General features: G+C 69.6%; 56 protein-coding genes (2 of these 56 running past the window's edge). 16 read left to right on the top strand and 40 right to left on the bottom strand.

From position 1 onward, the window contains the following. Both ABIC70_RS13565 and ABIC70_RS13560 read left to right on the top strand, forming a co-directional pair. Positions 1–456: the 3' end of an acyltransferase family protein gene (locus ABIC70_RS13565; protein ID WP_354439912.1), read on the top strand. The gene continues 621 nt to the left of window position 1, outside the view; the window shows 456 of its 1,077 coding nt (coding positions 622–1,077); its start codon lies off the left edge, out of view; the stop codon is at positions 454–456. Next, the gene (locus ABIC70_RS13560) at positions 453–785 is read left to right on the top strand and encodes a type II toxin-antitoxin system HicA family toxin (protein WP_043755601.1); all 333 of its coding nucleotides are present in this window, start codon (positions 453–455) and stop codon (positions 783–785) included. Before ABIC70_RS13565 ends, ABIC70_RS13560 begins: the two co-directional genes overlap by 4 nt. Here the strand turns inward: ABIC70_RS13560 and ABIC70_RS13555 are convergent. Both ABIC70_RS13555 and ABIC70_RS13550 read right to left on the bottom strand, forming a co-directional pair. Further along, complete coding sequence (locus tag ABIC70_RS13555) at positions 755–1,006, bottom strand: DUF3297 family protein (protein WP_043353490.1); 252 nt, start codon at positions 1,004–1,006, stop codon at positions 755–757. The genes ABIC70_RS13560 and ABIC70_RS13555 overlap by 31 nt on opposite strands. Further along, positions 1,003–1,653, bottom strand: coding sequence for a CatB-related O-acetyltransferase (locus ABIC70_RS13550; protein WP_051044887.1), 651 nt, complete (start codon positions 1,651–1,653; stop codon positions 1,003–1,005). Before ABIC70_RS13550 ends, ABIC70_RS13555 begins: the two co-directional genes overlap by 4 nt. A 78-nt stretch (positions 1,654–1,731) precedes the next feature. Here ABIC70_RS13550 and ABIC70_RS13545 point away from each other — a divergent pair, with 78 nt between their 5' ends. Together ABIC70_RS13545 and ABIC70_RS13540 are read left to right on the top strand one after the other, a co-directional pair. Next, positions 1,732–4,062 carry an NADP-dependent malic enzyme gene (locus tag ABIC70_RS13545; RefSeq protein ID WP_043383701.1) on the top strand — a complete coding sequence of 777 codons (2,331 nt, stop codon included), beginning with the start codon at positions 1,732–1,734 and terminating at the stop codon, positions 4,060–4,062. An 82-nt stretch (positions 4,063–4,144) separates the two neighbouring features. Continuing rightward, positions 4,145–5,587 (top strand): acetamidase/formamidase family protein, encoded by a 1,443-nt coding sequence (locus ABIC70_RS13540; RefSeq protein WP_043350875.1) that lies wholly within the window; start codon positions 4,145–4,147, stop codon positions 5,585–5,587. A 110-nt stretch (positions 5,588–5,697) separates the two neighbouring features. Here ABIC70_RS13540 and ABIC70_RS13535 read toward each other — a convergent pair whose 3' ends face one another. The 5 genes from ABIC70_RS13535 to ABIC70_RS13515 form a co-directional block, all read right to left on the bottom strand. Beyond that, positions 5,698–8,157 carry a methyl-accepting chemotaxis protein gene (locus tag ABIC70_RS13535; protein ID WP_354439911.1) on the bottom strand — a complete coding sequence of 820 codons (2,460 nt, stop codon included), beginning with the start codon at positions 8,155–8,157 and terminating at the stop codon, positions 5,698–5,700. A 532-nt stretch (positions 8,158–8,689) separates the two neighbouring features. After that, positions 8,690–10,243 (bottom strand): exopolyphosphatase, encoded by a 1,554-nt coding sequence (gene ppx / locus ABIC70_RS13530; RefSeq protein WP_043383698.1) that lies wholly within the window; start codon positions 10,241–10,243, stop codon positions 8,690–8,692. Positions 10,244–10,325: 82 nt separating this feature from the next. Beyond that, positions 10,326–12,704 carry an RNA degradosome polyphosphate kinase gene (locus ABIC70_RS13525; protein ID WP_354439910.1) on the bottom strand — a complete coding sequence of 793 codons (2,379 nt, stop codon included), beginning with the start codon at positions 12,702–12,704 and terminating at the stop codon, positions 10,326–10,328. 105 nt (positions 12,705–12,809) lie between these two features. Beyond that, positions 12,810–13,520 (bottom strand): P-loop NTPase family protein, encoded by a 711-nt coding sequence (locus tag ABIC70_RS13520; protein ID WP_043350885.1) that lies wholly within the window; start codon positions 13,518–13,520, stop codon positions 12,810–12,812. Positions 13,521–13,533: 13 nt separating this feature from the next. Continuing rightward, a complete protein-coding gene (locus ABIC70_RS13515; protein ID WP_287089366.1) occupies positions 13,534–14,658 on the bottom strand; it encodes an AI-2E family transporter in 1,125 nt (374 codons plus the stop codon). A gap of 139 nt (positions 14,659–14,797) precedes the next feature. Between ABIC70_RS13515 and purM the strand changes: the two genes are divergently transcribed. Continuing rightward, positions 14,798–15,877 carry a phosphoribosylformylglycinamidine cyclo-ligase gene (gene purM / locus ABIC70_RS13510; protein ID WP_075381834.1) on the top strand — a complete coding sequence of 360 codons (1,080 nt, stop codon included), beginning with the start codon at positions 14,798–14,800 and terminating at the stop codon, positions 15,875–15,877. Further along, the gene (gene purN / locus ABIC70_RS13505; protein WP_354439909.1) at positions 15,877–16,527 is read left to right on the top strand and encodes a phosphoribosylglycinamide formyltransferase; all 651 of its coding nucleotides are present in this window, start codon (positions 15,877–15,879) and stop codon (positions 16,525–16,527) included. Before purM ends, purN begins: the two co-directional genes overlap by 1 nt. Positions 16,528–16,658: 131 nt before the next feature. Here purN and ABIC70_RS13500 read toward each other — a convergent pair whose 3' ends face one another. Both ABIC70_RS13500 and ndk read right to left on the bottom strand, forming a co-directional pair. Continuing rightward, on the bottom strand, positions 16,659–17,024 hold the full coding sequence (locus ABIC70_RS13500; protein ID WP_043383689.1) for a hypothetical protein: 366 nt from the start codon (positions 17,022–17,024) through the stop codon (positions 16,659–16,661). Positions 17,025–17,192: 168 nt separating this feature from the next. Next, positions 17,193–17,615 carry a nucleoside-diphosphate kinase gene (gene ndk / locus ABIC70_RS13495; protein ID WP_043073092.1) on the bottom strand — a complete coding sequence of 141 codons (423 nt, stop codon included), beginning with the start codon at positions 17,613–17,615 and terminating at the stop codon, positions 17,193–17,195. A gap of 268 nt (positions 17,616–17,883) precedes the next feature. Between ndk and ABIC70_RS13490 the strand changes: the two genes are divergently transcribed. Next, the gene (locus ABIC70_RS13490) at positions 17,884–18,348 is read left to right on the top strand and encodes a DUF2147 domain-containing protein (protein ID WP_043347075.1); all 465 of its coding nucleotides are present in this window, start codon (positions 17,884–17,886) and stop codon (positions 18,346–18,348) included. Between the two features lie 7 nt (positions 18,349–18,355). Here ABIC70_RS13490 and ABIC70_RS13485 read toward each other — a convergent pair whose 3' ends face one another. Beyond that, the gene (locus ABIC70_RS13485) at positions 18,356–18,991 is read right to left on the bottom strand and encodes a glutathione S-transferase N-terminal domain-containing protein (protein ID WP_043347074.1); all 636 of its coding nucleotides are present in this window, start codon (positions 18,989–18,991) and stop codon (positions 18,356–18,358) included. A 240-nt stretch (positions 18,992–19,231) separates the two neighbouring features. On the opposite strand from ABIC70_RS13485, the gene ABIC70_RS13480 reads away from it, so the two are divergent. The 5 genes from ABIC70_RS13480 (at position 19,232) to ABIC70_RS13460 (ending at position 23,543) form a co-directional block, all read left to right on the top strand. Further along, entirely contained in the window at positions 19,232–19,546 is a 315-nt protein-coding gene (locus ABIC70_RS13480; protein ID WP_053608680.1) for a hypothetical protein, read from the top strand. A gap of 128 nt (positions 19,547–19,674) precedes the next feature. Beyond that, positions 19,675–21,714: an FUSC family protein gene (locus ABIC70_RS13475; protein ID WP_354439908.1), complete on the top strand. Its 2,040-nt coding sequence runs from the start codon at positions 19,675–19,677 to the stop codon at positions 21,712–21,714. Between the two features lie 24 nt (positions 21,715–21,738). Next, positions 21,739–21,933 carry a DUF1656 domain-containing protein gene (locus ABIC70_RS13470; protein WP_043347071.1) on the top strand — a complete coding sequence of 65 codons (195 nt, stop codon included), beginning with the start codon at positions 21,739–21,741 and terminating at the stop codon, positions 21,931–21,933. Further along, positions 21,933–22,988 carry an efflux RND transporter periplasmic adaptor subunit gene (locus ABIC70_RS13465; protein WP_053608678.1) on the top strand — a complete coding sequence of 352 codons (1,056 nt, stop codon included), beginning with the start codon at positions 21,933–21,935 and terminating at the stop codon, positions 22,986–22,988. The genes ABIC70_RS13470 and ABIC70_RS13465 overlap by 1 nt, the downstream gene beginning before the upstream one ends. A 72-nt stretch (positions 22,989–23,060) precedes the next feature. Further along, positions 23,061–23,543, top strand: a complete 483-nt coding sequence (locus ABIC70_RS13460) for a DUF3280 domain-containing protein (protein ID WP_354439907.1) — start codon at positions 23,061–23,063, stop codon at positions 23,541–23,543. 756 nt (positions 23,544–24,299) lie between these two features. On the opposite strand, the gene gatB is transcribed toward ABIC70_RS13460, so the two are convergent. The 5 genes from gatB to ABIC70_RS13435 form a co-directional block, all read right to left on the bottom strand. Then, positions 24,300–25,772: an Asp-tRNA(Asn)/Glu-tRNA(Gln) amidotransferase subunit GatB gene (gene gatB, locus ABIC70_RS13455; protein ID WP_354439906.1), complete on the bottom strand. Its 1,473-nt coding sequence runs from the start codon at positions 25,770–25,772 to the stop codon at positions 24,300–24,302. Between the two features lie 211 nt (positions 25,773–25,983). Continuing rightward, positions 25,984–26,283 carry a hypothetical protein gene (locus ABIC70_RS13450; RefSeq protein ID WP_043354732.1) on the bottom strand — a complete coding sequence of 100 codons (300 nt, stop codon included), beginning with the start codon at positions 26,281–26,283 and terminating at the stop codon, positions 25,984–25,986. Beyond that, positions 26,280–27,758, bottom strand: coding sequence for an Asp-tRNA(Asn)/Glu-tRNA(Gln) amidotransferase subunit GatA (gatA, locus tag ABIC70_RS13445; protein ID WP_179698181.1), 1,479 nt, complete (start codon positions 27,756–27,758; stop codon positions 26,280–26,282). Before gatA ends, ABIC70_RS13450 begins: the two co-directional genes overlap by 4 nt. Positions 27,759–27,836: 78 nt before the next feature. After that, positions 27,837–28,124 carry an Asp-tRNA(Asn)/Glu-tRNA(Gln) amidotransferase subunit GatC gene (gene gatC / locus ABIC70_RS13440; protein ID WP_043355468.1) on the bottom strand — a complete coding sequence of 96 codons (288 nt, stop codon included), beginning with the start codon at positions 28,122–28,124 and terminating at the stop codon, positions 27,837–27,839. Positions 28,125–28,307: 183 nt separating this feature from the next. Then, entirely contained in the window at positions 28,308–28,448 is a 141-nt protein-coding gene (locus ABIC70_RS13435; RefSeq protein WP_164706408.1) for a hypothetical protein, read from the bottom strand. Between the two features lie 172 nt (positions 28,449–28,620). On the opposite strand from ABIC70_RS13435, the gene ABIC70_RS13430 reads away from it, so the two are divergent. Then, positions 28,621–29,190, top strand: a complete 570-nt coding sequence (locus tag ABIC70_RS13430) for an SMI1/KNR4 family protein (RefSeq protein WP_053608675.1) — start codon at positions 28,621–28,623, stop codon at positions 29,188–29,190. Then, complete coding sequence (gene ruvX, locus ABIC70_RS13425; protein ID WP_043355472.1) at positions 29,187–29,693, top strand: Holliday junction resolvase RuvX; 507 nt, start codon at positions 29,187–29,189, stop codon at positions 29,691–29,693. The genes ABIC70_RS13430 and ruvX overlap by 4 nt, the downstream gene beginning before the upstream one ends. Here the strand turns inward: ruvX and dprA are convergent. The 21 genes from dprA to ABIC70_RS13320 form a co-directional block, all read right to left on the bottom strand. Beyond that, entirely contained in the window at positions 29,683–30,894 is a 1,212-nt protein-coding gene (dprA, locus tag ABIC70_RS13420; RefSeq protein WP_179698179.1) for a DNA-processing protein DprA, read from the bottom strand. The genes ruvX and dprA overlap by 11 nt on opposite strands. A 36-nt stretch (positions 30,895–30,930) precedes the next feature. After that, complete coding sequence (gene plsY / locus ABIC70_RS13415) at positions 30,931–31,533, bottom strand: glycerol-3-phosphate 1-O-acyltransferase PlsY (RefSeq protein WP_053608701.1); 603 nt, start codon at positions 31,531–31,533, stop codon at positions 30,931–30,933. Continuing rightward, positions 31,533–32,837 (bottom strand): dihydroorotase, encoded by a 1,305-nt coding sequence (locus tag ABIC70_RS13410; protein WP_354439905.1) that lies wholly within the window; start codon positions 32,835–32,837, stop codon positions 31,533–31,535. Before ABIC70_RS13410 ends, plsY begins: the two co-directional genes overlap by 1 nt. Continuing rightward, positions 32,834–33,637, bottom strand: coding sequence for an imidazole glycerol phosphate synthase subunit HisF (gene hisF, locus ABIC70_RS13405; RefSeq protein ID WP_012317478.1), 804 nt, complete (start codon positions 33,635–33,637; stop codon positions 32,834–32,836). Before hisF ends, ABIC70_RS13410 begins: the two co-directional genes overlap by 4 nt. Positions 33,638–33,669: 32 nt before the next feature. After that, positions 33,670–34,413, bottom strand: coding sequence for a 1-(5-phosphoribosyl)-5-[(5-phosphoribosylamino)methylideneamino]imidazole-4-carboxamide isomerase (gene hisA, locus ABIC70_RS13400; protein WP_043351439.1), 744 nt, complete (start codon positions 34,411–34,413; stop codon positions 33,670–33,672). 37 nt (positions 34,414–34,450) lie between these two features. After that, positions 34,451–35,110, bottom strand: a complete 660-nt coding sequence (hisH, locus tag ABIC70_RS13395; RefSeq protein ID WP_043351441.1) for an imidazole glycerol phosphate synthase subunit HisH — start codon at positions 35,108–35,110, stop codon at positions 34,451–34,453. Positions 35,111–35,129: 19 nt separating this feature from the next. Beyond that, on the bottom strand, positions 35,130–35,609 hold the full coding sequence (locus tag ABIC70_RS13390) for a DUF2628 domain-containing protein (protein WP_455709730.1): 480 nt from the start codon (positions 35,607–35,609) through the stop codon (positions 35,130–35,132). A gap of 73 nt (positions 35,610–35,682) precedes the next feature. Further along, positions 35,683–36,270 carry an imidazoleglycerol-phosphate dehydratase HisB gene (gene hisB / locus ABIC70_RS13385; protein ID WP_043755573.1) on the bottom strand — a complete coding sequence of 196 codons (588 nt, stop codon included), beginning with the start codon at positions 36,268–36,270 and terminating at the stop codon, positions 35,683–35,685. Between the two features lie 84 nt (positions 36,271–36,354). Further along, positions 36,355–37,230, bottom strand: coding sequence for an S-methyl-5'-thioadenosine phosphorylase (locus ABIC70_RS13380; RefSeq protein ID WP_043760730.1), 876 nt, complete (start codon positions 37,228–37,230; stop codon positions 36,355–36,357). A 296-nt stretch (positions 37,231–37,526) separates the two neighbouring features. Then, complete coding sequence (locus tag ABIC70_RS13375; RefSeq protein WP_043383665.1) at positions 37,527–38,438, bottom strand: cytochrome c1; 912 nt, start codon at positions 38,436–38,438, stop codon at positions 37,527–37,529. An 18-nt stretch (positions 38,439–38,456) separates the two neighbouring features. Further along, the gene (locus ABIC70_RS13370) at positions 38,457–39,743 is read right to left on the bottom strand and encodes a cytochrome b (protein ID WP_354439904.1); all 1,287 of its coding nucleotides are present in this window, start codon (positions 39,741–39,743) and stop codon (positions 38,457–38,459) included. Positions 39,744–39,756: 13 nt separating this feature from the next. After that, entirely contained in the window at positions 39,757–40,341 is a 585-nt protein-coding gene (petA, locus tag ABIC70_RS13365) for a ubiquinol-cytochrome c reductase iron-sulfur subunit (protein WP_078946996.1), read from the bottom strand. A gap of 182 nt (positions 40,342–40,523) precedes the next feature. After that, the gene (locus ABIC70_RS13360) at positions 40,524–42,389 is read right to left on the bottom strand and encodes an ABC transporter ATP-binding protein (RefSeq protein WP_354439903.1); all 1,866 of its coding nucleotides are present in this window, start codon (positions 42,387–42,389) and stop codon (positions 40,524–40,526) included. 91 nt (positions 42,390–42,480) lie between these two features. Then, entirely contained in the window at positions 42,481–43,065 is a 585-nt protein-coding gene (locus ABIC70_RS13355; RefSeq protein ID WP_043352132.1) for a protease inhibitor Inh/omp19 family protein, read from the bottom strand. 170 nt (positions 43,066–43,235) lie between these two features. Beyond that, on the bottom strand, positions 43,236–44,060 hold the full coding sequence (locus tag ABIC70_RS13350) for a succinate dehydrogenase iron-sulfur subunit (protein WP_024831121.1): 825 nt from the start codon (positions 44,058–44,060) through the stop codon (positions 43,236–43,238). Positions 44,061–44,143: 83 nt separating this feature from the next. Further along, a complete protein-coding gene (sdhA, locus tag ABIC70_RS13345; RefSeq protein ID WP_043352130.1) occupies positions 44,144–45,961 on the bottom strand; it encodes a succinate dehydrogenase flavoprotein subunit in 1,818 nt (605 codons plus the stop codon). A gap of 32 nt (positions 45,962–45,993) precedes the next feature. Next, positions 45,994–46,413 carry a succinate dehydrogenase, hydrophobic membrane anchor protein gene (gene sdhD / locus ABIC70_RS13340; RefSeq protein ID WP_043383655.1) on the bottom strand — a complete coding sequence of 140 codons (420 nt, stop codon included), beginning with the start codon at positions 46,411–46,413 and terminating at the stop codon, positions 45,994–45,996. Between the two features lie 10 nt (positions 46,414–46,423). Next, on the bottom strand, positions 46,424–46,825 hold the full coding sequence (gene sdhC / locus ABIC70_RS13335; protein WP_043352126.1) for a succinate dehydrogenase, cytochrome b556 subunit: 402 nt from the start codon (positions 46,823–46,825) through the stop codon (positions 46,424–46,426). 129 nt (positions 46,826–46,954) lie between these two features. Further along, on the bottom strand, positions 46,955–48,256 hold the full coding sequence (locus tag ABIC70_RS13330) for an SLC13 family permease (RefSeq protein WP_354439902.1): 1,302 nt from the start codon (positions 48,254–48,256) through the stop codon (positions 46,955–46,957). 214 nt (positions 48,257–48,470) lie between these two features. Then, entirely contained in the window at positions 48,471–49,061 is a 591-nt protein-coding gene (locus tag ABIC70_RS13325) for a hypothetical protein (RefSeq protein ID WP_274925786.1), read from the bottom strand. A 149-nt stretch (positions 49,062–49,210) separates the two neighbouring features. Further along, positions 49,211–50,704, bottom strand: coding sequence for an AMP nucleosidase (locus ABIC70_RS13320; RefSeq protein WP_043383644.1), 1,494 nt, complete (start codon positions 50,702–50,704; stop codon positions 49,211–49,213). Between the two features lie 113 nt (positions 50,705–50,817). On the opposite strand from ABIC70_RS13320, the gene tsaA reads away from it, so the two are divergent. Together tsaA and ABIC70_RS13310 are read left to right on the top strand one after the other, a co-directional pair. After that, entirely contained in the window at positions 50,818–51,315 is a 498-nt protein-coding gene (tsaA, locus tag ABIC70_RS13315; protein ID WP_043352118.1) for a tRNA (N6-threonylcarbamoyladenosine(37)-N6)-methyltransferase TrmO, read from the top strand. After that, positions 51,312–52,004 carry an SGNH/GDSL hydrolase family protein gene (locus ABIC70_RS13310; RefSeq protein ID WP_274925787.1) on the top strand — a complete coding sequence of 231 codons (693 nt, stop codon included), beginning with the start codon at positions 51,312–51,314 and terminating at the stop codon, positions 52,002–52,004. The genes tsaA and ABIC70_RS13310 overlap by 4 nt, the downstream gene beginning before the upstream one ends. A 134-nt stretch (positions 52,005–52,138) precedes the next feature. Here ABIC70_RS13310 and guaA read toward each other — a convergent pair whose 3' ends face one another. The 4 genes from guaA to ABIC70_RS13290 form a co-directional block, all read right to left on the bottom strand. After that, positions 52,139–53,695: a glutamine-hydrolyzing GMP synthase gene (guaA, locus tag ABIC70_RS13305; RefSeq protein WP_354439901.1), complete on the bottom strand. Its 1,557-nt coding sequence runs from the start codon at positions 53,693–53,695 to the stop codon at positions 52,139–52,141. Between the two features lie 212 nt (positions 53,696–53,907). After that, on the bottom strand, positions 53,908–54,327 hold the full coding sequence (locus ABIC70_RS13300; RefSeq protein WP_043352116.1) for a hypothetical protein: 420 nt from the start codon (positions 54,325–54,327) through the stop codon (positions 53,908–53,910). Next, complete coding sequence (locus tag ABIC70_RS13295; RefSeq protein WP_043755553.1) at positions 54,324–54,722, bottom strand: hypothetical protein; 399 nt, start codon at positions 54,720–54,722, stop codon at positions 54,324–54,326. Before ABIC70_RS13295 ends, ABIC70_RS13300 begins: the two co-directional genes overlap by 4 nt. A 238-nt stretch (positions 54,723–54,960) precedes the next feature. Continuing rightward, on the bottom strand, positions 54,961–55,480 hold the 3' end of the coding sequence (locus tag ABIC70_RS13290; RefSeq protein WP_354439900.1) for an NTP/NDP exchange transporter. Its footprint extends 854 nt past the window's final position; only the last 520 of its 1,374 coding nucleotides appear in the window; its start codon lies beyond the right edge, outside the window; it ends in the stop codon at positions 54,961–54,963.

Genomic DNA, 55,480 nt, shown 5'->3' with positions numbered 1-55,480 from the left:
AAGGGCACCGAGACGGCACTGCGCCTGCCGATGATCTTCGCGGCCGGGGCCGGGCTCTATCTGTGGCGCGCCCGCCTGCGGGTCTCGGCCGCCGCCCTCGCCTGCCTGGCCTTCGGCGCGTTGGTCCTCGCGCGGACACCGGCCTATCCGGCCCTGCTGTTCCTGGCCGAGGCTTACGGCGTGGTCTGGCTCGCCCTCGGCCCGTTGGCGCGTGGACCGTTCGATCCGCCGGCCGACCTGTCCTACGGGATCTATCTCTACGGCTGGCCGATCCAGCAGAGCCTGCATGCCCTGTGGCCGGACGTCTCGGGAGCCGCATTGCTGGCCCCCGCCCTCGCCCTGACCGTACCGGTCGCCGCCGTGTCCTGGTACGGAATCGAGCGGCCGGCCCTGGCGCTCAAGGTGCGGGCGCTGGGTCGGCGTCGCCTCGGCACGATCGAGCCCGCCGGATCGTGAGCGCCGACGGGCCGCTCTCGCCGCTGAAGGCGCTGGCCCTCGCGGCGCGGATGCTGGAGGCCAACGGCTTCACGGTCGTCGCCCGGAACGAACGCGGCGACAGCCTGTATCTGAAGCGGCCCGATGGCCCGTGGCACCTGCGCGTGTCGAACCACCCGCGCACTGCCAAGCAACGGTCCCGCCGCACCGATATTCTCGCAAGCCTCATCATCGACGGACCGCGCTCCCCGGAGCGACTTCGGATTCTCGTCGCAGAGGCCGTGCGCAACTTCCAGGGCGCTCTTGCCAGGAAGGGCGATCAGGCCTCCGCGGACGGGTCCCGGAAATAAGGCTCCACCGTACCCTTCAGCTTCACGGTCATCGGGTTGCCGGCCCGGTCGAGGGTCTTGCCGGCCGAGAGCCGGACCCAGCCCTCACTCACGCAATATTCCTCGACGTTGGTCTTCTCGACCCCTTTGAATCGGACGCCGACTCCGCGCTCCAGCGCCTTCTCGTCGTAGAACGGGCTGTTGGGGTTGGCGGCGAGGCGGTCGGGAGGCGTGTCGGTCATCGTCCAGGTCTCGGGTCGTCGTCGATTTGGGCCCCGCCGGTACGGGAATCCGCGCTGACGCGCAACGCCGCGAGCAGATCCGCGATCCGGCCGCTCTGCAGCAGCGGCACCAGCCGGGTGACCGTGTCGTGCGGCCGATCCCACCACGCCGCCGCCACGAGCGCCGCCACCGTGGCCGCGTCGAACCGGTGCCGCACCACCCGCGCCGGGTTGCCCGCCACGATGGCGTAGGGCGGCACGTCGCGCGTCACGACGGCCCTTGCCGCCACCACGGCCCCGTGCCCGACCGTGACGCCGGACAGGATCATGCAGCCGGACCCGAGCCAGACATCGTGCCCGATCACCACGTCGCCCCGGGAGGCATGGTAATCCTCGGGCGCCCGGGCATCCGGGAACAGCCCGCGCATGGCCGCAAATGGATAGGTCGACGCCCAGTCGAGCCGATGGTCGCCCCCGAGAAGGATCTCGACCTTGTCGGCGATGGAACAATACCGGCCGATCGTCAGCCGCCGCCCGCTCTCCGGGAAGCGGACTTTTGGACGCCCATACGAATAGGCGCCTATGGAGAAGCCGTAGGTCCTCGCCAGTTTGGCGAGGTGGAGCCGCGTCTCGTTGTGCGGGTTGCGCCCCCTGCGCAGCCGGTGCAACAGACCGGTCAAGACGCGAGCCCGTGCGAGGCGCGACCGCGTCGTCCTCGGTGAAAAAGGTGAGCGGGAGCGTGGGCGATGGCCGATAACATGTCCGAGGACCTCAAGGCCGGGGCGCTCGTCTACCACCGCCTGCCCAAGCCCGGGAAGCTGGAGATCCAGGCAACCAAGCCGCTGGGCAACCAGCGCGACCTCGCCCTGGCCTATTCTCCGGGCGTCGCCGCCGCCTGCATGGCGATCCACGACGATCCCCAGGAGGCCGCGACCCTCACGATCCGCCAGAACCTCGTGGCGGTGCTCTCCAACGGCACGGCCGTGCTGGGCCTGGGCGATATCGGTCCGCTCGCCTCGAAGCCCGTGATGGAGGGCAAGGCCGTCCTGTTCAAGAAATTCGCCGGCATCGACGTCTTCGACATCGAGGTCGACCAGAAGGACGTGTCCAAGCTCGTCGATGTGGTCTGTGCCCTTGAGCCGACCTTCGGCGGCATCAACCTCGAGGACATCAAGGCCCCCGAGTGCTTCGAGGTCGAGGAGCAGTGCCGGGCCCGGATGAACATCCCGGTCTTCCACGACGACCAGCACGGCACCGCGATCATCGTGGCGGCCGCCGTCCTCAACGGCCTGGAACTCGCCGGCAAGAACCTGTCGGACGTCCGGATCGTCACCTCCGGCGCGGGCGCGGCGGCCCTGGCCTGCCTGAACCTGCTCGTCTCGCTCGGCGCGACCCGCGAGAACATCACGGTCACCGACATCAAGGGCGTGGTCTACAAGGGCCGCCCGGAGCTGATGGACCGCTGGAAGGACATCTACGCCCAGGAGACCGACAAGCGCACGCTCGCCGAGGTGATCCCGGGTGCCGACGTGTTCATCGGCCTCTCGGCCGGCGGCGTGCTGAAGCCCGAATACCTGAAGGAGATGGCCGAGAAGCCGCTGATCATGGCGCTCGCCAATCCCTATCCGGAAATCATGCCGGATCTGGCCGAGAAGGAGCGGCCGGACGCGATGATCTGCACCGGCCGGTCGGATTTCCCGAACCAGGTCAACAACGTCCTCTGCTTCCCCTACATCTTCCGCGGCGCGCTGGATGTCGGCGCCCACAAGATCAACGAGGAGATGAAGAAGGCCGCCGTGAAGGCGATCGCGGGTCTGGCCCACGAGACCACCTCCGATGTGGTCGCCCGCGCCTATGGCGGCGAGGCCCGGCCGTTCGGGCCGAAATCCCTGATCCCGAGCCCCTTCGACCCGCGGCTGATCCTGCGCATCGCCCCGGCGGTCGCCAAGGCGGCGATGGATTCGGGCGTGGCCGGCCGGCCGCTCGCGGATTTCGATGCCTATGTCGACAGCCTCGACCGGTTCGTGCACCGGTCCGGCCTGATCATGAAGCCGCTCTTCTCGAAGGCGAAGGTCGAGCCCAAGCGCGTGATCTACGCCGAGGGCGAGGACGAGCGGGTGCTCCGCGCCGTCCAGGCGATCGTCGAGGACAAGGTCGCGCGGCCGATCCTGGTCGGCCGTCCGCGGGTGGTCGAGACCCGGCTGAAGCGCTTCGGCCTGTCGATCGAGCACGGCCGCGACTTCGAGCTGATCGATCCCGAGGACGATCCCCGCTACCGCGCCTACGTGCAGACCTATCTCGAGGTCGCGGGCCGGCGCGGCATCACGCCGGACGCGGCCCGCACCCTGGTGCGCACCAACAACACCGTGATCGGCGCCATCGCGGTGCGCCGGGGCGAGGCCGACGCGCTGATCTGCGGCCTGGAGGGCCGGTTCGAGACCCGGCTGCGCATCATCCGCGACGTGATCGGGCTCGCGCCGGGCGTGGAGCAATGCGCGGCGATGAGCCTCGTGGTGACCCATAACGGCGCCTACTTCCTGGCCGACACCCATGTCCGCCAGAACCCCACCGCCGAGGAGATCGCCGACGTGGCGCAGGCCTGCGCCAGCCATGTCAGCCGCTTCGGGATGACCCCGAAGATCGCGCTCCTGAGCCATTCCGATTTCGGCCAGTCGGATTCGCCCTCCGCGATGAAGATGCGCGACGCCCTCGCGCTCCTGCAGCGGCGCGACCCGGAGCTTCAGGTCGACGGCGAGATGCAGGCGGATTCGGCGCTGAGCGAGATGGTCCGGGAGCGCGTGCTTCCGGGGTCGCGGCTGAAGGGCGCGGCCAATGTGCTGATCTTCCCGAATCTCGACGCGGCCAACATCGCGTTCCAATTCGCCAAGGTGCTGGCGGATGCCCTGCCGGTCGGCCCCCTGCTGATCGGGCCGGCCAAGCCCGCCCACATCCTGACGCCCTCGGTGACCGCGCGCGGCATCGTCAACGTCACGGCTGCGGCCGTCGTCGAGGCTCAGGCGGACGAGGCCGTTTCGGCCAGGGTCGAAGAGAGCGGCGTCGGCATGATCTCCGAATGAGGAACGCCGGTCGACGGCCGCGAGCGTGGCCGTCGATTTGCTTACCGCTCCCGCGGTTACGAAACCATCGGGAGAAGACGCTATGTGCGCGGGCGACGATCCAACCTGCCACGCCTTCGAGGAGCATCGCCGCCGGTTCCGGCGGGATCTGGAACCGGAACGGCGCGCGTTCCTGAAGAGCAGCTTCGCGGCGACCGGCGCCGCCGCGGCCTTCGCGGCGGGCGGCCCCTCGCTGGTGAGCCCGGCCCTGGCCCAGGCGAGCGGGGCCAAGATCGCCGCCACCGCGCATTATCACCTGCCGGCCAATGCCGAGACCGTCCATTGGGGTTTCTTCAGCCGCAGCCTCAAGCCGAAGGTCGAGATCGGCTCAGGGGACTTCGTCACCATCGAGACGCTCACCCATCAGGCGAGCGACGATGCCGAGCGGATGATCCAGGGCGATCCGGGCGCCGAGAGCGTCTATCTCTGGACCAAGGATAAGATGGGCGTCTCGCCCCGTGGTGCCGGCGCCCTCGACGCGAAGATCGGCCCCGGCGGCGGTCAGGGCGTCCATATCTGCACCGGCCCGGTGGCGATGCGCGGCGCCGAGCCCGGCGACGTGTTGGAAGTGCGGATCCTCGACGTGGCGCCCCGCCCCTGCGCCAATCCCAAATACAAGGGTCTCGCCTTCGGCAGCAACGCGGCAGCCTGGTGGGGCTATCATTACAACGACCTGATCACCGGCGATAAACCGCGCGAGGTCGTCACGATCTACGAGGTCGACGCCACCGGCGAGCGCGACTGGGCCCGGGCGGTCTACAGCTTCCGCTGGCCCGGGGTCACCGATCCGTTCGGCGTCTCCCACCCGACCATCGACTATCCCGGCCTGCCGGTCGATCATTCCAAGACGCAGAAAACCTACGAGGTCCTCAAGGGCATCCGGGTACCGATCCGTCCGCACTTCGGCACCATGGGCGTCGCGCCGGCCGAGGCCGACCGGGTCAACACGATCCCGCCGAGCTATACCGGCGGCAACATCGACAATTGGCGGATCGGCAAGGGCGCGACGCTGTACTTTCCTGTGGCGGTGCCGGGCGCCCTGTTCTCTGTGGGGGACCCCCATGCCAGCCAGGGCGATTCCGAATTGTGCGGCACCGCGATTGAGTGCTCGCTCACCGGCACCTTTCAGTTCATCCTGCACAAGAAGGCCGACCTGCCCGGAACGCCGCTCGAAGCCCTCGATTTCCCGATGATCGAAACCCGGGAAGACTGGGTACTGTCGGGCTTCAGCTACCCGAACTACCTGCGCGATCTCGGCCCGGACGCACAGACTGCGATCTTTCAGAAATCCTCCATCGACCTCGCCATGCGCGACGCCTTCCGGAAGATGCGCCAGTTCCTGATGCACGCGAAGGGGCTCACCGAGGACGAGGCCATCTCGCTGATGTCGGTGGCGGTCGATTTCGGGATCACGCAGGTCGTGGACGGCAATTGGGGCGTCCACGCCGTGGTCAAGAAGGCGATCTTCTCCGATCGGGTCGCCTGAGATGCGGCGACGCCCCGGTCACGGACGGCGTCGCGCTCCTCCAGGTCATCTCCGGGCGATCATGCGCGTGGAGAGGCCGATGTCGATCGAGCCTGCGCAGGGAAACCGGCTCATGCGGCCTTCGCGGTTCCGGCCATGGTCATCAGGCCGGTGATGACCCGATAAGTCTCGGACCATGCCTGTCGGATCTCCGGCGTGAAGTCCGAGCCCAGACCCTGTTCCAGGGTCCACAGCAGCGCGGCGCCGACGGGCTCGTAATGAGCCTGCAGGGCGCCGTAGCCGACGTGCCGATCCCCGAGGTCGCGCACCGTCGCGACCAGAGCTTCCGGCTTATCCAGGTTCGCCACCGTCAGGGCCAGCATGGCCATCAGCTTCCGCTTCTGCGCGCTCATATCGTTCGGGAAGAGCGAGCGGACCTGGGGGGCGGTCTCGAAGAGGCGCCCGTAGAACAAGTCCGAGGCGGTGTCGCCCAGCGATTGCACCTTCGCGAAGCTGTCCTGCACCAGCCTGACCTGCGCGGCCGAAACGGCGTAGGACACGCGGACGCTGGCCAGGAATCGTCCGACCTCGGCGGTCAGGTGCTCGGACTGATTCGACAGGACGGAGGCCGCATCGAGAACCTGACTCGCGGCCTGTCCGGTGCTCTCCGCCGCCTGAGCGACGCCGGTGATATTGCTGGTGACCTCCCCGGTTCCGACGGCGGCTTGCCCGACGTTGCGCACGATCTCCTGGGTCGCCGCGCCCTGCTCCTCCACGGCCGCCGCGATCGAGGTCGCCACGCCGTTGATCTCTTGGATCCGGGCGGTAATCGCCCCGATGGCTTCGACCGCCTGACCGGTGGACGCCTGGACCGCCGCGATCTGGCCGGAGATTTCCGCCGTGGCCTTGGCCGTCTGCTCAGCCAGTGCCTTGACCTCGGAGGCCACGACCGCGAAGCCCCGACCGGCGGCGCCGGCGCGGGCGGCCTCGATCGTGGCGTTGAGGGCCAGCAGATTGGTCTGCTCGGCGATCGATGAGATGAGCCCCACGACGTCGCCGATTTTGTCCACGGCGCTGCTCAACTCTCGCACGCGCGCCGCGGTCCGATCGGCCTCGGCCGCAGCCACCTGCGCGAGCTCCGCCGAACCATCGGCCTGACGCCCGATCTCCTGCACGGATGCACCCAGTTCCTCGGCGGCGACCGCGACGGTGTTGACGTTCTTGGACGCCCGCTCGGCGGCGGCCGCGACCGTTGCCGATTGTCCGGCCGTCTGCGTGGCGGTCGCGGTCATCGTCTGCGCCGTCACCTGCAGTGCGGAGGCTGACGTCCCGACCTGGCCGATCATGCCGCCGACCGCCTGCTCGAAGCGCTGGGCCATCTGGCGCAGGCTCTCCCGCCGCTGGTCATCGGCATCCAGGCGCGCCCGCTCGGCCTCGACCTCCAAATCGCGGGTGCGGGTCAGGTTGTCCCGGAACGCTTGCACGGCCGCCATGATCGGGGCGAACTCGTTCCGATACGCGGCCACGGGAAGATCGACTGCCGTTTCGCCGGCAGTCAGCGACCGCATCGCGCCGGCGACGATCCGGAGTGGCCGCAGCACGCCGCCGACCAGGGCGATGAGCCCCAGGACGACGAGCAGCGCGGCCGCCAGGAGGGCCGCGGCGTTGCGCAGAACACCGTGGCGCGCCAAGTCCGAAAGGGTCTCGGCGCGGGCGACCATCTCGTCCAGGGCCGAATCGGCGAGATTGACGATGGTCATCTGCTCGGCGGTATTCCGTCGCCGCACTTGCTGGAACGTGTAGGGCGCGGGCCGCTGCTGGCTCAGGGCATCGAAGATCGTTTTGGCCCCGGCGGCGGCCTCACCCTCGAAATTGTTGTGCTTGGCCTTCTCGAACGCCGCGCGCGCGGTCTCCGACAGGTCGGCGGCAGCCTCGCTCGTGTTCAGCCAGGCTGTCCGGACCTGAGCCCGCTCCTCGGCCGCGGCCACCGTCTCGGGAAGCGACCAAGAGGTTCCGGCGGCCAACGATGTCTGGACCCGCAGGGCGACGTTCCCGATCGCGACGCGGGTCGTCCAGGCGGACCGCTTGAGGACGAGATAGCGCTGCAGGATCGCGTCGGATCGCGGGATCGCCGCATCCACGGCGTCCGTGGTCGCCGTCAGCGCGTCGAGAAGTTCCTGAAAGGCGGTGAGGACCATCGGCAGCAGCGTGGGGTCTCGCTGCGCCTTCGGGACACGCAGGGCGGCATCCACGCGGGGACGGAGCGCGTTCACGGCCTCCTGAGCCGCATGGAGACGGTTGAGCGTTGCAGTCACGGCGGGCACGTTCTGGTCCCGCAGCAGGTCCAGGACGACCTTGAGGTTTGTGATCATCGCCTCGCGGTTCGTGGCGATGGCGGCGAGGCTGTCATTGTCGGCGACGTCCTCACCGCCGAGAGTAAGAGAGGAGCCCCGTTCGAGCCGTACTGGAAGAATCGTCTTGAGCAGGTGCCGGCTCGCGCGGGACAGACTGACGGCTTCCCGGGCCTGCTGCGCCGTCAGGTGCGCAGAGACCAGATTGTCTCCCGAATATCCCAGCAGCATAACGGCCATTACAATTATGATCGTGAGCATTATTGCTCTGATTGAAAATCTGCCGAGCAAATTCATGCCGATTTATTCCAAGATCGTTCTGGGAGAAATTTATTCCAGCCTCTTAGCGGAAGAATCTGCCGATTGCACGCGCTAAAAATGAATCATCCTTGGTTTGACAAGGTCGTATCGATAGTAAAAACTGTTATTGAGTTGGCTTATGAGTAATTCTGGCCCATTCGAAATTGAAAACGAAAAAATGAAATCTCAAGAGATCCGATATCTAGCGAAATGCTTCGCTGTGTCGTGCTCGTTCTCAGGGGGAATGCCCATCGCGTCCGAGAACCGGCCTGCGCCGGTCTGCCTGTCTTCGGAACTGCTGCCTGCGAGGCCTGGGTCGCGGTGAGGCGTATCGCGCGTTCGCGACGAGGGCGCGCAGGAACGCGACGCGCCGCATTCCCGAGGGCGAAGAATCCGCCGCGTCGCTCACCCGACCTGCGGCGGCGGACTCGTAGGTGCGCTGTCGCTCCGTCCGGTCTCGGCCCGGATTAGATCAGAAGGATCCGCCCGTAATCTCGACGCGCCCGTCGAGCCCGATAATGCGTCCGAGACCGCGAACGCGGTTCAACAGGCGGTCGCCGCTCAAGGCCTCCCAGGCATGGGGCAGCCGCAGCACCACGCGGCCGTCTTCGACGGCCAGCGGGGCCCGCCCGAGGGCACCGTCCATGCCGGCGGAGATCGGGAAGGCGACGCGGAGCAACGCGCCCAGCAGACGGGCCCGTTCGAACAGGCGCGGACCGGCCACACTCCGGAGCATCGGGTTCGCCTTTTCCGGGGCGAGCCCGGTATGCCGCAGCGATACCGCCAGGGCGAGATAGGCCCGCCCCGGATGGTCGACACCGACGAACGCCGCGTTCTGGATCACCGCGATGCTCTGCTCGTCGCGATAATCGGGATGTGCCCGCCAGCCGACATCCGACAGCAGGCAGCCCGCATGGCGCAGACGGCGCTCGTCGGCGGTCTCGTGACCGTCGAGCGTCGCGACGAACTGGTCCGTCCAGGCGATCAACTCTTCCCCGTGGCGTGGCGAGCGCGCCCGGAGAACATTGAACTCCGACGCCGAGGCCAGAAGCGGATCGAGCAGCCGGGTGTCGCGGTCGAGCTGCTCGAACAGCAGGCCCTCGCGGACCCCCGATGCCGAGATCGCCACCTCCCGCGGGCGTCCGACCCGGATAATCTCCTCCAACACGACGGCGCCGTAGGCGAGCAGCGGGCGCCGTGCTTCCGAGATCGCGTCGACGTCCTGCAGCAGCGCCACATCCGTCTGCTCGACGACCTGCAGGAAACTCAGCTCGTCGCTCGGCTCCACCGCGTAGCCATGCATCACGTGGACGGGGTAGCCGCGGGCCGCCTGGTGAAGCCGCGCGATCGCCCGCCAGGTGCCGCCGACCGCGTAGAAGGTCCGCCCGCGCAGGGTCTCGAGCTGCGGCGCGGCCTTGCGCATATACTCGCGGACGATCTTCGATGCTTTCTTGAGCGAGCCGCCGGACAGATCCTGGAGGGCTAGGCCGCCGAGGGGCATGGTCACCCCTTGACCGACCACGGTCCCGCGAACGTCCACGAGTTCGAGGGAGCCGCCGCCCATGTCGCCTACGACCCCGTTCGGCGCGTGGAAGCCCGAGACGACGCCGAGCGCCGACAATTCTGCCTCGCGCCGTCCGGAGAGCAGCTGGATCTCCTGGCCGCAGGCCGCCTCCGCGGCGCGCAGGAAATCCGGACCGTTCTCGGCGTCCCGGGCCGCCGCCGTGGCGAGCACGAACACTTGGCCCACGCGCATCGTCTCGCACAGCACCCGAAACCGCGCGAGGGCGGCGAGCGCCCGGGTCACCGCCTCCTCGTTCAGCCGACCGGTCGTCAGGACGTTGCGGCCCAGACCGCACAGCACTTTCTCGTTGTAGAGCGGCGTCGGTGCCCGCGTCAGGCCGTCATAGGCGACGAGCCGCACCGAATTGGAGCCGATATCGATGATTGCCACCGGCTGATGCGCGGCGCTGCCGATCGTCTCCGCATCATGCGCGAGGGTGAGGTTGGCACGAGGGCTGCCCAAGCGTCCGAGTCCTTCATGAGCCCGGTGCGCCTGCCGGCGCGCCGTGCGGGAGGTTTAGCCCAGTGTCGCTGCGCGGCGAAACTCAGCTGCGCTGCGCGCGCCGGCTCAGGGCGCGCGGGCTCGACTTCTTCGAGGCCTTGCCGCGTCCCGAGAGGCTTGGGTTGGTCATGAAGTACTTGTGGGCATTGAACGGCTCCTCGCCATCGGCCGGCTGGATCCGCTCGCAGCCGCCCGAAGCCAGCAGGCGCCAGCTCTGACGGTTGTCGAGCAGGTTGGCCAGCATGATCTGATCGAGAACCTGCTGATGCACCGTCGGATTGGTGATCGGCAGCAGCGCCTCCACGCGGCGGTCGAGGTTCCGGCTCATCAGGTCGGCGGAGGAGATGTAGACCGTGGCCTTCGGGTGCGGCAGCCCGACGCCGTTGCCGAAGGCGTAGATGCGTCCGTGCTCCAGGAAGCGCCCGACGATCGACTTCACCCGGATCGTCTCCGACAGGCCCGGGATGCCGGGCCGCAGGCAGCAGATGCCGCGGACCACGCAGTCGATCTGAACCCCGGCTTCCGAGGCGTCGTAGAGCGCGTCGATGATCTGGCTGTCGACCAGCGAGTTGCACTTGATCCAGATCGCCGCCGGGCGACCCGCCTTCGCGTGGGCGACCTCCGCGTCGATGTGCTCGAGGAGGCGATTCTTCAGCGTCAGCGGCGAGACCGCCATCCGCTCGAGCTCCGCGGGCTCGGCGTAGCCGGTGATGAAGTTGAAGATGCGCGACACGTCCCGCGCGATGGCGGGGTCCGCCGTGAAGAACGACAGGTCCGTGTAGACCCGTGCGGTGATCGGGTGGTAGTTGCCGGTGCCGACGTGGCAGTAGGTGACCAGCTTGTCGCCCTCCCGACGGACCACCAGCGACAGCTTGGCGTGGGTCTTCAGCTCCACGAAGCCGAAGACCACCTGCGCGCCGGCCTTCTCAAGGTTGCGCGCCCAGCGGATATTCGCTTCCTCGTCGAAGCGCGCCTTCAGTTCCACCAGCGCGGTGACGGACTTGCCCAGCTCCGCGGCTTCGGCGAGCGCCGCGACGATCGGCGAGTTGGACGAGGTCCGATAGAGCGTCTGCTTGATCGCGACCACGTTCGGGTCACGGGCGGCCTGCGCGAGGAACTGCACCACCGAATCGAAGGATTCGTAGGGGTGGTGGACGATGAAATCCTTCTGTCGGATCGCCGCGAAGACATCGCCGCCGCTCTCGCGGATGCGCTCCGGGAATCGGGGATTGTAGGGCTTGAACTTCAGGTCAGGCCGGTCGATCCCGACCACCTGGGACAGCTCGTTCAGGGCAAGCATGCCCTCCACGATGAAGATCGCGTCCGCGGCGATCTCCAGCTCGTCGGCGACGAAGCTGCGCAGATCCTCCGACATGCCCGCCTCGACCTCGAGCCGGATCACGACGCCCCGGCGCCGCTGCTTCAGGGCCGTCTCGAAATGCAGGACGAGGTCTTCCGCCTCCTCTTCGATCTCCAGATCGGAGTCGCGGACGACGCGGAATGCGCCGCTGCCCTTGACGAGGTAGCCCGGGAAGAGTCGCCCGGTGAACATCCCGATCACCTGCTCGATCGTGATCAGCCGCGCCGCGGTCTCGCTGTCGCTCACCGGCAGGCGGACGAAGCGGTCGATCACGCCGGGCAGGCGGATGAGGGCGCGCAGCAGCCGGCCGTCCTTCGGACGCACCAGCATCAGCGCGATGGTGGTGCCGAGATTCGGGATGAACGGGAACGGGTGGGCCGGATCGATCGCGAGCGGCGTCAGGACCGGGAAGACGTGGTTGAGGAAATACTCCTCCAGCCACGCCGCCTGATCGGCCGAGAGGGCGGCGGGCTCGACGATGTCGATGTCGGCGGCGTGCAGCTCCGCGCGCAGTTCACGCCAGCGGGCCTGCTGGTCGGCGGCGAGGCGCGAGACCTCCACGCCGATCCGGGCCAGCTGCTCGGACGGCGACAGGCCGTCCTGCGACGGGACCGTGATCCCGGCCCGCACCTGATCGATCAGGCCGGCCACGCGGACCATGAAGAACTCGTCGAGGTTGTTGGCCGAGATCGACAGGAAGCGGAGGCGCTCCAGCAGCGGATGATTCGGGTTGGACGCCTCCTCCAGAACGCGCCGGTTGAACTGCAGCCAGGACAGCTCGCGGTTCACGAAGCGCTCCGGCGAGTGGCGGAGGGACCGACCGGCCTCCAGCACCGGCTCGCGGGCCGCGCCGGCAACGGGCTCCGCCGGAGCCGCGGCTGCCGGCCACTCGTCACTGGCGTCGGCCGCGGCTGCCGGAGCGGCCCCGGCGGCGATCGAGTCGGTCTGCGTGCGCCGGGTCGCGGGCGCGCGCCGCGCCGTCGGATTGGCCGCCGCGCGCCGACGGGGCTCGGCTGCCTCGTCGGCGGCGTCGCGGTCCACGGGCTTCTGCGTCGATTCCATCCCCGATCCCTGTCTCTACGCGTCGCTCCTAGCGGCGGCGGAGCGTGTATCACCCTAGACCGGCGGCCTTCACGACAGTTTCGTGACGGCCGCCGCATTCCGCGTTCAACCGGCCGGATCGGGCTCGTCGTCCAGTCCCATGCGCCGCAGGACAGCCAGCGCGAGCGGCCGGCTGATCCGGCGTCCGCGCCCGAGGGCGTCGCGGTCGAGCTCGGCGACGACGTCCCGGGCGCGGCCCAGCGACCGGTCGATGCGCAGGGCCAGCGAATCGATCACCCCGAGATCGACCACCAGCTGACGGTCCACGAACAGCTTGACCAGGACCGCCCGCAGCAGGGCGTCGTCCGGCGCCTCGATGGCGATGCGCGGCGCCAGCCGGAGCCGCGAGCGCAGGTCCGGCGTGGCGAGGCCGAGGGCGTCGATCCCGGTGCCGCTCGTCAGCAGGATCGGGCAGGCGCGCTCCCGCGCCCGGTTGAGCAGATGGAACAGCGCCGCCTCGTCGAGCCGTTCCGTCCGGTCGATATCCTCGATGACCAGAGCGCCGTTCGAGATGAGGTGCTGGATCGCGTCGGCCCCCAGCTCGGCGGCCGGGAGGGTCCAGGCATGGGCGCGCTCCGCCCAGATCGCCGCGAGATGGCTCTTGCCGCTGCCCGAGGGACCGGTGAGGACCAGGACACTGTCCGGCCAGTCCGGCCAAGCCTCAATCAGCGCGTAGGCGGCCTCGTTGGCCGGTCCCACGAGGAAATCCTCGCGCCCATAGCGTGGGTCGAGGGGCAGGTCGAAGGCCAATTGCCGGGGTGGTGCGTTCTCGCGCATGTGTCGCCCAGGATCACCCCCCGCCCGTGGAGGTCAAGGCCGCAGCGTCCTTGCCGTCGTGCTCGATCAAGATCGGCTGTCCGGCATGGTAGAGGCGGCTCTCCAGATAGCGGGCCAGGGCGAAGCGGACGAGCACGCCGATGGAGGCCGCGATCGGGACAGCGAGCAGCAGCCCGACGAAGCCGAACAGCGTGCCGAAGGCGAGCAGGGCGAACATCAGCCAGACCGGGTGAAGCCCGGTGGAATCGCCGACGAGCTTCGGCGAGATGACGTTGCCTTCGAGAAACTGCCCGACGAGGAACACGCCCACGGTCAGGCCGAGATACAGCCAGTCCCCGGATGGCCAGAACTGGACCAGGGCGACGCCGACGGAGAGCAGGAAGCCGGTGAGCGTGCCGACATAGGGAATGAAGGTGAGAAACCCGGCGATCAGGCCGATCAGCACGCCGAAGTTGAGGCCGACCAGCCAGAGGCCGACCGCGTAGAAGCTGCCCAGGATGAGGCAGACCAGGGTCTGGCCGCGCACATAGCCGGTGACGGCGCCGTCGATCTGGCGCGCGAGGTCACGCACCGTCGCGCGGTGCCGGGGCGGCACCCAGCCGTCGATGGCCGCGACCATCCGGTCCCAATCCACCAGGATGTAAAACGCGACGACCGGCGTCACCACGAGAAGCGAGGCGATCGAAATCAGGGCCTGGCTGCCCGACCAGAGGGATTTCAGAAAGGCCAGGAGCCACGTCCCCGCCTGGGTCGCCAGCGTTCCGACGGAGGATTGCAGCTCCGTGAGGACATTCGCGCCGCCGACGCGTTCCAGCAGTGACCCGGAGCGCTCCGCGATGATGGCCTGGAGCCGCGACACCATTCCGGGCAGCGCATTGACCAGGGCGACGACCTGATTGGCCGTGAGCGGGATCAGGATCAGCAGCGTCACCACGAGGACGACGACGAACAACGCCAGGATCAGCAGACTCGCGGCCAGCCGGCCGAGGCCGAGGCGCTCCAGCCGGTCGGCCAGGGGATCGAGGAGATAGGCCAGGGTGATGCCGGCCACGAAGGGCAGCATCACTTCCCGGAGGAGGTAGATGATCAATCCCAGAGCGACCACGGCGGCCAGCCCGATCACAGCTCGTGCGCGCACGTCGACGCTCCCCCAGACACCACGCCCGCGGGCAGAGTGGGTATGCGGCGCGTGCCGATCAAGGCGCCGCCGCAGCCGACTCGCGTGGCGCGCGCGAAGCCGCTAGAGCGGGGCCAGATTGGAACGAGGTGGCGCGGGCATGACGGCCAAGGACGGCAACGAGCCGAAGACGGGGCTCACCTACGCGGCGGCGGGCGTCGACATCGATGCCGGCAACGCCATGGTCGAGACGATCAAGCCGCTGGTGCGCTCGACCCGGCGCCCGGGCGCCGACGCCGAGATCGGGGGCTTCGGCGGCCTGTTCGACCTGAAGGCTGCGGGCTTCCGCGATCCGATCCTGGTGGCGGCCAATGACGGCGTCGGCACCAAGGTCAAGATCGCCATCGAGACCGGGCGCCACGACACGATCGGCATCGATCTCGTGGCGATGTGCGTGAACGACATCATCGTCCAGGGCGCCGAGCCGCTGTTCTTCCTCGACTACTACGCCACCGGCAAGCTGGTCCCGGGCGTCGGCGCCGACATCGTGCGCGGCATCGCCGAAGGCTGCCGGCAGGCGGGCTGCGCGCTGATCGGCGGCGAGACCGCCGAGATGCCGGGCCTCTACGACGGATCCGACTACGACCTCGCGGGCTTCTCGGTGGGAGCCGCCGAGCGCGGCACGCTTCTGCCGCGTCCGGGGATCCGGCCCGGCGACGTTGTGCTCGGCCTGCCCTCCTCCGGGGTGCATTCCAACGGCTTCTCGCTGGTCCGCCGGATCGTCGTGAAAAGCGGCCTCGGCTGGGACGCGCCGGCCCCGTTCGCCCCCGGGCGCAGCCTCGGCGAGGCGCTGCTGGAGCCGACCCGGATCTACGTGAAGCCCCTGCTGGCGGCGCTCGGCGCCACGGACGGGATCCGGGCGCTCGCTCACATCACGGGGGGCGGCTTCCCGGACAACCTGCCCCGCGTCCTGCCGGACGATGTCGGCATCGCCATCGACCTCGACGCGGTCACCCCGCCGCCGGTCTTCGGCTGGCTCGCCCGCGAGGGCGGCGTCGCCGAGGCGGAGATGCTGCGCACCTTCAATTGCGGAATCGGCATGGTGGTGATCGCCGCCGCCGATGCGGTGGACGACGTCGACGAGGCCCTGACCCGGGCCGGCGAGACGCCCGTGCGCCTCGGCCGGATCACGGCGCGCGGCTCCGAGCCCGTGACCTTCAGCGGAAACCTCGCCCTCTGATGGCGACCGCCCGCAAGACCCGCGTCGCCATCCTCATCTCGGGGCGCGGCTCCAACATGGTCGCGCTGATGGAGGCGGCGCAGGATCCCGCCTTCCCGGCCGAGATCGTGCTCGTCGTGTCGAACCGCCCGGAAGCCGCCGGCCTCGCCCGCGCGGCGGAGGCGGGCATCCCGACGCAGGCCATCGACCACAAGGCCTTCGCCGACCGCGCCGGCTTCGATGCCGCCCTCGACGCCGCCCTGCGGGGGGCCGAGGTCGACCTCGTGTGCCTCGCGGGCTTCATGCGGATCCTGACGACGGATTTCGTGGCGTCCTGGGCCGGCCGGATGCTCAACATCCACCCGTCGCTCCTGCCCCTGTTCAAGGGCACGCACACGCACCGGCAGGCGCTCGACGCCGGCGTGCGCCTGCACGGCTGCACCGTGCATTTCGTCGTGCCGGAACTGGATGCGGGTCCGATCGTCGCTCAAGCCGCGATCCCGGTCCGCCAGGACGACGATCCCGACAGCCTCGCCGACCGGGTGATCGTGCAGGAGCGCCGTCTCTACCCGGCCGTGCTCGCCCTGGTGGCCGGCGGCCGCGCCCGCCTGGACGGCGACCGCGTGGTGATCACCGACGAGGCGCCCGACGGCGTTCTGTTCAGCCTTTAGCGGGCGGCCCATCGTCCCTGCGAGCGGAGCCCGGCGATCCGGCATCGCCCGCTCGCCGACGTTCCGATGCGCTGGGCTGCTTCGCTGCGCTCGCAGAGGCGACGTCTACCGAAGCAGCCCTGTCTGCGTCCTCAGACGGGGCGCTGCAGCTTGCAGCTGTCCAGCGCCGAGAGGGCCTTCGCGCGGGCGGAATCGTTGAAGTAGCCCGTGGTCCGGTAGGCCTCGATCTCGGCGGCGTCGAGGCTGCGCAGGGTCTGCTTGGCGTAGCAGCCGCAGGGGCGCTCCAGGGACGCCTCGGGGGCGCTGGTCATGCGGGCCTGGACGATCGTGCAGGCGTGGCGCACGCGGCCTTCGAGATTGGCCTTGCTGGCGGTCTTGAGGGCCGGATCCGGCTCGTACTGCTGGAAGGGGGCCGAGGATCCGCCCGCGAGGGCGGCGGTCGCGCCGAGGGCGAACAGGCCGGTCGCGATCAGCAGGGGCAGGCGGCGCATCGTCATGGTCGGGGTCGTCCGAGAGCTGAGGTTGGCTAAGCTCGGCTGTTGGACGCTTCCGGGCTCCGTCCCGTCAAGGACGGCCCGGTCACACCCGGCGGCATTCCCGATGCCGCCGGGTGCGGTGCGTGACGATGGCGGGTCGGTGTGCCCAACCCGCCACCGACCGTCGCCTCAGGCGGCGATATCGGAATCCTTGAAGAACTGCGCGATCTCGATCTTGGCGTTCTCGGCGCTGTCTGAGCCGTGCACGGTGTTCTCGCCGACGGACTCGGCGAACTTCTTGCGGATCGTGCCCTCGGCGGCCTGGGCCGGATTGGTCGCACCCATCACCTCACGGTACTTGGCCACCGCGTTCTCGCCCTCGAGAACCTGGACCACCACCGGGCCGGAGGTCATGAAGGTCACGAGCTCGCCGAAGAACGGGCGCTCCTTGTGCACCTCGTAGAACTTCTCGGCCTGCTCCTTGGTCATGCGGATGCGACGCTGGCCGACGATGCGGAGGCCCGCCTCCTCGATCACGGCGTTGACCGCGCCGGTCAGGTTCCGCCGCGTCGCGTCGGGCTTCAGGATCGAGAAGGTGCGCTCGGTGGCCATGGTGCGTCCGGTCTGTCTGTGGAAAAGGTTTGCGGCACGCCGGGAGGCCGGACGCGCCGCGGCAGCGAAAATTTCGCTTCGGCGCCGGGCTTATAGCGGGCGCCCCCCCGTGTCTCAAGCGGCGTCCCGGAACCGGCCGGTCCAAGCGCGGCCGTGGCTCTGCCGCAACACGGCCGAAAAATCGCCCGATTGCGACGGCCTAGTCGCGCACCAACCGACTTCGTCCACCCCTCGGGCGTCCGCGACGCCCCAATCCCGGAGACGAACCATGCGACTCGCTCTCAGCGCCAGCCTGCTTCTCGCCGGCCTCACCGCCGCCGCCGCCGACACCGCGAAGGATCCGTCCGGCACCTGGCTCACCGGCGACGGCCGCGCCAAGATCCGGATCGATCGCTGCGGGCCCGGTCAGAAGCTCGTCTGCGGCAAGGTCGTCTGGCTCAAGACGCCGACCTTCGACAACGGCGCTCCCCGCACCGATCTCAAGAATCCCGACCCGAAGAAGCGCGCGCGGCCGGTGATCGGCCTGCAGCTCATCGAAGGCCTCAAGCCGGACGACGAGAAATACACCGGCGAACTCTACAACATCGAAGAAGGCAAGATCTATACGGTCAGCCTGGAGCGCGAGAGCGAGGCCGAACTCAACGTCTCGGGCTGCATGCTCAAGATCCTGTGCGGATCCCAGACCTGGACCCGTGTGCCGGACGTGAATCAGCAGGCGGCGAACAAGAACTGAGCGCCTGTCAGATCGCTGCGAGGCCGCGCTGCACCGCCGGCCTCGCCAGGATGCTCTCGAGCCATCGCGCCACGTTCGGCAGGGTGTTGATGTCGACGCCCTGCTTGAAGTTCAGCTTCGCCCAGGTGAACGTCGCGATGTCGGCGATGGAATAGTCGTCGGCCAGGAAAGCGCGGCCCTCGAGGCGTCGTTCCAGCACGCCGTACAGACGCTTCGCCTCTGCGGTGAACCGGTCGATCGCGTAGGGCAGCTTCTCGGGCGCGTAGATCTTGAAGTGGTGCGTCTGCCCGAGCATCGGCCCGAAGCCCGCCACCTGCCAGAACAGCCACTCGTCGACGAGGACGCGGGCGCGCTCGTCGGCCGGATAGAACTGCCCGGTTTTCCGGCCGAGATACTGCAGGATCGCGCCTGATTCGAAGACCGAGATCGGCTGTCCGCCGGGACCCTCCGGATCGACGATGGCCGGGATCTTGTTGTTGGGTGAGATCGCCAGGAAATCGGGAGCGAACTGCTCGTTCTTGGCGATATCCACGGGAACGATGCGGTAGGGGAGCCCGCACTCCTCCAGCATGATCGGGATCTTCCAGCCGTTCGGCGTACTCCAGGTATGGACGTCGATCGGCCGCCCGGACACCGCTGCCATGCTCTGTCTGCTCCTGGACCCAATCGTCGGCGGTGCGATGGTCCTCCGCCTTTTCCGGACAACCCCGACAGTGAAGACGATTTCCCGGCCACGCTCAAGGGCATCCCGAGAGCGGGCCTGAGGATTCGACACGGCGTGGCGGCAGCTGTTGGCGGCTGCGGCGCCGGGCTTGCCGTCTCCCGGGGCGAGCGGCGAGACTGCGTCTCGGGCGTCGCAACGACGCCCGAGGGGGAATATCCGATGATCGATCGTCTCGTCAGGATCGCGATCCTGTCCGTGCCGCTGCTCGCCGCCCAGCCTGTCCTCGCCAAGGAGCCGGCCGCCAAAGAGTCGACAGCCAAGGCGCCGCCGGCCTCCGAGGCGCCCTCGGCGGCGCCGGCCTCGCCCGCAGCGAAGCAGCCGAGCCCCGGCCAGTCCGCCGCCCGCGACCGGCAGAAGACCTGCGGCGCCGAATGGCGCGCCCTGACCGACGCTCAGAAGGCCGCGCAGGGGCCGAAATGGCCGCAGTACTGGAGCAAGTGCAACAAGCGGCTGAAGGGCGGCGATAAAGCCTGAGCCGGTCGCGAACCGCAGCGCTTCTCGATTGTTCAGACATCCGCGGCGGGGCGGCGGGAAAGGCGAGGACATGTTGGACCTTCATCCGTCCCCACGGGCGGCGGACGGCGCACCGCGCCGGGTCCGGCATGGCTGAGGCCCCCGTCGCGCCCGCCGCGGATCCGTCGGCCGGGTCGCTTCTCGACCGCGCGGTGGCGTTCCTCGATGCCTGGGTGCCCAAGCCGGCGGCCTGGGCCTTTGCCCTGCGCATCTGGATCGCCATGATGCTGGCGCTGGCGATGGCCTTCTGGCTCCAGCTCGACAGCGCCTCGTCCGCCGCCACCTGCGTGGCGATCCTCGCCCAGCCCAAGCGCGGACAGGCCATTTCCAAGGCGGTGTACCGCCTTCTCGGCACGCTCATCGGGGCCGCGGTGTCGATCGTCTTCATGGCCCTGTTCGGGCAGGACCGGGTGCTTCTGCTCCTCGGCTTCACCGTCTGGCTCGGCCTCTGCGTCTTCGTCGCCCAGTACCTGCAGGACACACGGGCCTACGGCGCCATGCTGTCCGGCTACACCGTGGCGATCGTCGCCCTGGGCCAGATCGACGACCCGCAGGGCACCTTCGACGCCGCCGTGTCCCGCGTCGCCGTGATCGTTCTCGGCATCGTCGTGATCACCTTCATCAACGACGCCCTCGCCTCCCCGAGCACGTGGCGGGCGCTGCTGCCGCAGCTCCGCAAGGGCTGGGACGACACGCGGAGCTATGCCCGGGAGACGCTGGAATCCGGCGATCTCGGCGCGACGCGGACCGCCGCGCTGATCCGCACCATCGCGCCGATGCGGGCCGATGCCAGCGCCATCGCGGGGGAACTCGACGACGGCCGGTTCCGTGCGGCCGGCGCGCGCAGCTGCATCGCCGCCTTGTACGCGATGGCGGCCGCGATCCGCAGCGTGGCGGCCGCGGCCGCGTGCCTGCGCCATCCGAGCCCGGCGGTCGCGGAGGCGATGGCGATCTGCCGAAGGGTGGCCGACGCGCCCGATCCCGATGCCCTCGATCGCGACGACGAGCGCCTGCGCGATCTGGTCGACTCCGCGATCCGGGACGGGAACCGGCCCCTCGACGAGGTGGTGGTTCTCCAGCGCGCCCTCGACTTCGTCTGTGCGGCGACCTTCGCGCAGGACGGCATCCGCGCGGTGGCGGACGGCCACGAGCCCCTGCGCGACGCCCGGCTGCCGACCCATCGCGACTTCCCGGTCGCCCTCCGCGGCGCCCTGCGGGTCGCTTTGAGCTTCGCCGTGACGGCCGCCGCCTTCGTGGCGCTCGGCCTGCCGCAGGCCTCCTTCGCGCTGGTCCAAGTGGCCGCCACCGCGGCCCTGTCCTCCGTGACGCCGGATCCGAAGAAATTCGCCAACGGGGTCGTCATCGGGATGACGCTCGCGGCGACCCTTGCGGGCATCGCCCGCTTCGCGCTCCTGAACGGTGTCCAGGGGTTCCCGATGCTGGCGATCGTCATGGCGCCGGTGATCTTCCTCGGCTGCTTCCTGTCGCTGAACCCGAAGACCTTCGGCATCGGCTTCATCCTGATCGTGTTCTTTCCAGTCCTGCTCGGCCCCTCGAACCCGCAGACCTACGACGCCCTGACCTTCCTGCTGAACGCGTTCCTCGTGGTCGCGGCGGCCGTGATCCTGTCGATCGTCGTCCGCCTGGTCCTGCCGGTCACGCCCGCGCAGCAGCGGGGCTTCGCCCTCGATTCGGCCCGGCGGGCGCTCGCCGACGCGCTGATCGGCCAGGGAGGCGATGCCACCACCCGCACCAGCCTGAATGCCGACCGGCTGTTCCAGTTCGCCGGCTACAGCTCGGGGAGCGGCGCCGTGCGGCGGGCGAACCTGCATCACGCCTTCGCCCTCGCCCGTCTGGAGGCCGCCGCCGCCCGGGCCCACGCGGAGCTGCGCCGCCTCTGGTCCATCGAGGCCCTGCGCGGCGCGATCCCGCGGGCACGGGACGCGTTGGCTTCGGGCAACGATCGCGGGCTCGAGACCGCGGCGCGTGACCTGATCCGCGCCGCCGCCGGCCAGGGCCGGGCCGTGCGGCTCACCACCGCCCGCGCGGCCAGCGATCTCGTCACCGCATCACGGACCATCACCCGCCACCGGCGATTCCTCCATCGCCTCGACATCGCGCTCTTCTGACGGGCGACTTCTTCCGGGGTTACCATGCACGAGGACATCCATGTCGGCGGGGTGCTGGTCACGGCCTTCGTCGCCTATGCCCTGGCGGCGTTCGTGATCCTGATCATCCTGCGCTTCGCCTTCGCGCGCCTCCGCTTCAGCCGCTACGTCGCCAACGCCCCGCTCGCCGAGGCCGGCCTCTACGTCTGTGTTCTCGCCCTCCTGATAGCGTTCATCTGATGCCCGACACGACCGCCGACGAGGACGATCCGAAGCCCGCCGCCCGCGACGATGCGCCGGGGCGGCGCGATCCGTTGCCCGCGATCCCGCGCCGGGGCCGAGCCGCCAAGATCTTCCGGCTGGCGGCCACCGGCGTGATCCTGCTCGCCGCGATCCTGGCGGCGGCCTTCGTCTGGGAATTCTACGTGGCGGCGCCCTGGACGCGCGACGGCACGGTCCGGGTGCAGGTCGCCAACATCGCGCCGCAGGTCGCCGGGCAGATCGTCGAGGTCCGCGTCCAGGACAACCAGACCGTGCGCAAGGGCGACGTCCTCTACGTCATCGACCCGATCGACTTCGAGGTCGCGGTCGCGTCGGCGGATGCCGAGGTCAAGAACCGCGAGGCCGACCTGCAGGTGAAGAACGCCCAGTCGGCCCGGCGGCAGGCGCTCTCGACGGTGTCGACCTCCGTCGAAGAGAAGCAGCAATTTGCCGGCGCGGCCAAGATTGCCGAGGCGGCGCTGGAGAGCGCCCAGGCGCAATTGCGGCAGGCCAAGGTCAACCTGGAGCGCACCCGGGTGACATCCACCGTCAACGGGCGGGTCACGAACCTGCTGATGCGCGTCGGCGACTATGCCCGGACCGGCACCGCGAACATCAACGTGGTCGACACCGATTCCTTCTGGATCGACGGCTATTTCGAAGAGACCAAGATGTCCAACATCCGGGTCGGCGACAGCGCCGACGTGAAGCTGATGGGCTTCGATCCGCATCTCACCGGGACGGTTCACAGCATCACGCTGGGCATCTCCACGGCCAATGCCGCTGCGAGCACGCAGGGGCTGCCGGACGTCAACCCGGTCTATACCTGGGTGCGCCTCGCCCAGCGGGTCCCGGTCCGCATCCGCATCGACCATGTTCCGCCGGGCGTCCCGCTCATCGCCGGCATGACCGCGACCGTGTTCGTCAACGGCGGCCGCGGCCCGGCGCCCAACTGGTTCATGGACCTGCGCGACCGGGTCTCCGCCCTGACGACGCCGGCAGCCGGACCCACCGCGGCGGCCGATCAGAGGTGAATCGCCGCGCCGCTGCGATCCCGATGGCCGGTGATGCGGTTTCCCGGAGACACCACCGCGTGGGAGACTCCGATGAACCGATGGCTTGGACTCGCCTGCCTCCTGCTGACCGCAGGGCCCGCCGCGGCCGCGCCCCTGAAGGCGGCGGTGTTCGACTTCCAGTTCTCGAAGCTGTCCCCGGTGCCGACCGATGCAGCGGACGCCGCGCGCCTCAAGCGGGTGAGCGCCGAACTGCGCGCTCTGCTGGAGAGAAAGGGCCTGTACATCGTGATCTCGACCGATCCGGTCCGGGCGGCGGTCGCCAAGAGTGCGGACCTGCGGCGCTGCAACGGCTGTGCGGATGACTTCGCCCGCGAACTCGGCGCCGACGTCGCCATCACCGGCGAGGTGCAGAAGGTCTCGAACCTGATCCTCAACCTGAACGTCTACGTGAAGCCCCTCACCGGCGACGCGCCCGAGCGGGCCTACAGCGTCGACCTGCGCGGTAACACGGACGAGTCCTTCGACCGCGGTATTCGCTTTCTCGTCGAGAACACTATGGGTGCCGGCAAGTAACGCGCCCCCCAGCCGATATTTTGCAGCGCCGAAGGATCGATCCAAGTGATTGATGGGCTTGGCGCTGCACTGCGATCCCCCCGCGATGTCGTGCGAGGTGCCGCTGTGCCGGCAAAATGGCTATTGACGGCTCGGCAAGACAGGCGCAGTCTCCACCTGTGCTTGGCGAAAGCCGGCACCGACCGGACGGAAACCTTGACGGTGTCAGGTTTCGTAAGACGTCCGGTTGCCGGAAGCTGGAGGAGACAGGGATGACTCCACCGCAGCGGAAAGCCGCCTAGACGGTTCAGGGACAGGTTCGGCCCGGAACTTAGCGGCAGCACACGGACAGCCGGACGGACGCGGCTCCAGGGGCGCAGAAGCGGCCAATTATGGCGCGCCTTCGAACACGCAAAATGCCCCACTTTGAGCCGTTCCGCCGCGGTTTCCCTAAGACAGAAGCTGCTGGTCCATTGCCTGCCCGGCCTCGCCGTGGCGGGATTTCGTCGTCGCCCCGAGGGCGGCCGGCTCACCGCCTGTCTGCGCGGAGCTGAGCCCACCGGTGGTCTCGTCCGCCGGTCAGGCCGGAACCGCGTAGCTGAGCCCGGAAGGCAGGCCTGCCGTCACGACGCGATCTTGCACCGACGGTGGTTCGAGCGCCCGGGCGCCCCGTCCGCGCTCCGGGTCAATCGGCCTGCGATGTCGCCGCGCCGATGGCTTGGCCGACGCGCGATATCCCAGAGCTGGCCCGCTTCGCGCCGCTCGGGCCATCGGGTGTCAATCGATCCCGAGCTTCGCCTTGAGCAGCGCGTTCACCGCCGCGGGATTTGCCTTGCCGCCCGTGGCCTTCATGGTCTGGCCGACGAACCAGCCCAGCAAAGTCGGCTTCTCCTTGGCCTGGGCGACCTTGTCGGGATTGGCCGCGATGATCTGATCCACCGCCGCCTCGATGGCGCCCGTGTCGGTCACCTGCTTCATGCCGCGGCTCTCGACGATGGCGCGCGGGTCGCCGCCCTCGGTCCAGACGATCTCGAACAGGTCCTTGGCGATCTTGCCGGAGATCACGCTTTCGCCGATCAGGTCGATGATCGCGCCGAGCTGGTCCGCCGAGACAGGCGTCGATTCGATGGACAGGCCCTCCTTGTTGAGGCGGCCGAACAGCTCGTTGATCACCCAATTGGCCGCGGCCTTGCCGTCCCGGCCCTTGGCCACCGCCTCGTAGTAGTCGGCGGAGGCACGCTCGGCGACCAGCACGCCGGCGTCGTAGGGCGAGAGGCCGAACGCGGAGACGAACCGTGCCTTCTTGGCATCCGGCAACTCGGGCAGCCCCTCGGCCAGGGCGTCGACATAGGCCTGGTCGAATTCGAGCGGCAGCAGGTCGGGATCGGGGAAGTAGCGATAATCGTGCGCCTCTTCCTTGGAGCGCATCGAGCGCGTCTCGCCCTTGGTCGGGTCGAACAGGCGCGTCTCCTGGTCGATCTTTCCACCGTCCTCGAGGATGGCGATCTGGCGCCGCGCCTCGGTCTCGATCGCCTGCCCGATGAAGCGGATCGAGTTGACGTTCTTGATCTCACAGCGGGTGCCCAGCGGCTCGCCGGGGCGGCGCACCGAGACGTTCACGTCGGCGCGGAGCGATCCCTTCTCCATGTCGCCGTCGCAGGTGCCGAGGTAGCGCAGGATCGTGCGCAGCTTGGTCACGTAGGCCTTCGCCTCCTCGGAGGAGCGCAGGTCGGGCCGGGAGACGATTTCCATCAGCGCCACGCCCGAGCGGTTGAGGTCGACGAAGCTCCGGGTCGGGTCCTGATCGTGCAGCGACTTGCCGGCATCCTGCTCAAGGTGCAGGCGCTCGATGCCCACGGTGATCGACGCACCGTCGGGCAGATCCACGAGAACTTCGCCCTCACCGACGATCGGATCCTTGTACTGCGAGATCTGATAGCCCTGGGGCAGATCCGGGTAGAAATAGTTCTTCCTGTCGAACACCGACCGCAGGTTGATCTTGGCCTTCAGGCCGAGGCCGGTGCGCACCGCCTGGGCCACGCATTCCGCGTTGATCACCGGCAGCATCCCGGGCATCGCGGCATCGACCAGGGAGACGTGGTCGTTGGGTTCCCCGCCGAACTCCGTCGAGGCGCCGGAGAACAGCTTCGCCCGGCTGGACACCTGGGCGTGGATCTCCATGCCGACGATCACCTCCCAATCGTGGAGGCCGCCCTTGATCAGCTTCTTGGGGTCGACGGGTGCGTTCATGGTCGTCCGGGCCGAGAAAAGGAGCTTGGCGTGATCCCCCCACCCACGCCCTCATCCTGAGGTGCTGCGCAGCAGCCGCGAAGGAGGGCTCCAGGGATCGCGCGGCCGGCTGGAGGCCTCCATCGAGGCCCGCTCACGCGGGCACCTCGGGACGAGGGCGCGGGTGGGCGTGGATGTCGTCCGGTCACTTACGGGCGGCGTCGCGAAAAGATCAAGCGCGGCGTCTGACCGCCTGCCGGGCGCCGTAGCCGAGGATGGCCCATAGTAGAGCCGCGACGGCGCGCACCGGGAAAAAGGTCGGGCCGTCGCGGGTGATCGGCGCCGGCCAGGGGATGCCGGCGGCGCTGACCGCGTAGGAGAACAGCACCGAGAATCCGAGCGCCGCGATCGCCGCGATGAAGACCTTGCCGAACTGGCTGGCGGTCCAGCCGAGATAGACCGCCACCACGATCAGCGCGGGGTCGAACCCGGCCCAGATCCAGATCGTCCAGGGGTAATAGGGGACGGTCATGACCACCACGGCTCGGGCAGGACGGTGCGGCCCGCCGCTTCCTCGATCACCTGCGCGACCGCGAACAGCGTCTCCTCGTCGAAGGGCCGGCCGATGAGCTGGAGCCCGAGGGGCAGGCCCTGGCCATCGAGCCCCGCCGGCACGGCGATGCCCGGGAGGCCCGCCATGTTCACCGTCACGGTGAACACGTCGTTGAGGTACATCTCCACCGGGTCGGCCGAGGCCTTCTCGCCGATGCCGAAGGCGGCCGACGGCGTCGCCGGCGTGAGGATCGCGTCGACTCCGGCGGCGTAGGCCGCCTCGAAGTCACGCTTGATCAGCGTGCGGATCTTCTGCGCGCGGACGTAATAGGCGTCGTAGTAGCCGGCCGAGAGCACGTAGGTGCCGATCATGATCCGGCGCTTTACCTCGCGGCCGAAGCCGGCGGCCCGGGTGTTCTCGTACATCCCGGCGATGTCCTTGCCGGGCACGCGCAGGCCGTAGCGGACGCCGTCGTAACGCGCCAGATTCGAGGAGGCTTCCGCCGGGGCCACGATGTAGTAGGCCGGCAGCGCGTAGGCGGTGTGCGGCAGCGAGATCTCCCGGATCGTCGCACCGGCAGCCTTGAGCCACGCGGCGCCCTCGTCCCAGAGCTTCTGGATCTCGGCGGGCATGCCGTCGACCCGGTACTCCTTCGGGATGCCGATGGTGAGGCCCTTCACGCCGCGCGACACGGCCGCTTCGAAATCGGGCACCGCCAGGTCGGTACAGGTCGTATCCCGGGGATCGGGGCCCGCCATGGAGCCGAGGAGGATGGCGCAGTCGCGCACCGTCCGGGCGATCGGGCCCGCCTGGTCGAGGGAGGAGGCGAAGGCCACAGTACCCCAGCGCGAGCACCGCCCGTAGGTCGGCTTGATCCCCACCGTGCCGGTGAAGGCGGCGGGCTGCCGGATGGAGCCGCCGGTATCGGTCGCGGTGGCGCCGAGGCAGAGTCGCGCGGCGACCGCCGCGGCGGACCCGCCCGAGGAGCCGCCGGGCACGATCTGCGTGTCCGATCCCTTGCGCCGCCAGGGCGAGACCACGTTGCCGTAGGCGCTGGTCTCGTTGGACGAGCCCATGGCGAATTCGTCGAGATTGAGCTTCCCGAGCATCACGGCGCCGTCGCGCCACAGATTGGCCGACACGGCCGATTCGTAATGCGGCTCGAAGGTTTCGAGGATCTTGGAGCCCGCCGTGGTCGTCACGCCGTGCGTGCAGAATAGGTCCTTGATGCCGAGGGGGATGCCCTCGAGGGGGCGGGCCTCGCCCGATGCGATCTTCCGGTCGGAAGCCTCGGCCATCGCCAGGGCGCGGTCCGGGGTCTCCCGGATATACGCGTTCAGGACGCGGGCCTTGGCCATGGCGTCGAGATGCGCCTGGGTCAGCTCGCGGGCCGAGATCCGCTTCGCCTTCAGGGCATCGCGCGCTTCGGCCAGGGTGAGTTCGTTCGGATCCACGCTGTTCACGTCCCCGCGCGCGCTGTCGCACGCCTGCCCGCCAGAAATCCGGTCCGCAAGGTCCGGGCCGTCCTCGGCCTACTCGACCACCTTCGGGACCAGGAAGTAATTGTCCTCGGTCTCGGGCGCGTTGGCGACGACGTCGGCGGCGCGGCCGCCCTCGGTGACGACGTCCTCACGCTTCTTCATCGCCATCGGCGTCACCGAGGTCATCGGCTCGACGCCCGTGACGTCGACCGTGCCGAGTTGCTCGACAAAGGCCAGGATGGCGTTCAGCTCGCCCTGCAGCGGCCCGACTTCGTCGTCGGTGACCGCGATCCGCGCCAGATGCGCGATGCGCCGAACCGTCTTCTCGTCGACCGACATGCCGTCCCGTTCGTCCCTGCCCGGGAGCACTCTCCCGAAGTCGGTCGGGCTATAGCATCGGCGCTCGACGCGCTGCAACGCGGGTCGAAGCGGACGGGAGGCCGGCGTGCCGGAGCAGACGAAGGCCGGCCCGGGCGCCGCCACCGGGACCGAACCCGCAGGCCGACAGACGGATTGGGTCGATCAGGTCACGACGTGGTGGGGCGTAACCGACATCTCGATGGTGATTCCCGGTTGCCGGACCGGCTGGATCATGGCTTGGGTGAAGCCCGCGACCAGGATCTCGAAGGCGAGGAGCAGCATCCAGCGGTGCTTGCGCGGCATCGCCCGCCGATATCCGGACGGTGCGGAACAGGAGAGCTGGCCGTTCGTCGACAAGGCGGGCCCCTACAGTGTGGTTTAACGGAACATTAACCTACCTAGACGCGAACGGCTCCGCGCGCACCGGGGGCGATCTGCGCAGGAGCTGAAGCCTGTGGACGGTGGAGCGGGATCGATGTGGAAGCAGGTTTTCGCGGATCTCGCGCCGGGCTTCGTGCCGGACGATGGGGCTCTCGACCGTGCGGCGGCGGATCTCGGCTTTCCGCTGCCGGCCTCCTATCGCGCCTTCTGCCGAACCTGCGGCGTCGGCCTCGCGGGGGGACAGTTCCGCATCGCCGTGCCGGCGCCGTTCGCGGCCTGCGATCTGGTGACCCAGGCGGGGCTCATCGCCCACAGCGTCGGTGCCGCCGTCGCCATGTTGGAAGAGGGCGCGGAGCCGCACCGCTTCGATGTCGAGGGCGGCGAAGCGAGCGTCGTCGAGCGCGCCTGCTTCTTCGGCGCGGGCGAGGATGGCAGCTTCCTGTTCTGGGACGTCTCCGGGACGGACGGCGAGTACGACGTCTGGCTGCTCGCGCCCGATCTGGAGACGGTGCGGTTCGGCGGCGAGAGCCTCGACGATTTCTTCACCCGGGTCGCCGCACCGTCCGCGGCGCTGGTTCTGGGGCCGGGCGCGGAGCCCCTCCCCGCCCGGTTCGAGGGTATTGCCGAGGCCACCCTGGCGCGCACCGAACAGGCGGAGTCATGAACTTCGACGCGATCCGCGCCTTCGCGGCCGAGTCCCGCGGCGGCGCCCGGCTGATCGGCATCGATCTCGGCACCAAGACGATCGGGCTCGCCCTGTCGGATCTCGGCCGCCAGATCGCGACACCCCTGGAGACGATCCGCCGGGTGAAGTTCACCCCCGACGCGCAGCGGCTCGCGACCCTCTGCCGGCAGCACGCGGTCGGCGGCCTGGTGGTCGGGCTGCCGCTCAACATGGATGGCAGCGAGGGGCCGCGGGTGCAGTCGACCCGCGCCTTCATGCGCAACCTCGCGCCGATCCTCCCCCTGCCCCACGTCTTCTTCGACGAGCGTCTCTCGACCGCCGTGGTCACTCGCGCGCTGATCGAGGCCGACGCCTCCCGGGCGCGGCGCGGCGAACTCGTGGACAAGCTCGCCGCCGCCTACATCCTGCAGGGCTGCCTCGACGTCATGCGCAATCTCGCCGACGCCGATGCCGACACCGAGGACGATTTCCTCAGCGACTGACCAGGGAAACCGTGCCGCTGCCGTGGCGCTCGATCCGTCCGTCGAGCTCCAGTTCCAGCAGCACGCTCTGCACGGTCCGGGCGCCGACCCCGGCGCTCCGGGCCAGTTCGTCGGTGCCCACCGGGCTCGGGCCGAGCAGGGCGACGATCCGCGCCCGGTCATCCGCGGGCTGGGGCGGCTCGTCTTCGCAGACGGGGCGGCCGGCAGCCTCGCGGTCGGGCCACAGCGGGATCGGATCGCAATCCGCGCCGTCCGCGTCGAGCTCGATCTCGTCCCAGAAATCCGGCTGCTCGGCGAGGTCCGGCCGACCGCGCGCCGGCGCCGCCTCCGCGTCCGGGCCGCGCTCGATGATCGGGCCCAGCACCTCGACGACGTGGGCGACCTCGGAGACGAGGGTGGCGCCCTGGCGGATCAGGTCGTTGGTGCCCTCGGCGCGCGGGTCCAGCGGCGAGCCCGGGACCGCGAAGACCTCCCGATTCTGCTCCAGGGCGTAGCGCGCCGTGATCAGCGAGCCGGAGCGGCGGGCGGCCTCGACCACGACGGTCCCGTAGGACAGGCCGGAGATGATCCGGTTGCGCCGCGGGAAGTCGCGTCCGCGGGGCTCCCAGCCCATGGGCATCTCGGCGAGGACGGCGCCGCCCTCCCCCAGGATCGCCTCGACCAGGGCCGCGTGGCTCGCCGGGTAGATCCGATCCTGGCCGCCCGCCATCACGGCGATGGTTCCTGTCGGAAGGCTGGCCCTGTGCGCCCGGGCGTCGATCCCGCGGGCGAGGCCCGAGACCACCGTGAGGCCGGCCTCCCCGAGGCCGCGGGCCAGCCGCTCCGTGAAGGCGAGCCCTGCCGTCGAGGCGTTGCGCGAACCGACGAGCGCAACGGCCGGCCGGTTCAGGATGCCGGCGCCGCGCAGGGCCAGGAGCGGCGGCGCCGCGTCGACCTGCGCGAGGAGCCGGGGGTAGTCCGCCTCGCCCGTGGCGATCAGCCGGCCGTCGAGGCGGGCGAGCGCCGCGATCTCGGCCTCGGCTTCGCTGCGCGTCGGAGGCGTGATCCGCCGACCCTGGCGGCCTGCGAGATCCGGAAGGGCGTCCAGGGCGGCCGCCGCGCCGCCGAACCGGTTCACCAGCCTCCGGAAGGTGCGCGGCCCGACGCCCTCGGTCCGGATCAGCCGCAGCCAGTCGAGCCGCTGCGCGTCGGTGAGCTGCATGCACTTCCCCAAGGTCCGCGCGTGGCGCGCGTGCGCTCAGCCTTTCTGGCCGATGCGCCCCTCGGTGCCGTTTGCGAGCCGGCGGATGTTGGGCGCGTGCTTCCACCATAGCAGCACGGCCAAGATGAGGAACAGCAAAGCTTGGGTCGGCGCACCGAGAGCCCACAGGGCCAAGGGTGTCGCCGCGGATGCCGCAAGTGCCGCCAGCGACGAATACTTGAGCGCGAAGGCGAGCCCGAGCCAGATCGCTGCAAAGAGACCGAGCGCCGCGGCATTGAAGGCCAGGAGCACGCCGATGAAGGTCGCGACACCCTTGCCGCCTTTGAATCCGAGCCAGATGGGGAACAGGTGCCCCAGGAACGCACCGAGCCCCGCGGCGAGCGCCGCACCCTCGCCCAGGTTCTTGGCGAGCAGGACGGCGACAGTTCCCTTGAGGGCGTCACCCAGCAGGGTCGCCGCGGCAAGGCCCTTGCGGCCGGTCCGCAGCACGTTGGTGGCGCCGATATTGCCCGAGCCGATGGCCCGCACGTCGCCGAGGCCGGCGAATTTGGTCAGGATCAGCCCGAACGGAATCGAGCCCAGGGCGTAGCCGAGGGCGAGGCCGCCGAGGGCGGCCGGGGTCGCGAGATCGGGAAGCATCATGCGGCGGCCGCGAGATCGTCGACCGCGTGGACGATCCGACCACCGACCAGCGTCAGCACCGCCGCGCCCTGGAGGCGCGCCTCGTCGAACGGGGAATTCTTGGAGCGTGACTTCAGCCGGCGCTTGTCGAGGACGTAGGGGAGATCGGGATCGATCAGGACCAAGTCGGCGGGGGCACCGACCGCCAGCCGGCCAGCCTCGCGGCCGAGGATCCGCGCCGGGTTCGCGGTGAGCGCGGCGATAAGCTTGGGCAGCGCCAGGTCGCCGGTATGGACGAGGCGCATCGCGGCGCCGAGCAGGGTCTCGATGCCCAGTGCCCCATCCGCCGCCTCGGCGAAGGGCAGGCGCTTGGTCTCGACGTCCTGCGGGTTGTGATCCGACACGACGACGTCGATCACACCCTCGTCCAGGGCGCGCACCACCGCCTGCCGGTCGGTCTCGTGGCGCAGGGGCGGCGAGAGCCGGCAGAAGGTGCGGTAATGGCCGATGTCGTTCTCGTTGAGGACGAGGTTGTTCACCGAGACGCCGCAGGTCACCGGCAGGCCGTCTTGCTTCGCCCGCCGGACGATCTCGACCGAATCGGCGCAGGAGATCATCGCCGCGTGGTAGCGGGCGCCGGTGAGCCGTACGAGGCGGATGTCCCGCTCCAGCATCACGGTCTCCGCCTCGCGGGGGATCCCCATCAGCCCGAGGCGCGAGGCGAGCTCGCCCTCGTTCATCACGCCCTCGGCGACGAGAGAGGCTTCCTCCACGTGCTGCACGATCAGGGCGTCGAAATCCCGGGCATAGGTCAGGGCGCGACGCAGCACCTGGGCGTTCGCCACGGCCCGCAGCCCGTCCGTGAAGGCGACCGCGCCGGCCTCCTTGAGCAGACCGAACTCGGTCATTTCCCGGCCGGCAAGCCCCTTGGTGATGGCGGCCGCCGGCAGGACGTTGACGCTCGCCGTGTCGCGGGCGCGGCGGAGCACGAAATCGACGATGGCCGGCTCGTCGATCACCGGGTTGGTGTCGGGCATGCAGACGAGCGTCGTGACGCCGCCCGCGGCCGCCGCGGCGCTCGCCGAGGCTAGGGTCTCGCGGTGCTCGGCCCCCGGCTCGCCCACGAAGGCGCGCATGTCGATCAGCCCGGGGGTCAGGACGCGGCCCGCGCAATCGACGCGCTTCGCGTCGGCGGGGGCACCCGGCGCCGCGCCGACGGCGATGTCGGCGATGCGGCCGTCCCGTACCAGCACCGCGCCGGCGGTCTCGCGGCCGGTTTCGGGATCGAGGAGGTTGGCGTTCGCCAGAAGATAGCAACTCACAGGGGCGCCCTCGCGGAAGAGGCCGGGCCGTCGAGGCGCATGGCGAGGCCGGCCGCCGCCATGTGCGCCTTCGCCTCGGCGACGCTCGCCTGCCCGAAATGGAAGATGGAGGCCGCCAGCACGGCGCTGGCGCCGCCCTCGGCCACGCCGGCCACGAGGTCGTCGAGGCCGCCGACGCCGCCCGAGGCGATCACCGGCACGGTGACGGCGTCGCTAATCGCCCGCGTCAGCGCGAGGTCGTAGCCGGAGCGGGTGCCGTCCTTGTCCATGGAGGTCACGAGCAGCTCGCCGGCGCCCTTCTCGGCCACCAGCCGCGCGAAGGCCACGGCGTCGATCCCCGTCGGGTCGCGGCCGCCATGGGTGAAGATCTCCCAGGCGGCCGGCGCGCCGGGCGGCGAGACGCGCTTGGCGTCGATCGCGACGACGATGCACTGCGCGCCGAACTTCTCAGCGGCCCGGGCCACGAGGTCGGGATCTTTCACGGCCGCGGTGTTGATCGCGACCTTGTCGGCGCCGGCCAGCAGCAGGGCGCGGACGTCCTCGACGGTGCGCACGCCGCCGCCCACGGTGAGCGGCATGAAGCAGGCCTCGGCGGTGCGGCTGACGATGTCGAGCAGCGTGCCGCGGGCCTCGCGGCTCGCCGTGATGTCGAGGAAGCACAGCTCGTCGGCGCCGGCCGCGTCGTAGACCTTGGCGGCCTCGACGGGATCGCCGGCGTCGCGCAGGCCCTCGAAGCGCACGCCCTTCACGACGCGCCCGTCCTTCACGTCGAGGCAGGGGATGATGCGGGTCTTCAGCACGGGCGCCGTCTCATATCGCAGGCCACAGACTATCACGCGGCCGGGCCGCGCGCCGCAGCGATCGCCGCCAGGGCCGCCTCCGGATCGATGCGGCCGTCGTAAAGTGCCCGGCCCGTGATCGCGCCGGCGATCAGCGCGCAATCCGGCTGCAGCAGCCGGTGCACGTCGTCGATCGACGCGAGGCCGCCCGAGGCGATCACCGGGATGCGCACGGCCTCTGCGAGTGCCAGGGTCATCTCGACGTTGAGGCCCTTCAGGATGCCGTCGCGGGCGATGTCGGTGTAGATGATCGCCGCGACGCCCGCGTCCTCGAACCGGCGCCCCAGCTCCTCCGCGGTCATGCTGGAGGTCTGGGCCCAGCCCTCGACCGCGACGCGGCCGTCCTTGGCGTCGATCCCGACCGCGATCTTGCCCGGATACTTGCGGGCGGCCTCCCGGACGAAGCCGGGATCGCGCACCGCCGCGGTGCCGATGATCGCCCGGGCGACGCCCTTGCTCAGCCAGCCCTCCAGGGTCTTCATCTCGCGGATGCCGCCGCCGAGCTGGACCGGGATCTTCACCCGCGCGAGGATGGCGTCGACGGCCTCCGCGTTCCGCGGCGCGCCCGCGAAGGCGCCGTCGAGATCGACCACGTGGAGCCAGGAGAAGCCCTGCGACTCGAAGATCGCGGCCTGCGCGGCCGGATCGTCGCCGAAGACCTTGGCCTGCGCCATGTCCCCCTGGATGAGGCGGACGCAACGCCCCTCTTTCAGGTCGATCGCCGGGTACAGGATCACGGGCGCTTCTGTCCTTCTTGCCTGGGCCGAACGGCGCTCACGGGCGCCAGTTCAGGAAGTTGGCGATGAGCGCGAGGCCCAGCCGCTGGCTCTTCTCGGGGTGGAACTGCGTGCCGGCGACATTGTCGCGGGCGACGAGGGCGGTGACCGGGCCACCGTACTCGGCGCGCGCCACCACGTCGTCCGGGCGTTCCGCATTGAGCGCGTAGCTGTGCACGAAGTAGGCGTGCAGCCCGTCGTCGCCGGTGGGAATGCCGGCGAGTAGGGGATGGTCGCGCTCGGTCCGCAGGGTGTTCCAGCCCATATGGGGGACCTTCAGGGTCGGATCCGACGGCCGGATCGGACCGACATCGCCGGGAATCCAGCCGAGGCCCGGCGTCGTGGTATATTCCAGCCCGCGGGTCGCCAGGAGCTGCATCCCCACGCAGATCCCGAGGAACGGGCGCCCCGCCTCGTGCGCGACCTGGGTCATCGCCTCGACCATGCCGGGGACGGCATCGAGCCCGCGGCGGCAATCCGCGAAGGCGCCGACACCGGGCAGCACGACGCGGTCGGCCGCGGCCACGACCTCCGGATCCGAGGTCAGGCAGATCCGCGCATCGCGCCCGCTTTCGCGGGCGGCGCGCTCGAAAGCCTTGGCGGCGGAATGGAGGTTGCCCGACCCGTAATCGATGATCGCGACGGTCTCGGTGCTCATGCGCGTCTCGCCCGGACTCTCACCGGGCGCCTTCCTGGGCGGGGAACAGCCCGATCACCGGCTCGGACCGCCGGCTGGGACCGCTCGGGAACGGGGCCCGCGGCGTTGTCGTGCTGGCTTCGAGCCAGCGGTTCAGGGCCCGCGCCTCGGCCTCCTCGGGCGTCGCGGCGATGACCGCGTCACGCGCCGGCCAGCCGCGCCGGGCCAGGGTCCAGCGGCGGAGGCTCGACGCTTCGAGGCCGATCAGCCAAGCGGCCAGCAGGGAGACGATCAAGCCGGCACCGGTCGGCAACCCGAGCACGAAGCCGGCCGCGGCCAATGCCACGAGGCCGACGAGGACGATCAGGGCGGCGAGCCAGAGGCGGTGAAACAGGAACCACAGCACCGTGAAGGCGAAGGCCGGCCAGGAAAAGCCGTCCCGCACCAGCACGGCCCGGTCGAGTTCGACCGACTCGCCCGGCCGCGCATCGGCCGGCAGGTGGAGCGTGTAGCTGCGCATCCGCATCGCGAAACTCCGACAGCGTGCGCCGCGACGGCCGCGTGGCCGATCCGGGCGCCCGGCGACAACAGGTCTACAGGGAGCCCTTGGTGGAGGGAACGCGCCCCTCCTCCCGCGGATCGATCGCCACGGCCTTCCGCAAGGCCCGGGCCAGCCCCTTGTAGCAGCTCTCCGCGATGTGGTGGGCGTTGTCGCCGTAGAGAGTCTCCACGTGGAGGGTCAGGCCGGCATTCATCGCGAAGGCCTGGAACCACTCGCGCACCAGCTCGGTGTCGAAGCTCCCGATCTTCTCCACGCGGAAGGCGGTGCGGAACACCAGGAAGGGGCGACCCGAGATGTCGACGCAGACCCGGGTCAGCGCCTCGTCCATCGGCAGGTGGATGTCGGCGTAGCGCGTGACGCCGCGCTTGTCGCCGAGTGCCTTGGCGAAGGCCTGGCCCAGGGCGATGCCGCAATCCTCGGCCGAGTGGTGCTGGTCGATATGCAGGTCGCCCACGACCTTCACGTCCAGGTCGAACAGGGCGTGCCGCGCCAGCAGATCCAGCATGTGGTCGAGGAAGCCGATCCCGGTGGCGATATTGGATCGCCCGGTCCCGTCGAGATGGACGGTGACCGCGATATCGGTTTCCGCGGTCTTCCGGCTGATGGAGGCGCTGCGCATTTCGGTCTGGACTTCGCGTCTGGGGCGGCCGCGGCCGCCCGCGCCTTCTAGAGGGACTCGCCGCCGAATGGAAAGGGCGGCCGGCTACCCGTTGAGGACCCGTCCCGCCACGGCGTCGAGCTTGGCGAGCAATGCCGGATCCCGGACCGCGGGCGCCGTCATGATCGCGCCGTCGAGCGCCCGGTGCGCGCCCGCCGGGCACGGCTCGCGCTCGGCCGGGAAATCGCGGGCGAGACGGGCGACGAGCCGCGCCGCCTTGTCGGCGTTGGCCCGGGCGACCGCGATCACGGAGGCGACGTCCACCGCGTCGTGGCCCGGGTGCCAGCAATCGAAGTCGGTGACCATCGCGATGGTGGCGTAGGTGATCTCCGCTTCGCGGGCGAGCTTGGCCTCGGGCATGTTGGTCATGCCGATCACGTCGAAGCCCTGGGCCTTGTAGGCCCGGGATTCGGCGAGCGACGAGAATTGCGGCCCCTCCATGCAGACATAGGTGCCGCCGCGATGCACCGCGATGTCCTCGGCCTTCGCGGCGACGGCGATCCGCGCCTGCAGCCCCGGACCGACCGGATGGGCGAGGGACACGTGGGCGACGCAGCCGTCGCCGAAGAACGAGGTGGCGCGGCCGTGGGTGCGGTCGACGAACTGGTCGACGAGCACGAAGAGGCCCGGCGGCAGCTCCTCGCGGAACGAGCCGCAGGCCGAGAGGGCGACGAGGTCGGTGACCCCGGCCCGCTTCAGGACGTCGATATTGGCGCGGTAGTTGATGCCCGACGGCGAGAGCCGGTGTCCCCGCCCGTGCCGGGCCAGGAACACGACCTTGGTCTCGCCGATCCGCCCGATGCGCAGGGCGTCCGAGGGCTCGCCCCAGGGCGACGCCACGCGCTCTTCGCGCACATCCTCGAGACCCGGCAGGTCGTAGACGCCGGACCCGCCCATCACTCCGAGGACCGCTGCCGTCATGAAGGTATTCCCCTGGTCGCGCAGCGCATAACGGCCGCCTGATCCATCCGCCACCTCATCCTGAGGTGTCGGAGCGAAGCGGAGGCCTCGAAGGAGGGCTCCAGAATTCGCAGCGATCTCTGGAGCCGTCCTTCGAGGCTGCTGCGCAGCACCTCAGGATGAGGTTGAGGGATGGTTCAACCCGCTTCCGTCCAGCCGATCGTCGCGGTGGCCACGGGTTAACATGGCGATCCAGCCCAAAAAAGATGGGCCCCCTTTCGGGAGCCCATCCGTCTCGTCGATCGCGGCAGCGCGCTTCAGTAGGTCTTGTGCAGCTCCGGCTGGAGGCCGTGCACCTCGCCGCCGACATCGGCCCAGATCTTCTTCTTCACGTAGTAGAGCAGTGCCGACAGGATGATGAGGAACAGGATCACCCGGAAGCCCAGGGCCTTGCGGTCCATCATGTGCGGCTCGGCCGCCCACATCAGGAAGGCCGAGACGTCCTTGCCGTATTGATCGACCGTCTCGGGCACGACCGGCTGGCCCTGATCGTTCTTCGGGTAGGAGACCTGCCCGTCGGTGATTGGCGGCGGCATCGCGATGATGTGGCCGGGATAGTACTTGTTGTAGTGGCCACCCTCCGGCAGGGCGAAGTCCTTCGGGGGCTCCTCGTAGCCGTTGAGCAGGGCGTGGATGTAGTCGGGGCCCTGCTCCGAGTAGCCGACGAAGGGCAGCCAGTCGGTCAGGAAGTAGAGCGAGCCCCGGGAGAAGGTCCGCGCCTTGGCGATGACCGAGAAGTCCGGCGGGGCCTTGCCGCCGTTGGCCGCCGCTGCGGCCTGATCGTTCGGGAAGGGCGGCGGGAAGGTGTCGGCGGGCCGGCCGGGCCGCTCGAACATCTCGCCGGCATCGTTCGGGCCGTCCTTCACCTGATAGGTCGCCGCGAGGGCCTTCACCTGCCCGGCGGTGAAGTCCGGTCCGCCCTCCTGGGCGAGGTTGCGGAAGGAGACCAGCTTCATCGAGTGGCAGGCGGAGCAGACCTCCTTGTAGACCTGGAAGCCGCGCTGCAGCTGCGCGGTGTCGAAGCGGCCGAAAACGCCGGCGAAGCTCCAGTTCACGCGGGCCGGGATCGGCCCGCCATGCCCCTCCTGGGCGGAGACCGGCACGGCGCCGATCAGCAGGGCCGCCAGGGCGGCCGCGGCGGTCGTCGAGAGGACGCGGGTCATCATCATGGTCCTGTCGTCAGCCCGTCAACCTTTGGTGGTCGGTGCGGCGGCAGCGCCCGCCGGCATGCCGGATCCGCTCACCTGCTTGCCCGGCCCGGTCACGCTCTCGAGGATCGAGCCCGGCAGCTTCTTCGGCGTCTCGAACAGGCCGCAGAGCGGCATGACGATCAGGAAGTGCGCGAAGTAGTAGATGGTGCAGACCTGAGCGGCCAGCACGTAGCCCCCCTCCGGCGGCTGCGAGCCGAGCCAGCCGAGCAGCAGGGTCGCGCCGATGAACACCCAGAAGAACTGGCGGTAGAGCGGCCGGTAGTTGCACGAGCGGATCCGCGACGTGTCGAGCCACGGCGCAAAGGCCAGGATGATCACCGCCGAGAACATCAGGATGACGCCGCCGAGCTTGCTCGGGACCGCACGCAGGATCGCGTAGAACGGCAGGAAGTACCATTCGGGCACGATGTGCGCCGGCGTCACCGCCGGGTTCGCCTGGATGTAGTTGTCCGCATGGCCCAGGAAGTTCGGCTGGTAGAACAGGAACCAGGCGAACAGGATCATGAACACGCAGGTGGCGAAGACGTCCTTGATCGTCGCGTAGGGCGTGAACGGCACCGCGTCCTTGCCCGACTTGATCGGGATGCCGGCCGGGTTGTTCTGGCCGGTGACGTGCAGCGCCCACACGTGCAGCACGACCACGCCGGCGATCATCCACGGCAGCAGGTAGTGCAGCGAGAAGAAGCGGTTCACGGTCGGGTTGCCCACCGAGTAGCCGCCCCAGAGCAGGGTCTGGATCGTGTCGCCGACCACCGGGATCGCCGCCAGGATGTTGGTGATGACGGTGGCGCCCCAGAAGCTCATCTGGCCCCAGGGCAGCGTGTAGCCCAGGAAGGCCGTGGCCATCATCAGCAGGTAGATGACGACGCCGAGGATGTAGAGCACCTCGCGCGGGGCCTTGTACGACCCGTAATAGAGCGCCCGGAACATGTGGACGTAGACGGCCACGAAGAACATCGAGGCGCCGTTGGCATGCGCGTAGCGCAGCAGCCATCCGTAGTTCACATCGCGCATGATCTTCTCGACGGAGGTGAAGGCACCCGTCGCCGAAGGCTCATAGTGCATCGCCAGCCAGACGCCGGTGACGATCTGGATGCCCAGGAAGGCGGCGAGGATCGCCCCGAAGGTCCAGAAGTAGTTGAGGTTCCGCGGAACCGGGTAGGCAATGAAGGACGAGTGCACCAGCCCGGCGATGGGCAGGCGCGCTTCGAGCCATTTGGCTACGCGGCTCTTGGGGACGTAGGTGCTGGCCGTTCCGCTCATGCTTCCGTCCTCCTCAGGCCGCTTCCTTGCCGCCCTCGCCGATCCGGATCTTGGTGTCCGTCTCGAAGGCGTAGGGCGGGATCGGCAGGTTGATGGGCGCGGGTCCATGGCGCACGCGGCCCACCGCGTCGAATTGCGAGCCGTGGCACGGGCAGGCCCAGCCCTCGAAATTGCCCTGGTGGCCGATCGGCACGCAGCCGAGATGCGTGCAGTTGCCGTAGACCACCAGCCACTGGTCGTGGCCGTTCTTGACCCGCGTCGGGAAGGCGGCCGGGTCGATCATCGCCGAGAGCGGGACCGCCTTCATGTCGCCCACCTCCTTGGCGGTGAGCTTGCGCACGAAGATCAGTTTGCCGCGCCAGAAGACGTTGACGATCTGGCCGTCCTGGATCGGCGTCAGATCGACTTCGATCGGCGCCCCGGCGGCGATCGTGTCCGCATCGGGCGCCATGGAGGAGATCAGCGGCCAAGCCGCGGCCGCGGCCCCGACCGCCAGCCCGGCGCCGGTCGCCAGGAAGAGAAAGTCACGGCGGCTGCCCTCATGACCAGAGGCCGCGGGAGCGGCGGCTGATGTGTTCGCCAAGGTTCGGAACTCCATGCGTCGGCGTCAGGGCCGCAGGTGCCCTCGTCCCGGCTCGATCCAGGAACAAAGCATTATGGTTCTAATCTGAGCAATGAGACTGTCTGACGCCCCCGAGTCAAGCCGCTGTGTGCGGCGCGGCGATAAGGTCGACCCGCGATCGTCGCGGTATGTTGCCGGTAACCCTGCCGGTGCGGCGCTCACGCGACGGCGCTGTCGTATCGGGCCGTCCCGTCGTCCAGGAAGCCGCCGGATTGGCGCGACCACAATCCGGCATAGACGCCACCGCGGGCAACCAGCTCGGCGTGGGTCCCCTCCTCGATGATCCGGCCGCGGTCGATGACGACGAGCCGGTCGAGGGCCGCGATAGTCGACAGGCGATGCGCGATGGCCAGCACGGTCTTGCCGGCCATCAGGGTGTCGAGGGAGTCCTGAATCGCCGCCTCGACCTGGCTGTCGAGGGCCGAGGTCGCCTCGTCGAGAATCAGGATCGGGGCGTCCTTCAGCATGACGCGGGCGATGGCGATCCGCTGCCGCTGCCCGCCGGACAGTTTGACGCCGCGCTCGCCGACCTGGGCGTCGTAGCCCCGCCGCCCCTTGTGATCGACGAGATCGGCGATGAACGCGTCCGCATGCGCCAGCCGGGCCGCCCGCTCGATCTCCGCCTGGCTGGCGCCGGGGCGGCCATAGGCGATGTTGTCGCGGATGGAGCGGTGCAAGAGCGACGTGTCCTGGCTGACCATCGCGATGGCTTCGCGCAGCGATTGCTGAGTCACCGCGGCGATGTCCTGGCCGTCCACCAGGATGCGCCCGCTCTCCACGTCGTAGAGGCGCAGGAGCAGACCCGCCAGGGTCGACTTGCCCGCGCCGCTGACGCCGACCAGCCCGACCTTCTCGCCGGGGCGGATCGTCAGGGAGAAATCCTCGATGACCGTGGCGTCGCCGCGTCCGTAATGGAAGCCGACCTCGTCGAATCGGATCTCGCCGCCGGTGACGACGAGGGACTGCGCGTCCGGCGCATCGACCAGGGCGTGCGGCCGGGCCATCGTCTGCATGCTCTCCTGGACCACGCCGACATTCTCGAAGACACCGCGCACGGTCTGCATGACCCAGCCCGACATGGCGATCAGGCGCAGCACGAGGGCGAGACCCGCCGACGCCTCGCCGGTGGTCATGCCGCCGTCGCGCCACAGGATGAGGCACGCGGCACCGGTGGCGATCAGGAGCGTGCTGTTGAGGAGTCCGAGCAGGCTGGTGGTCAGGGTCACCAGCCGGAACTGGTGGAGATAGGCGGCCGTGTGGACATCCACCGCGTCCTGCACCGCGGCTCGCTCCTCGCGGTCGCGTGCGAAGAGCTTGACCGTCAGGATGTTGGTGTAGCTGTCGACGATCCGGCCGATGAGCGTCGAGCGGGTGTCTGCGGTCTTGTGCGAGCGCGCCCGGGCCCGGGGCACGAACCACGCGGTCAGGGCCGCGTAGGCGGCGATCCAGAGCAGCACCGGGCCGGCGAGCCACGGCGAGATCGCGCTGAACAGCCCGACCGCCGTGATCGCGTAGATCGCCACGTAGAGGAGCGTGTCGATGAAGACGACCGCGAGTTCCCGCACCGCCGGGCCCACCTGGACGACGCGGTTGGCCAGACGGCCGGAGAAGTCGCCCTGGAAATACGAGAGCGCGTGCCCGAGGGTGTAGAGATGCGCCCGCCAGCGGATCTGGCTGGTCGATTGCGGCACGATGAGCTGGTTGGACAGCACCTCGTGCGCCCAGATCGACAGCGGACGCACCACCGCGATGAGAACGACCACGAGGCTGAGTTCGACCGCGTGGTCCGACAGCACCGTCGCCCGATCGGCCGAGCCGAGCAGGTCGATGAACCAGCGCATCACGAGGTAGAGGGAGGCCTCGACCGTGCCGGCGATCACCGCGATGACGAACAGGGCCGCCAGGGCGGCGCGGATCGGGCGCAGGTAGAACCAGGCAAAGCCGAGGATCGACCGCGGCGGCATCCGCGCCTCGTCGAAGGGCGCGAAGGGGTCGACGCGGCGTTCAAGCCAATCGAGGAACATGTCTACGGGGGCGTGACGCGGCGGGAGCCCCTCATGTAAGCGCGACCGGCCCCGCGCCAACCGTGCGGAGTGGTCGCGCCGCCGCGGTGTCTCAGCGGTTCAGGGCCAGCGCGGCGCCCGACTTGGTCAGGGCGCCTTCCAGGCCGCCGCCGCCCTGGCGCAGCCGCGCCGCCACGGAGCCGCCCGGCTGGTAGAGGTAGACTTCCCCGTCGCGGAAGTCCCAGGCCGAGACCCGGGCCAGATCCTTGTTGGGGCAGCCCGTCGCCGTCGCCCTGTAGAGGTCGAGGGCCGGCGTGCTCGAGAGCGTCACCTTGCAATTCGCTCCGGTGGCATCGCGGGCATCCCAGCTTCCGACCACGGAGGAGCGACCGCCGGTGGCGACCGGCGGCGGCGGCGCCGGCGGGGCGACCGGCTCGGCGATCACCGTCGGACCGGCGGGCGGCGCGGCCGCCTGGGCACCGGGCGGGGGCGGCGCGTCGGGGCTCGCGGCCACGCCGGGCGGAGGCGCCAGGGGGGCTGCGGTCACGGTGCCCGACGGCATGGCCGGCACCGTGTCCAGGGAGGCCTGCGGCGACGGCGCCCGCGTCCGCGGCCCATCCAGGCGGCTCGAGGCACAGGCGCCGAGGCTGGCGCCCAGGCAGAGAACGGCGAACGTCGACAGGCTCGGGCGCAGCATCGGTCCACTTTGGGTCAGGCTTGGAGGCGCGTACGCGCTTGCCCCTGACTCCGTGCCAATTGCGCTGACCGCAAGGCGGCCCTCTCAAGCTCAGACGACTCCGCTGCGGAGAGCCGGGCTTTTCAGCCCAGTGTGGCCTTCAGGCCTCAATACGTGGCCCGGCTCTGCAATCAGAGCGTGCGCTCCACCATCATCTTCTTGATTTCGGCAATGGCCTTGGCCGGGTTCAGGCTCTTCGGGCAGGTGTTGGCGCAGTTCATGATCGTGTGGCAGCGGTACAGCCGGAACGGGTCGTGCAGCCCGTCGAGGCGGTGGCCCGTGTTCTCGTCGCGCGAGTCGATCAGCCAGCGATAGGCCTGCAGCAGGGCTGCCGGGCCGAGGAACTTGTCGCCGTTCCACCAGTAGCTCGGGCACGACGTGGTGCAGCACGCGCAGAGGATGCACTCGTACAGACCGTCGAGGCGGGAGCGGTCCTCCGGAGTCTGGCGCCACTCCTTCTCCGGGGCCGGCGTCTCGGTTTGCAGCCAGGGCTCGATGGCGGCGTGCTGGGCGTAGAAATTCGTGAGGTCCGGCACGAGGTCCTTCAGGACCGGCATGTGCGGCAGCGGATAGATCCGGATCGCCCCGTCCTTGTCCTTGCGGGTCATGACCGGCAGGGCGTTGTCGGGGCTCTTGCACTCGTCGATGCCCATCGTGCAGGCGAGCGCGTTCTGGCCCTCGATGTTCATCGCGCAGGAGCCGCAGATGCCCTCGCGGCAGGAGCGGCGGAAGACCAGTGTCGAGTCGACCTTGTTCTTGATCCACAGGAGCGCATCGAGGACCATCGGCCCGCAATCCTCGCGGTCGACCTGATAGGTGTCGATCCGCGGGTTGGCCCCGTCATCCGGGTTCCAGCGGTAGATCTTGAAGGTCTGCAGGTTCCTGGCGCCGGGAGGCGCCGGCCAGGACTTGCCCTGCGTGATCTGGGAATTCTTCGGAAGGTTGAACTGGGCCATGGTTCTCGACGGCTTCCGCTAGAGCAGGACGTGGCGGCCGGGGCAGAAGCCCCGCCGCCGCAGTCGTTGAGCAGAGGTTCGTATCAGTACACGCGCGCCTTCGGCTCGATGTACTGGATCTCATTGGACATCGTGTAGGTGTGCACCGGACGGTAATCGATGTTCACCTGGTGACGGCTCTCGTCGAGCCAGGACAGGGTGTGCTTCATCCAGTCCTTGTCGTCGCGGTCCGGGAAGTCCTCGCGGGCATGGGCGCCGCGGGATTCCGTGCGGTTGGCGGCCGATTCCATCGTGACCACCGCCTGGCCGATCAGGTTGTCGAACTCCAGGGTCTCCAGGAGGTCGGTGTTCCAGACCAGCGACCGGTCGGTGACCTTCACGTCGGCGGCGGCGTTCCAGACCTTGTGGATCAGGCCCTTGCCCTCCTCCAGAACCTCGCCGGTGCGGAACACGGCGCAATTGTTCTGCATCGTCTTCTGCATCTCGGCGCGGAGTTCCGCGGTCGGCGTCGCGCCATTGGCGTAGCGGAACCGGTCGAGGCGCTCGAGGGCCTTGTCGGTGGCCCCCTTCGGCAGTTCCATGGCGCGGCCGTTCGGCTCGACGATCTCGGCGCAGCGCTTGCCGGCGGCGCGGCCGAACACCACGAGATCGATCAGCGAGTTCGAACCCAGGCGGTTGGCGCCGTGCACGGAGACGCAGGCTGCTTCGCCGATGGCCATGAGACCCGGAACCACGGTGTCGGGGTTGCCGTCGCGCAGCGTCAGCACCTCGCCGTGATAGTTCGTGGGGATGCCGCCCATGTTGTAATGGACGGTCGGGATGACCGGGATCGGCTCCTTGGTCACGTCGACACCGGCGAAGATCCGCGCGGATTCCGAGATGCCCGGCAGGCGCTCGTGCAGGATCTTCGGGTCCAGGTGGTCGAGGTGCAGGTAGATGTGATCCTTGTTCTTGCCGACGCCGCGGCCGTCCCGGATCTCCATGGTCATGGAGCGCGAGACCACGTCGCGCGAGGCGAGGTCCTTGGCCGACGGTGCGTAGCGCTCCATGAAGCGCTCGCCCTCGGAATTCGTCAGATAGCCGCCCTCACCCCGGGAGCCTTCCGTGATCAGGCAGCCCGCGCCGTAGATGCCGGTCGGGTGGAACTGCACGAACTCCATGTCCTGCAGCGGCAGGCCGGCGCGCAGCACCATGGCGTTGCCGTCGCCCGTGCAGGTATGCGCGGAGGTCGCCGAGAAATAGGCGCGTCCGTAGCCGCCGGTCGCCAGGATGGTCATCTGGGCGCGGAACCGGTGGATCTCGCCGGTGGCCTGGTCGAGAGCGATGACGCCGCGGCAGCGGCCCTCTTCGTCCATGATCAGGTCGAGGGCGAAATACTCGATGAAGAAGTCGGTCTGGTTCTTCACCGCTTGTCCGTACAGGGTGTGCAGCATGGCGTGGCCGGTGCGGTCGGCCGCCGCGCAGGTGCGCTGGGCGGTGCCCTTGCCGTAATCGGTGGTCATGCCGCCGAACGGGCGCTGGTAGATCTTGCCTTCCTCCGTGCGGGAGAACGGCACGCCCCAGTGCTCCAGCTCGTACACGGCGGCGGGCGCGTTGCGCACGAGGTACTCGATGGCGTCCTGGTCGCCGAGCCAGTCCGACCCCTTCACGGTGTCGTACATGTGCCAGCGCCAGTCGTCCGGGCCCATGTTGCCGAGGGACGCCGAGATGCCGCCCTGCGCCGCCACGGTGTGCGAGCGGGTCGGGAACACCTTGGTGATGCAGGCGGTGCGCAGGCCGGCTTCCGAGCAGCCGACCGTGGCACGCAGGCCGGCGCCGCCTGCGCCGACGATCACCACGTCGAAGGCGTGATCGTGAATGGTGTAGGCAGGCCCGCTGCCGTTTGTGCCGTTGGCGGCCATGTTCGGCTCCTCGAAATAGGGGTTGGCGGGGTTCAGGCCGGCTGTCCGAAGCCGATGCGCAGCACCGCATAGAGGCAGGCCACGGCCACGACGACCGCGTAGGCGTTGTTGGCGAGAACCGCCGCAATCTTCATGGCCGGGGCGTGCACATAGTCCTCGATGATCACCTGCATGCCGAGACGCATGTGGATCGTAACCGACAGCAGTGCCAGGATCAGGAGAATTGACACCAGGGGGGTCGCGACGAGGAGCCGCGCCTCCGCAAAGCCGCGGCCCGACATCTTGGCGACGATCACCACGAAGCTCAGCATCAGCACGACGTTGGCGATGGCGGTCAGCCGCTGCAGCCACCAGTGGCCGGCCCCGTGGTGCGCGACGCCGAGCCCGCGGACCCGGGCGCGGGGGGTGCGGATCGAGACGCGCGTGTCCTGCCGGACCTCTTTCTGAGCCATGTGGGCCTCCTCAGCGGACCAGAAGGGCGACCGCCCAGATGACGAGGGTGAGCGCGACCGAGCCGATCAGGGTCAGCCGGGCCATCGACAGGCGCTTCTCCCGATCGAAGCCCACGCCCGTGTCCCAGATCAGGTGCCGGATGCCGCCCAGCATGTGGTGCATCAGCACCCACGTATAGACGAACAGGATCAGGCGCCCGAACAGCGAGCCGAAGAACCCGGCCACGTAAGAGTAGCCGACCGGTCCGGAAGCCAGAGCCACGAGCCAGAGGGCGACCAGTGCAGTCCCGCCATAGAGCGCGGTGCCGGTGATACGGTGAAACACCGACATCGCCATCGTCCAGGTCCAGCGATAGATCTGGAGATGGGGCGATAGCGGCTGTGCCACTGTCGGGCGGGCGGTGGGTGCCATCGGGTTGAAGCCTCGCAGCTGCGAACTGGACCGTCTCTAATCTGGTAGCGCTAGTGGCTGAGCGGGCAACCCGCAATCCGCCATGGTGCGGCGCAATGTGCCGTCTGGGGCGACACTTTGCCGATTCTGTCACCTCAGCTGCCCCAGCAGTCGCCACCACGCATAGTCGAGGGGCGCGGCCACCAGCAACGACAGGAGGCCGAAGCTCACGGTGAGGCGCGTCGCGTCCCCGAGGCGGACGCCCCCGAGCTCGCTGGCGAACACGATCGGGGGCGCCTGGTAAGGGAAGAAGATGGTCGAGTAGCCGATCACCTGCAGGGAGACGACCGCGAGGGATGACAGGCCGCTCGCCTCCGTCATCTCGCCCGCTAGGGCCGTGTAGAGGGCCGGCGCGCCGTTGGCGGTGACGAGCAGGGTCAGCACCGTCGCCATGCCGGTGAGAACCGCGAAGTTCTGTGTCGGCGCGTCGTGCGCCAGGGGCGCGACCGCCAGGAGCAGATGGCCGAGACGCCCGCCCAGACCGGTCTCGTTGACCAGGGCGACCAGACCGAGCAGCGCCGCGATGTAGAAGCAGGTCCGCAGGTTGACCTGCTGGAACGCTTCGGGCGGCAGCACCCCGATCCGCGGCAGCAGGCAGACCACCGCGGCGGCGAGGCCGACCCAGGCGGGGGCGAGCCCGTGCAGGGCGTCGGTCATCCAGAGGACCAGCGTGCAGGCGAGGATCACCGCGAGGCGCCGCTCGGGCGCGGAGAGCGGCGGCAGCACCGGCAGGGTCGGCGCGGTCGGGCCGAGGTCGTCCGGAAACAGCCGAACGATGAGAGCCACCAGCAGGACGCCCTTGACCGCGGCCAGGACTGGGGCGTGCAGGACGAAGTAGGACAGGTACGAGAGCTGCAGCCCGAGCAGGTGTTCCGCCGAGCCGGCCATGACGAGGTTCGGCACGTTGGCGGGCAGGATCGCTGCCGACAGGATCGGCGTGGCGATGCCGACCGCCAGCACGGCGCCCGTCCGTCCCGGGCGGCCGACCGCAAGGCCGAAGGCGTCGCAGAGCGCCAGGGTCACGGGGATCATCAGGGCGATGCGGCCCAGATTCGACGGCATGACGAAGGCGATGAGGAAGCTCAGCGCCACCAGCCCGGTGATGAAGTGGCCGTAGGAGCCCGAGAGGCGCAGGGCGAGGCTCCGCGCCATGCGGGCGCCGAGGCCCGTCCGGGTCATGCCCTGCCCCACGACCAGGCCGGACAGGACCAGCCAGAAGGCGGAGGACGAAAGGCCGGAGAACACCGTCGCGGCGGAGCCGAGCCGCAGCAGCATCGCCAGTCCGAAGAAGGCCAGCGCCGTGACGATCTCGGGCAGCAGGGCGGTCGCCCAGAGGCTCATGCACGCCACGAGCAGTGCCGCCGTCGCCGCAATCGACCCCTCCCCGCTCACCGCGATCGTCCCCGCACCACGCTACGCCGGAGGCGGCATCCTCGTCGGATTGGAATGGTTCGCAATTCGGGAGTTGTTGAGCGAGCCTTCGCCAACCGCGAAGGCTCTTAGTGCGATGGGCCGCGCCGGCCTGCTTACGAACGCGGACGCCCGGCCGAGAGCCGGCCGGGCGCAATGCTGTCTCAAAAGCGTTTGGGGACCCGCTTCGCGTGGCTCAGTAGCCGTAGCCGTAGTAGCCGTTGCAGGCGGCCGGGTCGTAAGCCCCGTAGCCGTACGTGTCGGCACAATTGTCGTACCCGTAGTCGAGGCCGCTCAGGCCGTAGCCGACCCCGAGGCCGAGCCCGACCCCCGCAAGGCCGTAGCCGACGCCGCGGCCATAGCGCTGGCCGTAATAGCCGCGGTTGGCGTAGCCACGCCCGACAATCCCGCGGTTCCCGATCCCGCCATACCGGCCGGCATCGTGGAATCCGCCGGTCCGGAGGCCGCCGCCCCGAAGCCCGCCGGCTCCGGCCACGCCGGCCGCGCCGAGCCCCGCGCCCCGGAAGCCACCACCCAGGCCGCCGACCCGCGTCCCACCGACTCCGCCGTTCTGAAAGGCCCCGCCGCCGAAGCCGCCGTTCCGGAACGACCCGCCGCCCACGCTGCCACCGCGGAAGCCGCCGCCGAACCCGCCGCCGTGAAATCCGCCACCGCCGAAGCCTCCGCCGTGGAAGCCACCCCCGCCGAAGCCGCGCGCATCCGCACCGGTCGGAGCGAAAGCGACCGCTGCCAGAAGAGCGGTCGAAACAAGTGCGATACGAGTCATGGGAAATCTCAGCTTGAAGCGAGGTGTATTAATCCCCCAACACTTCAAAACGCCGCGATATCCAAGCTTGAGTATTTGGGGCGACGTGGCAGTCCGTCGCGAGAGCCGTCCTCGGGCGCGGACCGGATGAGGACCGCGCCGGACGCCCCTCACCGGAACGGAGGCTCATCGAAGCTGCGCAGCTTGCGCGAGTGGAGACCGTGCCGGTCGGCGCGCAGCACGTCGAGTGCCGCCAATCCCACCTGGAGATGCTCCGAGACGGCCCGGTCATAGAACGCATTGGCGGCGCCCGGCAGCTTGATCTCGCCGTGGAGCGGCTTGTCGGAGACGCAGAGCAGCGCGCCGTAGGGTACGCGGAGGCGGAAGCCCTGCGCGGCGACGGTGCCGCTCTCCATGTCGACCGCGATCGCGCGGGACTGGTTGATCCGCCGCCGCTCCTGGCTGAAGCGCAGCTCCCAGTTGCGGTCGTCATAGGTCACCACCGTGCCGGTGCGCAGGCGCCGCTTCAGGGCATCGGCCTGCTCGCCCGTCACAGAGGCGGCGGCGCTCTGGAGCGCGACCTGCACCTCGGCCAGCGCCGGGACCGGGACGTCCGGCGGCACGAGCTCGTCGAGGATCCGGTCGCGGCGGAGATAGGCGTGCGCCAGCACGTAGTCGCCGATCGTCTGCGACTGCCGCAGGCCGCCGCAATGGCCGACCATCAGCCAGCAATCCGGGCGCAGCACGGCGAGATGGTCGGTGATCGTCTTCGCGTTCGAGGGGCCGACGCCGATATTGACCAGCGTCGTGCCCTGCTGGGTCCCGTCGGCGTCGCGCGCCACCAAATGGTAGGCCGGCATCTGGTGCCGGTGCCAGGGCGAGGCGGCGATCACCGCGGCGGGGTCGGCCTCGGCGGCCTCGGCGCGGCTCACGGAGACTCCGCCCGGCAGGACCAGCCGCTCGAACCCCTCCGCGCCCGAGGCCAGCCGCTCCAGGCCGTGGCGGACGAACTGGTCGACGTAGCGGTGGTAGTTGGTGAGCAGGATCCAGGGCTGGACGTCGCGCCAGTCGCAGCCGGTGTAATGGACCAGCCGCCGGAGGGAGTAATCGACCCGCACGCCGTCGAACAGCGCCAGGGGCAGCGGCTCGCCCGCCACCTGGTCGAAGGTCCCGTCGGCGATCTCGTCGCCGACGAGCGACAGGAGCGGGACCGGGAAGTAGGTGGCGAGATCCGCGCCGTCGACCGCCCGGCCGCCCGCGTCGAGCCCGGCTTCCAGCACGTAGGGATAGGGGATCTCCTGCGCGCTCAGCCCGACTTCGATGGCGATGCCGTAATCCGCGATCAGCGGCTCCAGCTGACGGGTCAGGTAGGTCCGGAAGAACGCCGGATGCGTCACCGTCGTGGCGTAGGTCCCGGCCGCCTGGAGCTTGGCGGTGGCGCGCCGGACGCGCGGCAGCGGCCCGTCCGGGCGATAGCTGATCCGCAGCTCCGGGTAGCGAAAGGCGAGCCGCTCGGTGGCGTCCGGCGGCGGCCCCCCGGCGAGGTAGCGCTCCAGGGCATTTCGCAGGGCGCCGGCCGCGTCGTCGTAGAGCTCGACCAGCCGGTCGACGGCGGTCCCGGCATCGGCCACCGCCTGCATCGGCCGCAATTCCCGCTCGATCATGTCGCCTCCGTTCCTGCTGCCGGATCTACACCCCGCACCATCCGGGGGCGAGATGCGGGGTTGCGGGCCGCGGGCACATGGCCGACAAGCCCGCCGGCGCGGAGCGAGGCGGCATGGACGCGGATGAGTTCGGAACCCGTCCCGGCGAAGTGAGGGCAGAATTGCCCACGACCTTCGATGCGGGCCTCCACTTCATCGGCCGGCTGCGCACGCCCTGGCAGGCGCGATCCGACTGTCCGAAGAACGGCCTGCAGACCGATGCGGTCTGCACCGTGGAGGTCGATCCGGCCTACGTCCCCGGCCTGCGCAACGTCACGGGCTGCACGCACCTGATCCTGCTCTACTGGATGGACCGGGCGACCCGCGGCCTCGTGATCCAGCGCCCGCGCCACGCCGACGGTCCCCGCGGCACCTTCTCCCTGCGCTCGCCCGCCCGTCCCAACCCGATCGCCCTGTCGGTGGTGGAACTGCTCGGCCGCGACGGCGACACGCTCCGCGTGCGCGGGCTCGACTGCCTCGACGGCACGCCGCTCCTCGACATCAAACCCTACTACGCCTCCACGGATGCGCGGCCGGACGCGCAGGTCGACCGGGCCGGGGCCGAGCCGTGAGGCGCGTTGCCCTTCTCATTCTCGGTGGGCTCGCCCTGCTGGCAATCGGCGGTTTCGCCGGGTGGCGCCTGCATAGGCCGGCCGCGGATGCGCGGGCCTACGCGGAGATGCGCCTGATCGCCGTGCAGGTCAGCCTCGACGAGGCGCCGCCAAATTACGTGTTCTGGGCCGGCGATTCCCAGGTGGAGCTGCAGCCCGGCAGCCAGCGGCCCTGCGGCCTCGACTTCCTCAACGGCGGGATCAGCGGCTCGACCGCGGCCAGCTATGCGGACCACCTCGCGCGCTTGACCTTCAAGGTCCCTCCCCGGCTCGCCGCCCTGACGATCGGGACCAACGACATCCTCGTGAAGAACAACCCGCAGCTGGACAAGCCGACGGCGCAGTTCGAAGCCGCCGCAGAGGCGATCGTCAAGCGGCTCCAGACCTTGACCCCGCGCGTCGTGGTGACGGCCCTCCCCCCGGTCGGGCGTGAGCTCGGCAAGCTCGTCGATGCCGGCGCGGTGGCAGTTTACTCGCAGCGCCTGCGCAACCTGTGCGGCCGGCTCGGCTGCGTGTTCACGGACCCGTTCGCGGCCTTGCGCGACGGCGACACCGGCTACGCCAAGCCCGGTGCCCTGCGGGACGGGCTGCATCTCGCGGCGTTCCGGCCGGCGCTGAAGGCGGTCGAGCCGGCGCTCTGCGGGCCGTGACGGGGCGCGGTCCACGGCACGGCGTCCGCATCGTCCCGGCGCGCGACGCGGGGCGATCCGGTGGCGCCCGGAATCCTGCTGTCACGCTCCCCAGAATCGGCTCGCGGCTTTCGCGATGACGGCTGCGGGCCTGCTCATTCCCACTCGATGGTGCCCGGGGGCTTCGAGGTGATGTCGTAGGTGACCCGGTTGATGCCCTTCACCTCGTTGATGATCCGGGTCGCGACGCGGCCCAGGAAGGCCATGTCGAACGGGTAGAAATCGGCGGTCATGCCGTCCACCGACGTGACGGCGCGCAGCGCGCAGACATGATCGTAGGTGCGGCCGTCGCCCATCACGCCGACGGTCTTCACCGGCAGGATCACCGCGAAGGCCTGCCAGATCGTGTCGTAGAGGCCAGCCTGCCGGATCTCGTCGAGGTAGATCGCGTCGGCCTTGCGCAGGGCCTCCAGCTTCTCGGCGGTGATCGTGCCGGGGCAGCGGATCGCCAGGCCCGGGCCCGGGAACGGGTGGCGGCCGACGAAGCCCTCGGGCAGGCCGAGTTCCTTGCCGAGGACCCGGACCTCGTCCTTGAACAGCTCGCGGAGCGGCTCCACGAGCTTCATGTCCATGCGCTCGGGCAGGCCGCCGACATTGTGGTGGCTCTTGATGGTCACGGACGGGCCGCCCGTGAACGACACGCTCTCGATCACGTCCGGATACAGCGTGCCCTGCGCCAGGAACTTCGCCCCGCCGATCTTCTTCGATTCGGCCTCGAACACGTCGATGAACAGGCGACCGATGGTCTTGCGCTTGACCTCGGGATCCGAGACGCCCTCGAGGGCCGCGAGGAACATCCCCGACGCCTCAACGTGAACCAGCGGGATGTTATAGTGGTCGCGGAACAGGGCCACGACCTGTTCGGCCTCGCCCAGGCGCAGGAGGCCGTGATCGACGAACACGCAGGTCAGCTGGTCGCCGATCGCCTCGTGGATCAGCACGGCCGCCACGGCGGAATCGACGCCACCCGACAGGCCGCAGATCACCTTCTCGGAGCCGACCTGCTCGCGGATCTTGGCGATGGCCTCCTCGCGATAGGCGCCCATGGTCCAGTCGCCCGAGCAGCCGGCCACGTCGCGCACGAAGTTGCGGATCAGCAGGGCGCCGTGGGGGGTGTGTGCCACTTCCGGGTGAAATTGCACCGCGTAGTAGTTGCGGGCCTCGTCGGCCACCGCCGCGAAGGGCGCGTTCTTGGAGATCGCCACGGTGGTGAAGCCGTCCGGCAGCTTGGTGACGCGGTCACCGTGGCTCATCCAGACCGGGTACTTCTCGCCCTTGTGCCAGACGCCCTGGAACAGGGGGCAATCGGCCAGGATCTCGACCTCGGCCCGGCCGAACTCCGCGTGGTGTCCGCCCTCGACGGCGCCGCCGAGCTGGGCCGCCATCGTCTGCTGGCCGTAGCAGATGCCGAAGACCGGGACGCCCGAATCGAACACGAGCTGGGGCGCGCGGGGCGAGGCCTCGACGGTTACCGATTCGGGGCCGCCGGAGAGGATCACGCCCTTGGGCTTCTGCTCGCGGAACGCGGCCTCGGCCTTCGTGAAGGGCACGATCTCGCAGTAGACGCCCTCCTCCCGCACCCGGCGGGCGATGAGCTGGGTCACCTGAGAGCCGAAATCGACGATCAGGATCTTGTCGTGGTCGGTGTTCATCGCGGGCGATTATCCGAAGGCCGGGGCGGGTGCAACGCACAAGTCCGGGTTGTCCGGTCTTCCGACGCGCTGACGCCGACGGAATGCCGGATTCCGCCCGTCGGTCATACGCCCTTGCGTCGTCCCGGGGCCACGCGGCGCGACCCGGGACCCGAATCGGCCGATCCGGTCAGGCGCGCGACGTGGTCTCGGCTGGCCCGACGCGTCTGCTCTCAGTCGAAGTTGCGGACCTTGGCCGATCCGCCGAGGCTGATCGCGGGCTTTGCGGCGGCGCCGGCGAGGCTCACCTTCTTCTGGCCGGGCGGAGTCTTGGCGCGCAGCTGCGGGGCCGGCTCGGGCGCCGGCCGCGACGGCTTCAGGTGCGCCTGTCCGTGAATCACCGAGCCGATCTCGCCCGCCACGCGGATGAGGTCGTCGCGCTCGCAGGAGCGGGCGACCTTCAGCCCGAGCTTGTGCATGTGGCTCTTGCCATAGAGGTAGGTGGCCAGCTGCGCGCGCTTCAGCGGCGGGATCTGCTCCAGGATCAGCGGCAGGTCGAAATCGTCGGCCCGGTAGACGGAGCCCAGGACCTCGAGGGTTACCGGGCAATCGACTTCGGGCTCGGCTCCGCTGGTCGGATGCGCTTGCGTCATGGATGCCTCTCGGAGGTCGATGGATCGGGATGCGGGTCGGATGCCCCGGAGCCGGGGTCGAGTTCAACCCCTATCGGAACGGTGAGGTTCGCAATCCGGTCCTCCGTCGGCGCCGGAGCCGGGCTCGGGGCCGGGACGGTCTCGGGTTTCCAGGCACCGAGGCAGCCGGTGCAGACGGATTCGATCACCGCACGGGCATGGGCCTGCCGGCGCGCCCAGAGCATCTCCCGGGCCACGCGCGCGGCCTCGGCGTCCGGTAGGGGGCGGATGCGGATGTAGAGCGGCTCCTGCGCGGCGACCGGAGCCGGCGTCACGGCGAGGAGCCCGAGCACGGCCATCGCGGGCTCGGCGGAGCGCCACCAGCGCCGCGGCGCCGACCATGCGGGTCCCGCCATGTCTCTCTCCCGCCCGGACCGAGCGCGATACGTCGCCCGTCAGGGTAAACCGCCTCTTAACGGACCGCCGCCGCCGCGCGGAACTTCACACGGCCATGCCGGTAGAACCAGAGGGGGCCGAGCGGGAGATGGCTTGATGCCTCAGATGTTCGACTGGATCTTCTTCGCGATCATGCTGCCGTTCCCGGCCTACCTGATCTGGGACTTCATGCGGCACCGGTAGGCCGGCCCGCGTCGCTCACCGGCCGGGCGAGGCCGCCCCACGACCGAACGGCATGGGCCGCGCTGACTCACCGACCGGCTCCGTCGCCTGCTCGTCCCGGCGCCGGTCCTGTGCGCGCCCGAGCCAGAGGCTGTTCACGAGCCACGCCACCGAGAGCGGGATCGCGGCGCCCGCCACGCCGGCGCTGCCGAATCCGACGCCCTGGATGCCCGTGAACGACCATGCGCCGACTTGGTCGCCCAGGCGGTAGACCACCGTGTCGATGAAGCTCTTGGCCTTGTAGCGATCCTCCCGCGGGACGACGGTGAACAGCACCTCGCGCACCGGTCGCGCGATGGCGAAGTTGCCGGCCCGGCGCAGGACTTGGAACGCGACGATCACGCCGATCGTGGGCCAGACGGCGAGCGCCGCGAAGCCGAGGATGCTGAAGGCTGGCAGGATCGCCAGCGTCAGGGCGACGCCGATGCGATTCACGATCCGGCCGGTGAGGAACAGCTGGATTCCCAGCGTCAGGACGTTCACCGCGAGGTCGACG

The sequence above is a fragment of the Methylobacterium sp. 1973 genome (assembly GCF_040545035.1).
Taxonomy (GTDB): domain Bacteria; phylum Pseudomonadota; class Alphaproteobacteria; order Rhizobiales; family Beijerinckiaceae; genus Methylobacterium; species Methylobacterium fujisawaense.
The sequence above is the reverse complement of the archived record's forward strand: the minus strand, read 5'-3'. Positions and strand labels throughout refer to the sequence as shown.

Coding starts and splice junctions, on each gene's coding strand:
- ABIC70_RS13555 (WP_043353490.1), bottom strand. CDS start 1,006: ATGACCGACACGCCTCCCGACCGCCTCGCCGCCAACCCCAACAGCCCG.
- ABIC70_RS13545 (WP_043383701.1), top strand. CDS start 1,732: ATGGCCGATAACATGTCCGAGGACCTCAAGGCCGGGGCGCTCGTCTAC.
- ABIC70_RS13540 (WP_043350875.1), top strand. CDS start 4,145: ATGTGCGCGGGCGACGATCCAACCTGCCACGCCTTCGAGGAGCATCGC.
- ABIC70_RS13535 (WP_354439911.1), bottom strand. CDS start 8,157: ATGGCCGTTATGCTGCTGGGATATTCGGGAGACAATCTGGTCTCTGCG.
- ABIC70_RS13525 (WP_354439910.1), bottom strand. CDS start 12,704: ATGGAATCGACGCAGAAGCCCGTGGACCGCGACGCCGCCGACGAGGCA.
- ABIC70_RS13520 (WP_043350885.1), bottom strand. CDS start 13,520: ATGCGCGAGAACGCACCACCCCGGCAATTGGCCTTCGACCTGCCCCTC.
- purM (WP_075381834.1), top strand. CDS start 14,798: ATGACGGCCAAGGACGGCAACGAGCCGAAGACGGGGCTCACCTACGCG.
- purN (WP_354439909.1), top strand. CDS start 15,877: ATGGCGACCGCCCGCAAGACCCGCGTCGCCATCCTCATCTCGGGGCGC.
- ABIC70_RS13500 (WP_043383689.1), bottom strand. CDS start 17,024: ATGACGATGCGCCGCCTGCCCCTGCTGATCGCGACCGGCCTGTTCGCC.
- ndk (WP_043073092.1), bottom strand. CDS start 17,615: ATGGCCACCGAGCGCACCTTCTCGATCCTGAAGCCCGACGCGACGCGG.
- ABIC70_RS13490 (WP_043347075.1), top strand. CDS start 17,884: ATGCGACTCGCTCTCAGCGCCAGCCTGCTTCTCGCCGGCCTCACCGCC.
- ABIC70_RS13485 (WP_043347074.1), bottom strand. CDS start 18,991: ATGGCAGCGGTGTCCGGGCGGCCGATCGACGTCCATACCTGGAGTACG.
- ABIC70_RS13480 (WP_053608680.1), top strand. CDS start 19,232: ATGATCGATCGTCTCGTCAGGATCGCGATCCTGTCCGTGCCGCTGCTC.
- ABIC70_RS13475 (WP_354439908.1), top strand. CDS start 19,675: ATGGCTGAGGCCCCCGTCGCGCCCGCCGCGGATCCGTCGGCCGGGTCG.
- ABIC70_RS13470 (WP_043347071.1), top strand. CDS start 21,739: ATGCACGAGGACATCCATGTCGGCGGGGTGCTGGTCACGGCCTTCGTC.
- ABIC70_RS13465 (WP_053608678.1), top strand. CDS start 21,933: ATGCCCGACACGACCGCCGACGAGGACGATCCGAAGCCCGCCGCCCGC.
- ABIC70_RS13460 (WP_354439907.1), top strand. CDS start 23,061: ATGAACCGATGGCTTGGACTCGCCTGCCTCCTGCTGACCGCAGGGCCC.
- gatB (WP_354439906.1), bottom strand. CDS start 25,772: ATGAACGCACCCGTCGACCCCAAGAAGCTGATCAAGGGCGGCCTCCAC.
- ABIC70_RS13450 (WP_043354732.1), bottom strand. CDS start 26,283: ATGACCGTCCCCTATTACCCCTGGACGATCTGGATCTGGGCCGGGTTC.
- gatC (WP_043355468.1), bottom strand. CDS start 28,124: ATGTCGGTCGACGAGAAGACGGTTCGGCGCATCGCGCATCTGGCGCGG.
- ABIC70_RS13435 (WP_164706408.1), bottom strand. CDS start 28,448: ATGCCGCGCAAGCACCGCTGGATGCTGCTCCTCGCCTTCGAGATCCTG.
- ABIC70_RS13430 (WP_053608675.1), top strand. CDS start 28,621: ATGTGGAAGCAGGTTTTCGCGGATCTCGCGCCGGGCTTCGTGCCGGAC.
- ruvX (WP_043355472.1), top strand. CDS start 29,187: ATGAACTTCGACGCGATCCGCGCCTTCGCGGCCGAGTCCCGCGGCGGC.
- dprA (WP_179698179.1), bottom strand. CDS start 30,894: ATGCAGCTCACCGACGCGCAGCGGCTCGACTGGCTGCGGCTGATCCGG.
- plsY (WP_053608701.1), bottom strand. CDS start 31,533: ATGCTTCCCGATCTCGCGACCCCGGCCGCCCTCGGCGGCCTCGCCCTC.
- hisH (WP_043351441.1), bottom strand. CDS start 35,110: ATGAGCACCGAGACCGTCGCGATCATCGATTACGGGTCGGGCAACCTC.
- ABIC70_RS13390 (WP_455709730.1), bottom strand. CDS start 35,609: ATGCGCAGCTACACGCTCCACCTGCCGGCCGATGCGCGGCCGGGCGAG.
- hisB (WP_043755573.1), bottom strand. CDS start 36,270: ATGCGCAGCGCCTCCATCAGCCGGAAGACCGCGGAAACCGATATCGCG.
- ABIC70_RS13380 (WP_043760730.1), bottom strand. CDS start 37,230: ATGACGGCAGCGGTCCTCGGAGTGATGGGCGGGTCCGGCGTCTACGAC.
- ABIC70_RS13375 (WP_043383665.1), bottom strand. CDS start 38,438: ATGATGATGACCCGCGTCCTCTCGACGACCGCCGCGGCCGCCCTGGCG.
- ABIC70_RS13370 (WP_354439904.1), bottom strand. CDS start 39,743: ATGAGCGGAACGGCCAGCACCTACGTCCCCAAGAGCCGCGTAGCCAAA.
- petA (WP_078946996.1), bottom strand. CDS start 40,341: ATGGAGTTCCGAACCTTGGCGAACACATCAGCCGCCGCTCCCGCGGCC.
- ABIC70_RS13360 (WP_354439903.1), bottom strand. CDS start 42,389: ATGTTCCTCGATTGGCTTGAACGCCGCGTCGACCCCTTCGCGCCCTTC.
- ABIC70_RS13355 (WP_043352132.1), bottom strand. CDS start 43,065: ATGCTGCGCCCGAGCCTGTCGACGTTCGCCGTTCTCTGCCTGGGCGCC.
- ABIC70_RS13350 (WP_024831121.1), bottom strand. CDS start 44,060: ATGGCCCAGTTCAACCTTCCGAAGAATTCCCAGATCACGCAGGGCAAG.
- sdhA (WP_043352130.1), bottom strand. CDS start 45,961: ATGGCCGCCAACGGCACAAACGGCAGCGGGCCTGCCTACACCATTCAC.
- sdhD (WP_043383655.1), bottom strand. CDS start 46,413: ATGGCTCAGAAAGAGGTCCGGCAGGACACGCGCGTCTCGATCCGCACC.
- sdhC (WP_043352126.1), bottom strand. CDS start 46,825: ATGGCACCCACCGCCCGCCCGACAGTGGCACAGCCGCTATCGCCCCAT.
- ABIC70_RS13325 (WP_274925786.1), bottom strand. CDS start 49,061: ATGACTCGTATCGCACTTGTTTCGACCGCTCTTCTGGCAGCGGTCGCT.
- ABIC70_RS13320 (WP_043383644.1), bottom strand. CDS start 50,704: ATGATCGAGCGGGAATTGCGGCCGATGCAGGCGGTGGCCGATGCCGGG.
- tsaA (WP_043352118.1), top strand. CDS start 50,818: ATGGACGCGGATGAGTTCGGAACCCGTCCCGGCGAAGTGAGGGCAGAA.
- guaA (WP_354439901.1), bottom strand. CDS start 53,695: ATGAACACCGACCACGACAAGATCCTGATCGTCGATTTCGGCTCTCAG.
- ABIC70_RS13300 (WP_043352116.1), bottom strand. CDS start 54,327: ATGACGCAAGCGCATCCGACCAGCGGAGCCGAGCCCGAAGTCGATTGC.
- ABIC70_RS13295 (WP_043755553.1), bottom strand. CDS start 54,722: ATGGCGGGACCCGCATGGTCGGCGCCGCGGCGCTGGTGGCGCTCCGCC.